The 55,782-nt window shown below is 72.5% G+C and carries 55 protein-coding genes (2 of these 55 cut by a window edge); 32 read left to right on the forward strand and 23 right to left on the reverse strand.

Annotation, left to right across the window (positions count from 1 at the left end; translation table 11 throughout):
• Window positions 1-117, forward strand: partial view of a LysR family transcriptional regulator gene (locus ACFQGU_RS05505; RefSeq protein WP_386764523.1) — the 3' portion only. It extends 828 nt beyond the left edge of the window; only the last 117 of its 945 coding nucleotides appear in the window; the start codon falls outside the window, past its left edge; its stop codon occupies window positions 115-117.
• Window positions 118-169: 52 nt separating this feature from the next.
• Here ACFQGU_RS05505 and ACFQGU_RS05510 read toward each other — a convergent pair whose 3' ends face one another.
• Window positions 170-751: a hypothetical protein gene (locus ACFQGU_RS05510; RefSeq protein WP_386764525.1), complete on the reverse strand. Its 582-nt coding sequence runs from the start codon at window positions 749-751 to the stop codon at window positions 170-172.
• A 698-nt stretch (window positions 752-1,449) separates the two neighbouring features.
• Entirely contained in the window at window positions 1,450-2,109 is a 660-nt protein-coding gene (gene msrA / locus ACFQGU_RS05515; RefSeq protein ID WP_386764527.1) for a peptide-methionine (S)-S-oxide reductase MsrA, read from the reverse strand.
• Window positions 2,110-2,317: 208 nt separating this feature from the next.
• Between msrA and ACFQGU_RS05520 the strand changes: the two genes are divergently transcribed.
• Window positions 2,318-4,426, forward strand: a complete 2,109-nt coding sequence (locus ACFQGU_RS05520) for a methyl-accepting chemotaxis protein (RefSeq protein ID WP_386764529.1) — start codon at window positions 2,318-2,320, stop codon at window positions 4,424-4,426.
• Window positions 4,427-4,481: 55 nt separating this feature from the next.
• Here the strand turns inward: ACFQGU_RS05520 and ACFQGU_RS05525 are convergent, their stop codons facing one another.
• Complete coding sequence (locus ACFQGU_RS05525; RefSeq protein WP_386764531.1) at window positions 4,482-4,769, reverse strand: DUF1905 domain-containing protein; 288 nt, start codon at window positions 4,767-4,769, stop codon at window positions 4,482-4,484.
• A 71-nt stretch (window positions 4,770-4,840) separates the two neighbouring features.
• Here ACFQGU_RS05525 and ACFQGU_RS05530 point away from each other — a divergent pair, with 71 nt between their 5' ends.
• From ACFQGU_RS05530 to ACFQGU_RS05545, 4 genes are all read left to right on the forward strand, one after another.
• A complete protein-coding gene (locus ACFQGU_RS05530; RefSeq protein ID WP_386764533.1) occupies window positions 4,841-6,019 on the forward strand; it encodes a cystathionine gamma-synthase in 1,179 nt (392 codons plus the stop codon).
• 13 nt (window positions 6,020-6,032) lie between these two features.
• Window positions 6,033-7,394, forward strand: coding sequence for a glutamate mutase L (locus ACFQGU_RS05535; protein ID WP_386768164.1), 1,362 nt, complete (start codon window positions 6,033-6,035; stop codon window positions 7,392-7,394).
• A 106-nt stretch (window positions 7,395-7,500) separates the two neighbouring features.
• Window positions 7,501-8,340, forward strand: a complete 840-nt coding sequence (locus ACFQGU_RS05540; RefSeq protein WP_386764535.1) for a DUF2510 domain-containing protein — start codon at window positions 7,501-7,503, stop codon at window positions 8,338-8,340.
• 122 nt (window positions 8,341-8,462) lie between these two features.
• On the forward strand, window positions 8,463-9,836 hold the full coding sequence (locus ACFQGU_RS05545; protein ID WP_386764537.1) for an amidase: 1,374 nt from the start codon (window positions 8,463-8,465) through the stop codon (window positions 9,834-9,836).
• A gap of 72 nt (window positions 9,837-9,908) precedes the next feature.
• On the opposite strand, the gene ACFQGU_RS05550 is transcribed toward ACFQGU_RS05545, so the two are convergent.
• The 7 genes from ACFQGU_RS05550 to ACFQGU_RS05580 form a co-directional block, all read right to left on the reverse strand.
• Window positions 9,909-10,466 carry an ester cyclase gene (locus tag ACFQGU_RS05550; RefSeq protein ID WP_386764539.1) on the reverse strand — a complete coding sequence of 186 codons (558 nt, stop codon included), beginning with the start codon at window positions 10,464-10,466 and terminating at the stop codon, window positions 9,909-9,911.
• A gap of 117 nt (window positions 10,467-10,583) precedes the next feature.
• The gene (locus tag ACFQGU_RS05555) at window positions 10,584-11,261 is read right to left on the reverse strand and encodes a uracil-DNA glycosylase (protein ID WP_386764541.1); all 678 of its coding nucleotides are present in this window, start codon (window positions 11,259-11,261) and stop codon (window positions 10,584-10,586) included.
• Between the two features lie 34 nt (window positions 11,262-11,295).
• The gene (locus tag ACFQGU_RS05560) at window positions 11,296-11,820 is read right to left on the reverse strand and encodes a CYTH domain-containing protein (RefSeq protein ID WP_386764543.1); all 525 of its coding nucleotides are present in this window, start codon (window positions 11,818-11,820) and stop codon (window positions 11,296-11,298) included.
• A 25-nt stretch (window positions 11,821-11,845) separates the two neighbouring features.
• On the reverse strand, window positions 11,846-12,730 hold the full coding sequence (locus ACFQGU_RS05565; protein ID WP_386764545.1) for a class I SAM-dependent methyltransferase: 885 nt from the start codon (window positions 12,728-12,730) through the stop codon (window positions 11,846-11,848).
• 79 nt (window positions 12,731-12,809) lie between these two features.
• Window positions 12,810-14,126, reverse strand: a complete 1,317-nt coding sequence (locus ACFQGU_RS05570) for an MFS transporter (protein ID WP_386764547.1) — start codon at window positions 14,124-14,126, stop codon at window positions 12,810-12,812.
• A 244-nt stretch (window positions 14,127-14,370) separates the two neighbouring features.
• Window positions 14,371-16,332 carry a VWA domain-containing protein gene (locus ACFQGU_RS05575; RefSeq protein ID WP_386764548.1) on the reverse strand — a complete coding sequence of 654 codons (1,962 nt, stop codon included), beginning with the start codon at window positions 16,330-16,332 and terminating at the stop codon, window positions 14,371-14,373.
• Window positions 16,333-16,336: 4 nt separating this feature from the next.
• Window positions 16,337-17,764: a sigma 54-interacting transcriptional regulator gene (locus ACFQGU_RS05580; RefSeq protein ID WP_386764550.1), complete on the reverse strand. Its 1,428-nt coding sequence runs from the start codon at window positions 17,762-17,764 to the stop codon at window positions 16,337-16,339.
• 206 nt (window positions 17,765-17,970) lie between these two features.
• Here ACFQGU_RS05580 and ACFQGU_RS05585 point away from each other — a divergent pair, with 206 nt between their 5' ends.
• Both ACFQGU_RS05585 and ACFQGU_RS05590 read left to right on the forward strand, forming a co-directional pair.
• A complete protein-coding gene (locus ACFQGU_RS05585; RefSeq protein WP_386764552.1) occupies window positions 17,971-19,167 on the forward strand; it encodes an FIST signal transduction protein in 1,197 nt (398 codons plus the stop codon).
• Window positions 19,164-20,084, forward strand: a complete 921-nt coding sequence (locus ACFQGU_RS05590) for an ROK family protein (RefSeq protein WP_386764554.1) — start codon at window positions 19,164-19,166, stop codon at window positions 20,082-20,084. The genes ACFQGU_RS05585 and ACFQGU_RS05590 overlap by 4 nt, the downstream gene beginning before the upstream one ends.
• 10 nt (window positions 20,085-20,094) lie before the next feature.
• Here the strand turns inward: ACFQGU_RS05590 and ACFQGU_RS05595 are convergent, their stop codons facing one another.
• Entirely contained in the window at window positions 20,095-20,733 is a 639-nt protein-coding gene (locus ACFQGU_RS05595) for a hypothetical protein (protein WP_386764555.1), read from the reverse strand.
• A 148-nt stretch (window positions 20,734-20,881) separates the two neighbouring features.
• Between ACFQGU_RS05595 and ACFQGU_RS05600 the strand changes: the two genes are divergently transcribed.
• Complete coding sequence (locus ACFQGU_RS05600; RefSeq protein WP_386764557.1) at window positions 20,882-21,343, forward strand: SRPBCC family protein; 462 nt, start codon at window positions 20,882-20,884, stop codon at window positions 21,341-21,343.
• Between the two features lie 37 nt (window positions 21,344-21,380).
• On the opposite strand, the gene ACFQGU_RS05605 is transcribed toward ACFQGU_RS05600, so the two are convergent.
• A complete protein-coding gene (locus ACFQGU_RS05605) occupies window positions 21,381-22,574 on the reverse strand; it encodes a hypothetical protein (protein ID WP_386764559.1) in 1,194 nt (397 codons plus the stop codon).
• Window positions 22,575-22,728: 154 nt separating this feature from the next.
• A complete protein-coding gene (locus ACFQGU_RS05610) occupies window positions 22,729-24,225 on the reverse strand; it encodes a cytochrome P450 (RefSeq protein ID WP_386768166.1) in 1,497 nt (498 codons plus the stop codon).
• Between the two features lie 279 nt (window positions 24,226-24,504).
• On the opposite strand from ACFQGU_RS05610, the gene ilvA reads away from it, so the two are divergent.
• The 5 genes from ilvA (at window position 24,505) to ACFQGU_RS05635 (ending at window position 29,006) form a co-directional block, all read left to right on the forward strand.
• Window positions 24,505-25,716, forward strand: a complete 1,212-nt coding sequence (ilvA, locus tag ACFQGU_RS05615; RefSeq protein WP_386764561.1) for a threonine ammonia-lyase — start codon at window positions 24,505-24,507, stop codon at window positions 25,714-25,716.
• A 124-nt stretch (window positions 25,717-25,840) separates the two neighbouring features.
• The gene (locus tag ACFQGU_RS05620) at window positions 25,841-26,617 is read left to right on the forward strand and encodes a hypothetical protein (RefSeq protein WP_386764563.1); all 777 of its coding nucleotides are present in this window, start codon (window positions 25,841-25,843) and stop codon (window positions 26,615-26,617) included.
• Window positions 26,614-27,000 carry a DUF2089 domain-containing protein gene (locus tag ACFQGU_RS05625; RefSeq protein ID WP_386764565.1) on the forward strand — a complete coding sequence of 129 codons (387 nt, stop codon included), beginning with the start codon at window positions 26,614-26,616 and terminating at the stop codon, window positions 26,998-27,000. Before ACFQGU_RS05620 ends, ACFQGU_RS05625 begins: the two co-directional genes overlap by 4 nt.
• Window positions 27,001-27,124: 124 nt before the next feature.
• Window positions 27,125-28,144, forward strand: a complete 1,020-nt coding sequence (locus ACFQGU_RS05630; RefSeq protein ID WP_386764567.1) for an ATP-binding cassette domain-containing protein — start codon at window positions 27,125-27,127, stop codon at window positions 28,142-28,144.
• 1 nt (window position 28,145) lies between these two features.
• On the forward strand, window positions 28,146-29,006 hold the full coding sequence (locus ACFQGU_RS05635) for an ABC transporter permease (RefSeq protein WP_386764569.1): 861 nt from the start codon (window positions 28,146-28,148) through the stop codon (window positions 29,004-29,006).
• A gap of 56 nt (window positions 29,007-29,062) precedes the next feature.
• Here the strand turns inward: ACFQGU_RS05635 and greA are convergent, their stop codons facing one another.
• Window positions 29,063-29,554: a transcription elongation factor GreA gene (greA, locus tag ACFQGU_RS05640; protein WP_386764571.1), complete on the reverse strand. Its 492-nt coding sequence runs from the start codon at window positions 29,552-29,554 to the stop codon at window positions 29,063-29,065.
• 73 nt (window positions 29,555-29,627) lie between these two features.
• Entirely contained in the window at window positions 29,628-30,134 is a 507-nt protein-coding gene (locus ACFQGU_RS05645; protein WP_386764573.1) for a DUF4307 domain-containing protein, read from the reverse strand.
• A gap of 174 nt (window positions 30,135-30,308) precedes the next feature.
• On the opposite strand from ACFQGU_RS05645, the gene mca reads away from it, so the two are divergent.
• The 3 genes from mca (at window position 30,309) to ACFQGU_RS05660 (ending at window position 32,336) form a co-directional block, all read left to right on the forward strand.
• Window positions 30,309-31,208, forward strand: a complete 900-nt coding sequence (gene mca, locus ACFQGU_RS05650; protein WP_386768168.1) for a mycothiol conjugate amidase Mca — start codon at window positions 30,309-30,311, stop codon at window positions 31,206-31,208.
• Window positions 31,205-31,510, forward strand: coding sequence for a hypothetical protein (locus tag ACFQGU_RS05655; protein WP_386764575.1), 306 nt, complete (start codon window positions 31,205-31,207; stop codon window positions 31,508-31,510). The genes mca and ACFQGU_RS05655 overlap by 4 nt, the downstream gene beginning before the upstream one ends.
• 160 nt (window positions 31,511-31,670) lie before the next feature.
• Window positions 31,671-32,336: a hypothetical protein gene (locus tag ACFQGU_RS05660; protein ID WP_386764577.1), complete on the forward strand. Its 666-nt coding sequence runs from the start codon at window positions 31,671-31,673 to the stop codon at window positions 32,334-32,336.
• Window positions 32,337-32,348: 12 nt separating this feature from the next.
• Here ACFQGU_RS05660 and arfB read toward each other — a convergent pair whose 3' ends face one another.
• On the reverse strand, window positions 32,349-32,774 hold the full coding sequence (gene arfB, locus ACFQGU_RS05665; RefSeq protein WP_386764579.1) for an alternative ribosome rescue aminoacyl-tRNA hydrolase ArfB: 426 nt from the start codon (window positions 32,772-32,774) through the stop codon (window positions 32,349-32,351).
• 63 nt (window positions 32,775-32,837) lie between these two features.
• Between arfB and ACFQGU_RS05670 the strand changes: the two genes are divergently transcribed.
• The gene (locus ACFQGU_RS05670; protein ID WP_386768170.1) at window positions 32,838-33,569 is read left to right on the forward strand and encodes an SURF1 family protein; all 732 of its coding nucleotides are present in this window, start codon (window positions 32,838-32,840) and stop codon (window positions 33,567-33,569) included.
• Window positions 33,570-33,595: 26 nt separating this feature from the next.
• Window positions 33,596-33,964: a DUF3817 domain-containing protein gene (locus ACFQGU_RS05675; protein WP_386764581.1), complete on the forward strand. Its 369-nt coding sequence runs from the start codon at window positions 33,596-33,598 to the stop codon at window positions 33,962-33,964.
• Between the two features lies 1 nt (window position 33,965).
• Here the strand turns inward: ACFQGU_RS05675 and ACFQGU_RS05680 are convergent, their stop codons facing one another.
• The gene (locus tag ACFQGU_RS05680) at window positions 33,966-34,640 is read right to left on the reverse strand and encodes a hypothetical protein (RefSeq protein WP_386764583.1); all 675 of its coding nucleotides are present in this window, start codon (window positions 34,638-34,640) and stop codon (window positions 33,966-33,968) included.
• A 19-nt stretch (window positions 34,641-34,659) separates the two neighbouring features.
• Complete coding sequence (locus ACFQGU_RS05685) at window positions 34,660-35,130, reverse strand: hypothetical protein (RefSeq protein WP_386764585.1); 471 nt, start codon at window positions 35,128-35,130, stop codon at window positions 34,660-34,662.
• Window positions 35,131-35,190: 60 nt separating this feature from the next.
• Here ACFQGU_RS05685 and ACFQGU_RS05690 point away from each other — a divergent pair, with 60 nt between their 5' ends.
• On the forward strand, window positions 35,191-36,123 hold the full coding sequence (locus ACFQGU_RS05690) for a DMT family transporter (protein WP_386764587.1): 933 nt from the start codon (window positions 35,191-35,193) through the stop codon (window positions 36,121-36,123).
• A 71-nt stretch (window positions 36,124-36,194) separates the two neighbouring features.
• Here the strand turns inward: ACFQGU_RS05690 and ACFQGU_RS05695 are convergent, their stop codons facing one another.
• Window positions 36,195-38,843, reverse strand: coding sequence for a LuxR C-terminal-related transcriptional regulator (locus tag ACFQGU_RS05695; protein ID WP_386768172.1), 2,649 nt, complete (start codon window positions 38,841-38,843; stop codon window positions 36,195-36,197).
• Between the two features lie 144 nt (window positions 38,844-38,987).
• Here ACFQGU_RS05695 and ACFQGU_RS05700 point away from each other — a divergent pair, with 144 nt between their 5' ends.
• From ACFQGU_RS05700 to ACFQGU_RS05725, 6 genes are all read left to right on the forward strand, one after another.
• On the forward strand, window positions 38,988-39,512 hold the full coding sequence (locus tag ACFQGU_RS05700) for a hypothetical protein (protein ID WP_386764589.1): 525 nt from the start codon (window positions 38,988-38,990) through the stop codon (window positions 39,510-39,512).
• 127 nt (window positions 39,513-39,639) lie between these two features.
• A complete protein-coding gene (locus tag ACFQGU_RS05705; RefSeq protein WP_386764591.1) occupies window positions 39,640-40,410 on the forward strand; it encodes a YwiC-like family protein in 771 nt (256 codons plus the stop codon).
• Window positions 40,411-40,468: 58 nt separating this feature from the next.
• Window positions 40,469-41,110, forward strand: a complete 642-nt coding sequence (locus ACFQGU_RS05710; RefSeq protein WP_386764593.1) for a LysE family translocator — start codon at window positions 40,469-40,471, stop codon at window positions 41,108-41,110.
• 22 nt (window positions 41,111-41,132) lie between these two features.
• Entirely contained in the window at window positions 41,133-41,633 is a 501-nt protein-coding gene (locus ACFQGU_RS05715; RefSeq protein WP_386764594.1) for a DinB family protein, read from the forward strand.
• Entirely contained in the window at window positions 41,630-42,352 is a 723-nt protein-coding gene (locus ACFQGU_RS05720) for a B3/B4 domain-containing protein (RefSeq protein WP_386764596.1), read from the forward strand. The genes ACFQGU_RS05715 and ACFQGU_RS05720 overlap by 4 nt, the downstream gene beginning before the upstream one ends.
• A gap of 16 nt (window positions 42,353-42,368) precedes the next feature.
• Entirely contained in the window at window positions 42,369-42,707 is a 339-nt protein-coding gene (locus ACFQGU_RS05725; protein ID WP_386764598.1) for an antibiotic biosynthesis monooxygenase, read from the forward strand.
• Here ACFQGU_RS05725 and ACFQGU_RS05730 read toward each other — a convergent pair.
• Window positions 42,676-44,553, reverse strand: coding sequence for a glycosyltransferase 87 family protein (locus ACFQGU_RS05730; protein WP_386764600.1), 1,878 nt, complete (start codon window positions 44,551-44,553; stop codon window positions 42,676-42,678). The two genes, ACFQGU_RS05725 and ACFQGU_RS05730, sit on opposite strands and share 32 nt — an antisense overlap.
• 224 nt (window positions 44,554-44,777) lie before the next feature.
• Between ACFQGU_RS05730 and ACFQGU_RS05735 the strand changes: the two genes are divergently transcribed.
• Window positions 44,778-46,802, forward strand: a complete 2,025-nt coding sequence (locus ACFQGU_RS05735; RefSeq protein WP_386764602.1) for a thioredoxin domain-containing protein — start codon at window positions 44,778-44,780, stop codon at window positions 46,800-46,802.
• A 45-nt stretch (window positions 46,803-46,847) separates the two neighbouring features.
• Window positions 46,848-47,357, forward strand: a complete 510-nt coding sequence (locus tag ACFQGU_RS05740; protein WP_386764603.1) for a hypothetical protein — start codon at window positions 46,848-46,850, stop codon at window positions 47,355-47,357.
• Between the two features lie 61 nt (window positions 47,358-47,418).
• On the opposite strand, the gene trhA is transcribed toward ACFQGU_RS05740, so the two are convergent.
• Window positions 47,419-48,090, reverse strand: coding sequence for a PAQR family membrane homeostasis protein TrhA (trhA, locus tag ACFQGU_RS05745; RefSeq protein ID WP_386764605.1), 672 nt, complete (start codon window positions 48,088-48,090; stop codon window positions 47,419-47,421).
• A 208-nt stretch (window positions 48,091-48,298) separates the two neighbouring features.
• Here trhA and ACFQGU_RS05750 point away from each other — a divergent pair, with 208 nt between their 5' ends.
• The 3 genes from ACFQGU_RS05750 (at window position 48,299) to ACFQGU_RS05760 (ending at window position 51,814) form a co-directional block, all read left to right on the forward strand.
• Window positions 48,299-49,060, forward strand: a complete 762-nt coding sequence (locus ACFQGU_RS05750) for an isoprenyl transferase (protein ID WP_386764607.1) — start codon at window positions 48,299-48,301, stop codon at window positions 49,058-49,060.
• A gap of 281 nt (window positions 49,061-49,341) precedes the next feature.
• On the forward strand, window positions 49,342-50,673 hold the full coding sequence (locus tag ACFQGU_RS05755; protein ID WP_386764609.1) for a PhoH family protein: 1,332 nt from the start codon (window positions 49,342-49,344) through the stop codon (window positions 50,671-50,673).
• 538 nt (window positions 50,674-51,211) lie between these two features.
• Window positions 51,212-51,814 carry an aggregation-promoting factor C-terminal-like domain-containing protein gene (locus ACFQGU_RS05760; protein WP_386764611.1) on the forward strand — a complete coding sequence of 201 codons (603 nt, stop codon included), beginning with the start codon at window positions 51,212-51,214 and terminating at the stop codon, window positions 51,812-51,814.
• An 80-nt stretch (window positions 51,815-51,894) separates the two neighbouring features.
• Here the strand turns inward: ACFQGU_RS05760 and ACFQGU_RS05765 are convergent, their stop codons facing one another.
• Window positions 51,895-53,562, reverse strand: coding sequence for a fumarate hydratase (locus ACFQGU_RS05765; protein ID WP_386764613.1), 1,668 nt, complete (start codon window positions 53,560-53,562; stop codon window positions 51,895-51,897).
• 133 nt (window positions 53,563-53,695) lie between these two features.
• On the opposite strand from ACFQGU_RS05765, the gene ACFQGU_RS05770 reads away from it, so the two are divergent.
• Complete coding sequence (locus tag ACFQGU_RS05770; RefSeq protein ID WP_386764615.1) at window positions 53,696-54,760, forward strand: NADH:flavin oxidoreductase/NADH oxidase; 1,065 nt, start codon at window positions 53,696-53,698, stop codon at window positions 54,758-54,760.
• Between the two features lie 14 nt (window positions 54,761-54,774).
• Here ACFQGU_RS05770 and ACFQGU_RS05775 read toward each other — a convergent pair whose 3' ends face one another.
• Window positions 54,775-55,782 carry the 3' portion of an insulinase family protein gene (locus tag ACFQGU_RS05775; RefSeq protein WP_386764617.1) on the reverse strand. 669 nt of this gene lie beyond the right edge of the window, so 1,008 of the gene's 1,677 nt are visible here — the last part of the coding sequence; its start codon lies off the right edge, out of view; it ends in the stop codon at window positions 54,775-54,777.

Here is a 55,782-nt window from a genome sequence, read left to right on the forward strand (position 1 = left end):
GACGTGTACGTCGCCCGACGTACCGGTGCGTCGGCGACCGCGGCGGCCGACCGGTTCTACGAGATGGCGGTCGGGCTCGGAGCAGGCCGGCTGCTGCAGCTGTCGGCCGAGGCCTGACGCGCGAGAGCCGGGTCGGCAGGACGCCGACCCGGCTCTCGCGCGGAGTGCGCTACTGCAGCCAGCTCGGGGCCTTGGCCTCCCACATGCGGCCGATCCCGAGGTACCGACCGGCATGCACGATCATCAGCAGCATGAGCACCGCGCTGTAGATGATGTGCTCGTCGAGGATCGGGTTGTTCGAGGCGACGGTGGAGCCGCCCTCGTCGACGTACTTCGCCCACGGGGCGACGGCGAGCCACATGCTGAGCAGCAGGACCGACGCGCCGATGCACGAGATGCGCATGCCGATGCCGAGCACGAGGCCGACGCCGGCGCCCAGCAGCGCGCCCATGAACAGCCAGTTGATGAACGCGCTGGGTGCGGTGGGGGCGAGGCTCGTGAAGAAGTCGTGGAACGGCCCGTTCGGGTTGGCGCCGAACTTCAGGAACCCCGCGGTCGGGTTGCCCTCGCCGGTCCCGAACATCCAGCCCTTGGCGGTGGCGTAGCCGAACCCGAAGCACTTGTCGAGGAAGGCCCACAGGAACGTGAACCCGATGAGGATGCGGATGACTCCTGCCCAGGTCCGTGCCGAGGGCGGCACGAGCAGGTCGTCGGACGTCTGGCCTGTCGATCGATCGATGGTGGTGGACATGGCGACCCCCTGGCCGAATGGCGGCCCGTCCACCGGGGCGAGTCGCCACACCTGTGAGGTGCCCTCTCCCGCGGTCCGACTGGGCGAGGCCACGAGAACCAGGACCAAGGGCTCCTCGCGCCACATGGTGTACCTGTTCGCACCCGTACGGGTGCGAACAGGTGCGATGTGGAGTACGGCGTGTCGCGCAGCAGTACGGCCCCGCGACGAACGATCGCGGGGCCGTCGTCGTGAGAACGGTTACAGCGGCAGGAGGGCGATGCCTGTCTCGGCATGGCAGTCGTAGCCGTGCGGATTCCTGGTCGGCGCGAGATGCTGCTGGTGGCCGACGGCGATCCAGGCGAGGCCCAGACAGCGAGCCGGTGCGGCAGGAGTCGGCTCGGCTCGGCCCCCATGCGTCGACTGGGGTTCGGCGCCTCTCGACGAGACTCCGAGCCACGTCAGTAGAAGGCTGTTGCCCGAATGAGGAGGTGTTCCGCTATGGCGAAGGGCTGGCTCCGAAGGACGCGGGACGACGGTTGTGAAGCCTCGTGCTGCCCCGAGTGCGATGCCGAAGCCGATACGGCACTGACGTACTGCACCGTCTGCGGGTACGACATCGTGCGGGGGGCCAAGATCGACCTGGCTCACCCACCCCAGATGATGTAGAGGCCGCCATGGCCTGCGGTCACAGGGACGACAGGACCTGACCGGGGCTCCTAGAGGGGTGGCAGCGCGAGGCCGGTCTCGGCGTGGCAGTCGTAGCCGTGGGGCACCTTGTAGAGGTACTGCTGGTGGTAGTCCTCGGCGTAGTAGAACGGCAGGCCCTCGGCCGGGCCGAGCTCGGTGGTGATGGGGTCGAAGCCCTTGGCCACCAGCACCTTCTCGTACGCATCCTTGGTGGCCTGCGCGATCTCGGCCTGCTCCGGCGTCGTCCAGTACAGCGCCGAGCGGTACTGCGTGCCGACGTCGTTGCCCTGGCGGTAGCCCTGGGTCGGGTCGTGGTTCTCCCAGAACACCTTGAGCAGGTCGTAGGTCGAGACCTGCTCGGGGTCGTACACGACGAGGACGTTCTCCGCGTGCCCGGTGCGCGCGGTGCAGACCTCCTCGTACGACGGGTTCGGCGTGATGCCGCCCTGGTAGCCGACGGCCGTGGTGTAGACGCCGGGCACGCGCCAGAAGCGCTTCTCGGCGCCCCAGAAGCAGCCGAGGCCGACGTACAGCGACTGCAGGCCGTCGGGGAAGGGGCCTTCGAGCGGCGTGCCGAGCACCGCGTGGGTCGCGGGCACGGCGAACGGCCGGGTGGCCCGGCCGGGGAGCGCGTCCGTGGGCGTGACCATGCGGGTCTTGGCGGAGGAGTCGAACAGCGAGGAGAACATGTGCACCAGCCTCTCGGGGGACCGCGGTCGGGGCAACCGCAGGTCCGCACCCTCTGCAACCGCCGCGGGTCGCGGACCGTTCCCGGCGAGGTGTTACGAGGGTCTGACGTGCTCGCGACGGTGCCGCGCGTGCTCACCGGGTCCCCCGGACGGCTCAACCTGACGCCGAAACTGCCGATCCTCAACGAGGGATATCGGGAGGGGACAGATGACGACGTCGTACGTCGGCGCGAGCGAGCAGACCGCGCCCGTCGTCGACAGTGCTGCCGGAGCGGAAGCCGGCAGCCCTGTCGACGCCGGGCCGGTTCGCCCGAATGCGCCGGCACCGTTCATCGCCATGCTCGACCGGGCGTCCGGTCTGCCGTTCCGCTGGGTGGTGCCGGTCGTCGTCGTGGTCTCGCTGCTGCTGCTGAGCGTGGCGAGCGTGCTGGGCGTCCGCTCGGTGTCCGCTGCCGAGGAGGAGGGCTCGCGCCAGTCGGTGACGCTGTCCTCGTCGGCCCGCGAGGCGGCGGCCCGCATCTCCCGCGAGGTCGACGTGGTGCGCCTGTCCGGCCTGCTCGCCGGCCGCGACCCCGTGCTCGCGGACGTCGCCTCGACCGGTCGGGCGACCGCGGCGCAGGTGGGGGCTGCCCGCCGTCCGCTGCAGACGCTCGCCGAGATCCGCTCGGGCCTCGTGGCCATCGCCCGGCTGCGCGCCGCCGACGGGCGCGAGGTGCTGCGCGTCGCCGACGGCAGCGTGACCACCACGGGCCTGTCGTCCGGTGCCCGCGGTGCCACCTGGGTTCGCGACGCCCTCGCCGCCGGGTCAGGCGTACCGGTGACGTCGGGCACCCATCCGTCGGTCACCCTCGGCGAGGACGCCGTCAGCACCGCTGTCGCCGTCGGTCCTGCGGGTGCTCCCGTAGGCGTGCTCGAGATCGACACCCCCGTGAGCTGGCTGCGTGCGGCCGCGCTCGAGGGCATGCCGTCGTCCGCGACGGTGGAGTTCCTGACGCCCGCCGAGGCCGAGATGCGCCTCGGCCTCGCGACGGCCGCCGGCAGCGGCGTGGTCGGCGACGACGGTCGTACGACTGCGTGGGCGCGCACGGCGTACGACGCGTCCTTCGGCGACTCGATCGGGCTCGACTGGGTGGTCACGGTGACCGAGCCCGTCGTGCCGACCGGCGCTGCTGCGATCGGGCAGCTGCCGCTGCTGCTCGGCGTCCTCGGCCTCGTGCTGCTGGTCGTCGGAGTCCTGCTCGCCCTGCTGTGGTGGTTCGTCGTGCGGCGCCGACGGCTGCTCGCCGAGCACCGGGCGCTGCGGCTGCAGCGCCGTCTCGGGGAGATGTCGGACGCGCTCGCGCTCGTCGCCGAGGGCCATCTCGCGACCGAGCTCCCGCACTTCGAGCAGGACGACCTCCGCGAGATGGCGTCGTCGTTCGAGTCGACCATCGGCACGTTGCGCGCGCTCGTCGGGCAGGCGCAGGAGTACGGCGCTGCCCTCGCGCAGGCCAGCGTCGAGCTCACCGCAGGGGCGGTGCAGCAGGCGACGGCGGCCGCGCAGCAGACCACCGTGGTCGCGGAGACGACCGCGACGATCGAGGAGCTCGCCGCCACCGCCGCCCAGATCGCTCTGACGGCAGAAGGGGTTGCGCGCGCGGCCAACGACACGCTGCGGCTCACCGAGGACGGCAGGGTCGCGGTGATGACCTCGGTCGAGGTGATGCACGGGGTGGCGTCGCGCGTCGACGTGATCGAGCAGCGGGCCCTCGCCCTCGGTGAGACCGGCCGTGAGATCGGGCGCATCGTCGAGGTCATCGACGACCTGTCCGAGCGCACCAACATGCTCGCCCTCAACGCGGCGATCGAGGCAGCGCGGGCCGGGGAGCACGGCGCCGGCTTCGCCGTCGTCGCCAGCGAGGTGCGTCGGCTCGCCGAGCGCGCCCGCACCTCGACCACGCAGATCCAGGGCCTCGTCGAGCGCATCGCCGCCGACGCCGCCGCCACCGTGCTCGCCGCCGGCGAGGGCCAGCGCGAGGTCGCGCATGCCAACGGTGTCGCGCACGACGCCGCGGAGGCGCTCGACCGCATCGCGTCGATGGTCGACGAGACCACCACCGCGAGCCGCGAGATCTCGATCGCCACCCAGCAGCAGCGGTCGGCGTCCGACCAGGTCGTCCTCGCGATGGGTCAGGTAGCCGACGCGTCCCGTCAGTACGCCGTCGGCTCGAAGCAGTCGGCGCACTCGGCCGAGGAGCTCGCGGCGCTGGCCGAGAGCCTGCGCGGCACGATCGCCACCTTCGAGACGACCGCTCCGGAGGAGCCCGCCCTCGTCTGACCCACCGAGGTGACAGAACCGCAGCAGGCCTTGCGGCGCATCGGTAGGTGAGGCGTCAGACGTCGACGTGCAGCGCGATCGTCACGACGTCGTCGACGTCGAGGCCCTCGGCGTCGCGCACCTTGTCCTTCAGAGGGATGAGGTAGCGGCCGTCCTTCGGGAAGAGCGACGTCGTCCACCCGGTGCCGCCGATCGTGGCGGTCACCGGGATCATCCCCCAGCCGTACGTGACCGCGGCCGAGGCCGCCTTGAGCGCCGCGGACTCCTCGTCGGGCACGGTGACGAAGTGGTACGGCGACGGCCCGCGCCAGGAGAAGACCGCCCCCTCCACGACCAGATCCACCGTCGAAGGATAGGGAGCGACGGCGTCGTGCGGGGCGGTCTGGACGCGGTGGACGCCGTAGGCTCCTCGGCATGAACGAGCACCCCGCCTGGACCCACCTCGAGACCGTCGCGCTGCACGCCGGGCAGGAGCCCGACGCGCTCACCGGCGCGGTCGTGCCCCCGATCTACCAGGTGTCGACGTACGCCCAGGACGGCGTCGGCGGCCTGCGCGGGGGCTACGAGTACTCGCGCTCGGGCAACCCGACGCGAGACGCGCTGCAGGCGTGCCTCGCCGCGCTCGAGGACCCGGTCGGCGCGGCCGCCGGCACGACGCTCGGCATGGCCTTCGCGTCCGGCCTCGCCGCCGAGGACACGCTGCTGCGCACGGTGTGCGCCCCCGGCGACCACGTGGTGATCCCGGACGACGCGTACGGCGGCACGTTCCGGCTGTTCGCCAAGGTGCTCGGCCGCTGGGGTCTCGACTACACGCCCGCCCGTCTGACCGACGTCGAGGCCGTGGCCGCCGCGGTCGTCCCCGGCCGCACCAAGGTCGTCTGGGTCGAGACGCCGACCAACCCGCTGCTGCGCGTCGCCGACATCGCGGCGCTCGCCGACGTCGCGCATGCGGCCGGCGCGATCCTCGTCGTCGACAACACCTTCGCCTCGCCGTACCTGCAGCAGCCGCTGCTGCTCGGGGCCGACGTCGTCGTGCACTCGACCACGAAGTACCTCGGCGGCCACAGCGACGTGATCGGCGGCGCGCTCGTGGCGCGCGACCCCGAGCTCGCGGCGCAGCTGGCCTACCACCAGAACGCGATGGGCGCGGTGGCCGGGCCCTTCGACTCGTGGCTGGTGCTGCGCGGCGCCAAGACCCTCGCCGTCCGCATGGACCGCCACTGCGCCAACGCCAGGTCCGTGGTCGACGTGCTGCGCGAGCACCCGAAGGTGGTCGAGGTGCTCTACCCGGGCCTCGAGGGGCACGACGGCCACCACGTGGCGGTCAAGCAGATGCGCGACTTCGGCGGCATGGTGAGCTTCCGCGTCGCCGGCGGCGAGGCCGCCGCCGTCGAGGTCTGCAACCGCGCCCGGCTGTTCACGCTGGGCGAGTCGCTCGGCGGCGTCGAGTCCCTCATCGAGCACCCGGGTCGCATGACGCACGCGTCGGCCGCCGGATCGCCGCTCGAGGTGCCCGCCGACCTCGTGCGCATCTCGGTCGGCCTCGAGCACGTCGACGACCTCGTCGGCGACCTGGTGCAGGCGCTGGGATGATCCGGGCGTGACCCTGGCGTACGTCGCCTGCGTCGACACCGGGTCGACCTTCACCAAGGCCGCGGCTGTGGCGGTCGGCGGTGCCGATGCGGGTCGGCTGCTCGCGACGGCGTCGGTGCCGACGACGGTCGGTGCCGGGCAGGACGTGCTCACCGGGCTCGACGCTGCGGTCGCGTCGCTGGTGCGCGACGTCGGCGCCGAGCCGATCGAGGTGCGCGCCTGCTCGTCCGCCGGCGGCGGCCTGCGCCTCGCCGTCGTCGGGCACGAGCGCGTGGTGACGGCGGAAGCCGGTGCGCGCGTCGGGCTCTCGGCCGGTGCCAAGGTCGTCCACGTGTCGAGCGGGCGGCTCGACCGGGCCGCGCTCGACGCGCTGAAGGCAGACCGGCCCGACGTCGTCCTCCTCGTCGGTGGCACCGACGGCGGCGACGCCGAGGTGCTGCTGCACAACGCCGCGCGCCTGGCGACGTCCGGCCCGCGCGTGCCGTACGTGGTGGCCGGCAACGTCGATGCGCGCGACGAGGTCGTGGCGCTGCTCGTGGCCCGCAGGCGCACGGTGGTGGCGTGCGCGAACGTGCTGCCGCGCATAGGAGTCCTCGACGCACTGCCTGCGCGGGCTGCGATCAGGGAGGTGTTCGTGCACCACGTGATCGGCGGGAAGGGATTCACGAAGGGCCCGCGGTTCGCGCGGCTCGTCCGTGGCGCCACGCCCGACCTCGTGCTCGCCGGTGTCGAGCTGCTCGCCGACTCCGGAGTGGGCGACGTGCTGCTCGTCGACGTCGGCGGCGCCACGACCGACGTCTACTCGGCGCTGACACCCGACGCCGAGGAGGCATCGCTGCACCGTGAGGTGGTCGAGGTGATGTGGCGCGGCCGCACGGTGGAGGGCGACCTCGGGATGCGCTGGAGCGCAACGGGTGTGGTTGATGCCGCCCTCGCGGAGAAGCTCCTGCCGCCGGGCGCGGACGCCGACCGGCTGCGCGCCGCGGCCGCGCTGCGCCACGACGACCCGGCGTGGCTGCCGTCGTCCGCCACGGACCGTGCCGACGAGGCGCTCATCGCGCGGCTCGCGCTCACGGTGGCGCTGCGCCGGCACGCGCGGCCGGCGTCCACCGTCGAGGGCCGCACCCCCGGCCGCGACCTCTCGCACGTCTCGCTCGTCGTCGCCAGCGGCGGCGTCTTCCGCCACGCCGACCAGGCCGCGCTCGCCGACGTCCTCGCCCCGGTGACCACCGACCACGCGGGCGGGTGGCGGGTGCCGTCGTCGCCGCGCGTGACCGTCGATCGGCGCTACGTGGTCGCCGCCGCAGGGCTCCTCGCCGACGATCACCCGGATGCCGCAGCGGTTCTCCTGCGCGAGGCCCTCGTCGTCGTCTGAGCGCAGGGATCTCGGCCCCGCGGAGCCGTACTCCACCGACGCGGCCCGCACGTGGTGGAGGATGGGGGTGGGTCCACAGGCGAGGGCCACCGAGGAGGGGTTCGCGATGTCGCAGGAATGGTCGCTCACGCAGGGCGCGCAGCCGGTCAAGCGCAAGGGCAAGGCCGCGATCATCACGGGCATCGTGCTTATCGTGCTGGCGCTCGTGGCGGGCATCGCGGGCATCGCCGGGATCGCGAGCGGCGTGGGCAGCATCGCCAGCGAGAGCACGGAGCCGTTCGCCGCGCCGAACACCATCACCGTCTCGCTCGAGAGCGGCAAGACGTACGTCGTGTACGAGCTCGAGGCCGCCGCCGGCCAGGGGTCGATGCAGATCTCCGACATCACCGTCACCGATCCGTCGGGAGCGACGGTGCCCGTGACGGGCATGGGGTCGTTCGGTCAGGGGTTCAACGAGGGCGCGGATTCGTTCGTCGCCGTCGGGGAGTTCGTCACCTCGACCACGGGCACCTACACGATCGACGTCACCACCGAGGGCACCACGTTCATGGTCGGCCCGAGCCTCGGCTCGTTCATCGGCCTCGGCCTGTCGGGCCTCGCGATCGTGCTCGCTGCGCTGCTCGGCATCGCCGGCGTGATCGTGCTCATCATCGGGCTCGTGCGCCGCGCATCGTCCAAGCCCGCGGCGGTCGGCACCGGCTACCCGGCCGGTGCGGTCACCGCGCAGCCGTACGTCGCCCCCGCGCAGGCGCCCCAGCCGCAGATCTTCGAGCAGCCTGCCTCCGAGCAGGCGCCGGTGCAGCCGTTCGTGACGCCCGCCCCCGCCGCGCCGGTGGCGCCCGCGCCGGCTGCGGCGCTGCCGCCGGCCGGCTGGTACCCGGACCCGGGTCGCCCCGGCGGCCAGCGCTACTGGGACGGCCAGCAGTGGACCGAGCACCAGGCCTGAGGCTCTCGAGTTACTGCCCGACGTGGGGTGATGGAGGCCGCCAACACCCCGCATCGGGCAGTAACTCGCCTCAGGTAAGGGGCAGGTCGACGCGGACGGCGCGGGCGTAGTTGGATCGTCGGATGACCACCGACGCATCTGCCGCACCGTCCCTGCGCACCTGGACGGCGACCACGGTCGCCGACGACGTGCGCGCCGGTCGACTCACGGCGCTCGACGCCACCCGTGAGGCGTTGCGGCGCATCGAGACGCGCGACGGCTCGCTCGGCGCGTTCCAGGTGGTACGCCGCGACGCCGCGGTCCGCGAGGCCGCGGCGCTCGACACCGCGGGCACGGCCGGTCTGCCGCTGGCCGGCGTACCGGTGGCGATCAAGGACAACATCCCGGTCGAGGGCGAGCCGATGCGCGTGGGCTCGGCCGCGACCGAGGGCTACCCGCAGACGGCGTCGCACGAGGTCGTGCGCCGCATCCGCGAGGCCGGCGGCGTGGTCGTCGGCCTCACGCGCGTTCCCGAGCTGTGCGTCTTCGGCGCGACCGACTCGGTGTACGGCGTCACCCGCAACCCGTGGGACCCCGAGCGCACGCCGGGCGGGTCGTCGGGCGGCTCGGCCGCGGCGGTTGCGTCCGGGCAGGTGCCGGTGGCACACGGGAACGACGGCATGGGCTCGGTGCGGATCCCGGCTGCGTGCACGGGCATCGTCGGCATCAAGCCCGGGGGCGGCGTCGTGCCGTGCGACCTCGGTGAGACCGACTGGTACGGCCTGTCGGAGAACGGCGCGCTCGGCACCACGGTGGCCGACACCGCGCTGCTGCTGTCGGTGCTGGCGGGCGACCCCTCGCTCGCGGTGCTCGGCGACGTGCCGACCCTGCGCATCGCGGTCTCGACCAGGCCGCCGGTGCAGGGCGTGAAGGTCGACCGCGAGCACGTGCGCGCCCTGTTCGCCACCGCCGCGGCGCTCATGCGCGACGGGCACGACGTCGAGCGGCACGACCCGACGTACCCCAACTCCGCGGCGGTCGCCGGGCTCGCACGGTGGTTCGCCGGCACGTGGGCCGACGCCGAGAAGCTCGACCCGGCTCTGCTCGAGCCCCGCGTCCGCTCGCACGCCGCGCTCGGCAAGCAGGTCGTCGAGCGCGGGATGCTCGCCGAGGAGCCGCGCGATGCATGGAAGCAGAAGGCCGGTGAGCTGCTCTCGACGTACGACGTTCTCATGACACCGGTGCTCGCGCAGCCGCCGCTGGAGGCCAAGCGCTGGAGCGAGACGAACTGGGCGACGACGATGGCGGCCAACGTGCGCTACGCGCCGTTCTCCGCGCCGTGGAACGTCGCATCGTTCCCGGCGATGTCGGTGCCCGCGGGCGTCCACCCGACGGCCGGCACGCCGATGTCGGTGCAGCTCGTCGCGGCACCCGGCAAGGAGCACCTGCTGCTCGACCTCGCCGCCCGCATCGAGACCCTGCGCCCCTGGCAGCGCACCGCCCCCGGCTACCTCTAGATCCCTGCCGCTCTTTCCGGAAGGGTGCCCCCACGGACCTCAGAGGCCCGCATGCTTCCCCAACGATCGGACTCAGAGAGCTGTGGCGGCTGTTGCCGCACCCTCCGCTGACGCGACGACGGACGCCACCGACTTCCGGGCCCCGCCCGAGATGTTCCACCGTGCCATGCGGGCGATCGACGCGGGCGACGGCGGGAGGTGACCGAGCTGCGTCATCATCCCGAGGTCGTCGCGCACGGCGCTGTGCTCGGCGTGCAGGCCGTCGCGAAGGCGGAACACGTGAGCCTGGCGTACGGCGAACTCGCGGCCCGTGGCCGGGAACGACACCGGAGCACCGCCCGGGGGGAAGACGACGAAGGGCCCGGTCTGCCGGCCGCGCATCCAGACGTGGGCGAACGTCGCGTGCTCGTCGCTGCTTCCTTCGATGAGATCGAAGGAGAGGTCGCTGAAGGCCGAGCGCAGCCACGCGCTCGTGGCCATGAACCCGGGTACGCCGTGCTGAGCCGCTGCCGGGGGCTCGTCCACTGCCATGTGGTTGAGGTGGTCGGGGTGCAGGCAGGCGCGTGCTGCCTCGACGTCGCCGTCCGCCATCGCACGGAGATGCGTCATCGCCAGGTCGAGGGAATCCACAAGTGCTCCTTGCCCGCCGGGCGCCCCACGAACGAGGAGGCATCCGCGCCCCGAGCTCCGTCGCACCAGGGTGAGGGCTCCCGGCGATCCGCGCAGCCGTATGGCATTGTCCGTCGACTACGCGAGCGACCAGTCGACCGGGTCCGAGCCCTGCTCGGCGAGCAGGGCGTTGGCGCGGCTGAACGGGCGTGATCCGAAGAAACCGCCGCGCGCCGAGAGCGGCGACGGGTGCACGCTGGCAACGATCGGCGTCGACCCGAGCATCGGCGCGAGGTTCTGCGCGTCACGGCCCCAGAGGATCGCGACGAGCGGCTGCGGCCGCTCGACCAGGGCCCGGATCGCCTGAGCCGTCACGGCTTCCCAGCCCTTGCCGCGGTGCGAGCCGGGCTTGCCCGGCGACACCGTGAGCACCCGGTTGAGCAGCAGCACGCCGTGGTCGGCCCAGGGCGAGAGGTCGCCGGACGCCGGCCGCGCGACGCCGAGATCGTCGACGAGCTCGGTGTAGATGTTCTGCAGGCTGCGCGGCACCGGCCGCACCTCCGGGTCGACCGAGAAGGACAGCCCGACGGCGTGGCCCGGCGTCGGGTACGGGTCCTGGCCGACGATCAGCACGCGTACGGCGTCCAGCGGCCGGGTGAAGGCGCGCAGCACGTTCTCGCCGGCCGGGAAGTAGCCGCGCCCGGCGGCGACCTCCGCGCGCAGGAACTCGCCCATCCGCGCGATGTCGTCGGCCACCGGCTCGAGGGCGACGGCCCAGCCCGGGTCGACGAGCTCGGTCAGCGGTCGCGCGGTCACAGCGCAATCCTGCCCGACTCCAGGGAGATCAGTCTCAGCCGATCGGGTCTTCGGGGAGGGCGAGGTTCTTGTTGCTGTACCGGTCGTCGCCCGTCACCTCGGCGGTGATCGTGAGCCATGGCGGGAAGTCGATCGCGGCGCCCATGTCGTCGGTGCCGGGCAGCTCGACCTCCAGCAGCCACAGCGTGCGCGGCGACTCGAGGTGGTCGACCTCGATCGTGCGCCCGGCGTACGGCACGACCCAGCGCGTCTTCACGACCGGGTGCCGTGCGGGATCGCCGCGCCGCAGGAGATCGTCGTACTCCGCCTCGGTGAGCTCGCGCTCGTACTCCTCGACGACGCCGGCGGAGACGCCGACCTTGCGCGTGGTGGTGAGCTGCAGCCGCTCCCCGCCGTCGTCGCGCACGAGGCGCCGGCGTACCCGCTCGGCGCTTCCGTCGTCGGTGGCGAGGTAGGTCTGCACGATGTGCGACACGGACGAGGCAGCGGCGTCGAGGGCAGCGACGTCCGGGTCGGCGAGCAGGAACTTGCGCTCGATCTCGTACGGGACCTCGGCCATGCGGCCATCCTGCCGCAGCCCGGCTTCAGTCGGGCTTTCGGGCGAGGTACGTGAACGCGACCGGGAGAGGCTGCGGCGGCTCACCGGGGTTGGTGCCCCGGCCCAGCAGGAAGCGGTGCAGGCCGTCGTCGCCCTGGGTGAGGACCTCGTCGCCGCGCGGGTTGAACGCGATGGCGTCGTGCTCGTCGAGGTGCTCCAGGGTGAGCCCCGCGCGCAGGCCGCCCATGACGACGTCGGCGATGGAGTGCGCGAACGACGTCGTCGTGCTCTCGTTCGTGTCGGTGGGGTCGGCGTACGAGCCGGCGCCGGTGTAGGTCAAGGCGACGCCGCCGCCGTACGGGAAGTCGCACACGACCTCGGGGGAGAGCGAGTCGAACATCTGGTACGCCGGATGCAGCTCCACCATCACGAGCACGCCTCCGGGCCGGAGCGCGAGGGCCACCTGGCGCATCCAGAGGTCGAGGTCGTCGATCCAGCAGATCGCGCCGATGGTCGCGTAGACGATGTCGAAGCGTCCGTGCAGGGACGGCGGCAGGTCGCGCGCGTCGGTCTCGACCGTCTCGATCGTGACGCCGACGCGCGCCGCGAGGTCGTGCGCACGCCCGAGCGCGGCGGCGGAGTAGTCGGCACAGGTCACGCGCGCGCCGGCCCGCGCCATGACCACGCCGTCCACGCCGATGTGGCTCTGCAGGTGCAGCACGTACCTGCCCGGCAGAGCGGCGAGCGGGGTGCCGGCGTCCGCGCCGGTGGCGTGGGCGAGCGCCTGCTCCTCGAGCGTCGTCAGCAGGGTGCCGCCGGCCACCACGTCGTCGAGCAGGTAGTAGCGGTCTCCGGGCGTGGTGCCATGGGTGGCGGCCGCGCCGTCCCAGTAGTTCTTGGTGCTCGGGTCGACGACGAGGTCAGGGCTCATGCCGCGCAGTCTGCCGCGTGCGCGCGACCGACGTCGCCCTGGTTGTCTCCGTGCGCCCTCGTGCACAGCAGGGTCGCGGTCAGGCGGGTGGGGCCTCGGGCTCGGTCGCGGGGTCGAGGTGCGGAGCCGTCGCAGCCTGGGCCTTCGCGCGGCCCAGGGTCTCTGGCATCGTCGCCGACATCGCGAGGGTGATCAGCATGATCACGGCACCGATGGTGAACCCGAGGCTGTAGGACTTCGTGGAGTCGACGATAGCGCCGACGATGAGCGGTCCGGCGATGGCGCCGACGTCGCTCATCATCTGGAACGTCGCGACCACAGGACCTTCACGGCGGCCGCCGGTGATGTCGCCGACCACCGCGGACGGCCCGGCGCCCAGGTAGGCCGACCCTGCGCCCAGCACGGCCATGGCGCCGAGGAACGCCCAGAGACTGCCGGTCAGGGCGAGCGCCAGGAAGCCGATGGCCGTGATCCCCGTCCCGAGCATGAGCGCGATCCGGCGGCCTTGGGTGTCGGTGGTGCGCCCGGCTCGTGAGAGCAGAGGCGCCTGCACGGCTGCGGAGGCGAGCGCGCCGTACCCGGCCCAGGCCGGGTCGAGGCCGAGGCTGTTGACGACGAACAGCGGGACGATGGCCGAACGCAGCCCGAACGCGGTGAAGCCGCTGCCGAAGTTGACGACGAGGGCGGTGACATAGGCGCGGTCGCGCACCGCCTGCCGCATGATCGCCCAGCCGGAACGGCCCGCGGCCGCGGCTGCGTTCGACGGCTTCTCCGGTGCATCGAGCAGACGTGTACGGGACATCGTCGTGATGACCACGACGACCGCGGCGCCGAGGGTCGCGGCGTACACGAAGAACGGCAGCCGGATGGAGATCCCGAGGACGATGCCGCCGACGGCCGGGCCGGTGACCCCACCGAGCAGGAACCCGCCCTGGAACGCTGCGGCAGCCCGGCCGCGCTGCTCGGGCGCGGCGACGCGGATCAGCAGCGCGAGGGCCGACACGGTGAACATCGCGGAGCCGAGGCCGCCGATCCCTCGCAGCACCAGCAGTTGCGCGAACGAGGTGGACAGGCCGGCGAACGCCGACGAGACCGCGACGATCGTGAGACCCACGATCAGCGTCATGCGCTCACCGACCCGGTCGACGATCCAACCGGCAGGAAGCGCGCCGATCAGGCGCATGAGTGCGAAGACCGACACGACCGAGGCGGCCCAGAACGCCGTGACCTCGAACTGCTGGGCGAAGATCGGGATGGCCGGGGCGACGATGCCGAAGCCGAGCGCGACGCAGAAGGCGACCGCGGCCAGCACCGCGACCTCGCGCGGCAGCCCCTCGAGCCACGGCAGGCTGCGCACGCGCGATCCGAGGGTGCGACGGGTGCCGGGCTCGCTCATCGCGGAGTCACGCAGTCGCCAGGCACGTCGCGCATCCTCTCACCCGCGTCGCCAACGGTTTGCGATGAAGGGGGCCTTCGTTGCTCAGAGCGCAACAAACTGGGCATTCACGCGGACGGCGGCTCCCTGGCGTCCGTCCGCCTCTTGCTTGGCTTCCCTGCATGCCACGGTCCGGCTGTGGGCAGCACATGAACGGACGTGTCCGCCGAAGGCAGTGGAAGCTCATCGATCGGGAAAGAGAGGGTCAGGCGGAGCGGCGGCGTCCTCCGGAGCGGCGCTTGAGGTAGTCGCTGACGACGTAGTCGCCGAGACGGTCGCCCTCGGGGGCCAGCACGCGGCCACCGTTGCGGCGCGCGATGTCGTCGAGGAAGCGGGCGAGGCGCGGCTCGTGGCCGAGGCGGAAGAACGACAGCGGGACGCCGCGGCGCGTCATCTTGTCGACCTCGGCCAGCGTGAGCTCGATCGTCTCCGGCCCCGGCGGCCACTGGAACCACCACTCGCCATCACGGTCGAGGTGAGCCGTCGGCTCGCCGTCGGTCACCACGAGCACGACGGGCTCCGCGTCCGGATGCTTGTCGAGGAAGCGCCCGGCGAGCATCAGCGCGTGCTGCAGGTTGGTGCCCTGCACCTCGTTGGCATCGAGGTCGGGCAGCTCGTGCGGCGCGATGCGCCGGGCGAGGTTGGCGAACGCGATGATCTCGACGGCGTCGAGCGGGAACTGCGTCGTGGCGAGCGCGTGCAGCGCCATCGCCGTGGTCTTCGCCGTACGCCAGGTGTCGTTCATGACCATCGAGAACGACTGGTCGACCAGCAGCACCACCGCCGCGCGGGTGCGGCGCTCGGTCTCGCGGATCTCGAAGTCCTCCGGCCGCAGCAGCGGTCCGTCGCTGTCGACCATGCGACGGCGTACGGCGTTCGACACCGTCTTGACGACGTCGAGCGGCTGCTCGTCGCCGAAGCGCCACTCGCGCGTCGTGCCCGTGAGCTCGCCCGCGGCACCGGCGTCGTGGACGTCGTGGTCGCCGCGGCCGCCGGACTCGAGCGATGCGAACACCCGGCGCAGGGCTGTCTGCCCGATGCGACGGATCGCCTTGGCGGTCAGCTCGATCTCGCCGCCCTTGCGCGTGAGGTAGCCCTGCCGCTCGAGCTCGCGCTCGATCTCCTGCAGCCGCTTGAGGTCGTCGACGGCCTGGCGCCCCAGGGCGCGGGCGACAGCCTCCTCGTCGACGTCATCGAGCGAGGCGCCGGCGTAGTCCTGCCCGAGGGCCTCGGAGAGGGCGTCGAGGTCGGCGAGGTCGGCGAGCGCCTCGGTGGCGTCGCCGAGCCCGAGCGGCTCGTCGCCGCGCAGCCGCTGCCGCCCGCTCCAGGGGAGATCGGGCCGCATCGCGCGCAGGTTGTCGGTGAGGCGCCCCATCTCCGACGCGAGATCCATGTCGCCGAGGGCGTCGGCCATCAGCTCGGCGAGCTCCTGGCGCTGCTCGGGCGTCATCGACTCGAGCATGCGCTGCATCGCGGCGGCCTGGCGCGCGAGCTGGTCGAGCAGCTGCTCGATGTTCTCGGGGTTCTCGGGGAAGAACTCGCCGTGCTCGTCCATGAAATCGGCGAAGTCCTGCTCGGTGTCCTCGCCCCGCGCGTGCTTCTCGAGCATCTGGTTGAGGTCGGCCATCATGTTCTTCAGACGCTCGCGCGACTCCGACCCGGCCGGGTCCTGCAGGGCCTGCTTCATGCCGCGGAACTGCTGGTCGAGCACGTCGCGGCGCAGCATGTCCTTCAGGTCGTCGAACGTCTGCCGCGCCTCGGGCGAGCGCCAGTCGTACTCGGACAGCTCGCGCACCGCCCGCGACGTTGACGACGGCAGGTTGTCGAGCTGCGTCTCGCGGAAACGGGCGTCGTCCGACGGGTCGGGGAACAGCGCCTGCTTCTCCCGCTCCACGGCCCGGTCGAGCATCTCGGCGGCCTTCTCGAGCATGCCGTCCATGCGGCCGGACCGCTCGAGCGAGCGCCGCCGCTGCTGCACCTTGCGCATGAGGTCGTCGAGACCTCGGACGCCGTCGGCGCCGCGCTGCAGCAGGTCGCGGACGGCGTCGCGCACGTCGAGGCCGTCGAGCACGCGGTCGCCGAGCTCGTCGACGGCGCGGCCGGCGTCGTACGGCGCAGCCAGGGGATCGGGCCCGTCGTCATACGCGCCGTAGCGGAAGCGGTTCATCGCCTCAGGCTCCGCCGTAGACCGCGCGGCCACCGCCGGGCACCTCGTCCTTGGAGATGCGCCGCGTCAGGTAGAGGCCCTCGAGCACCGTCTCGAGGCACGCGGCCACGATGCCCGGCGACTCGCCGCCGGAGTCCTCGCCCTCGAGCGCGGCCACGATGCGGCCGAGGCCTTCGACCGGGCCGACCCGACGCAGGATCTCCTCGCTCGTGACGAGGTCGCCGACCTCGATGGACGTGCCCTCGTCGAAGCGCGTGATCAGTGCTGCGAGGTCGACGCCGCCGAGCCGCGCTCGGAACGTCTCGGCCACCGCGCGCTTCAACAGGTGCTGCAGCACCTCCTCCTCGCGGCCCTCCTCGCTCACCTCGAACTCGACCTTGCCGCGCAGCGTCGGCACCACGGCCGGCAGGTCGCCGACGCGCGCGACGCCGAGCGCCTCGCCGGTGATGGCCGCGCGCCGCAGCGCGCTCGCCGCGAGCGACTCGGCTGCCGCCACCGAGAACCGCGCCGAGACGCCGGAGCGCTGATCGACGGCGGTCGACTCGCGGACGAGCCGCGTGAAGCGGGAGACCACCTCGAGCAGGTGGTGCGGCACCTGTGCCTGGAGGTCTGCCTCCTGGCGCACGAGCGAGATCTCGTCGGCGAGGCGCAGCGGGTAGTGGGTGCGGATCTCGGCGCCGAAGCGGTCCTTCAGCGGCGTGATGATCCGGCCACGGTTGGTGTAGTCCTCGGGGTTCGCGCTCGCGACGAGCATGAGGTCGAGGGGGAGGCGCAGCGCGTAGCCGCGCACCTGGATGTCGCGCTCCTCCAGCACGTTGAGCAGCGACACCTGGATGCGCTCGGCGAGGTCGGGCAGCTCGTTGATGGCGAAGATGCCGCGGTTGGTGCGCGGCACGAGGCCGTAGTGGATCGTCTCGGGGTCGCCGAGGGTGCGGCCCTCGGCCACCTTCACCGGATCGACGTCGCCGATGAGGTCGCCCACGCTGGTGTCGGGCGTGGCGAGCTTCTCGCCGTACCTCGCCGAGCGGTGCAGCCATCCGACGGCGGTCGCGTCGCCGTGCGTCGCGACCTGGCGCTTGGCCCAGACCGAGACGGGGTCGTACGGGTGCTCGTTCAGCTCGCTGCCCTCGAGCACCGGGGTCCACTCGTCGAGCAGGCCGACGAGGGTCCGCAGCAGGCGCGTCTTGCCCTGCCCGCGCTCGCCGAGGAGCACGAGGTCGTGGCCCGCGAGGATCGCGCGCTCGAGCTGCGGGCGCACGGTGTCCTCGATGCCGACGACGCCCGGGAAGGGGTCCTCGCCGGCGACGAGGCGCGCCACGAGGTTGGTGCGCAGCTCGGCCTTGACCGTGCGGTGCTCGTGCCCGGATGCCCGCAGGGCGCCGAGCGTGCGGGGGAGATCGGCGGGGGCGTCGGGGACGCGCAGATCGGTCACCTCACGACCGTACGTCGCCGCACCGACGAGCGCACCAGGTCGGCCGTACGCCGAACGCAGAGCGACCACGGGAATACGGGTCGCAGGCTCCGCTGAACCTGCGTGGCGCGACCGCGCCGGCGTTACAGCGGCGTCACCGGAACAGGTGGTGCACGGACGGGTGATGTTTGCTGAACGAGACCCGCGCGCTGGGCCAGGATGTGCGCGTGACCTCCCTGGCCGTGACCACGCGCACCGGCGACGGCCTCGCCCTCGGTCCCGACCTGGTCGACGCCGCCCGCCGAGCCGTCGCCTCCGCGCTCGCCCAGCTGGGCCCCGGCCCTGCCCCGGACCTCGCCCTCGTCTGGGTCTCGGGAGGGACTCCGGAGCAGACCGACGCCGCGCTGAAGGTCGCCTCCTACGGCATCGGCGCGTCCACCACCCTCGGGTGCACGGCGTACGGCGTGATCGGCGCCGGCCGCGCCGTCGAGTCCGATCGCGCCGTCAGCGTCTGGGCTGCACGCCTGCCCGGCGTCAGCCTGCGGTCGTTCCACCTCGAGGTGCTGCGCACCTCGGAGGCGATCGCGGTCGTGGGCATGCCCGAGCGCAGGGTCGACGACGCCGTCGGCGTGCTTCTCGTCGACCCGTGGTCGTTCCCGGTCGACGGCTTCGTCGGCCAGTCGTACGACGTCCTGCGCGGGCTCCCGCTCGTCGGTGGCCTCGCGTCGGGATCGGTCGAGCCGGGCGAAACCCGGCTGCTCGTCGACGGCCGCGTGGTCGACCGGGGCGCCGTCGGCGTCGTGATCGGTGGCGACGTCGCCGTGCGCACCCTGGTGTCGCAGGGCTGCAGGCCGATCGGCAGGCCGATGACGGTCACCGCGGCCGAGGGTCACCGCATCACCGGGCTCGCCGGCCAGTCGCCGCTGGTGCAGGCGGAGGTCGCGATCTCCGAGCTGCCCGAGGACGCCCGCGACATGGCGGTGCACGGCCTGCACCTGGGCGTCGCTATGGACGAGTACGCGCTCGAGCACGGGCGCGGCGACTTCGTCGCCCGCGGCCTCGTCGCGGCCGACGACCTCGACGGCTCGATCTCGGTCGGCGACGTCGTGCCCGTCGGCTCCACGGTGCAGTTCCTGCTCCGCGACGCATCGACCGCGCACGAGGACCTCGCCGACGAGCTCGACGGGCTGCGGCGCGAGATCGGCTTCGAGCGCGTCGCCGGGGCGCTGCTGTTCACCGGCGACGGCCGCGGTCGCGAGCTCTTCGCCTCTGCCGAGCACGACGTCGCGGCCGTGCGCGGCAGCCTCGGCGTCGAGCACGTCGGCGGGTTCTTCGCCTCGGGCGAGATCGGCCCGGTCGGCGGGCGCAACCACGTGCACGGCGTCACGGCGACGGTGCTCGCGTTCGAGGACTCGGCGAGGTGACGCTCGCGCTCGCGCTCGACGTCGGCGGCACGAAGATCGCCGCCGGTCAGGTGCGGCGCGACGGCGAGGTCGTGGGCTACGTCCGCGAGGCCACGCCGCAGACCGACGACCCCGAGGCGGTCTGGCGGGCCGTCGTCGAGGTCCTGGACCGCGTGGTCGACGAGGAGGGCGACGGGTACGACGCGGTCGGCATCGGCTGCGGCGGGCCGATGGAGTGGCCCGCCGGCGTGGTGTCGCCCGGCAACATGGCCGCGTGGCGCGGCTTCCCGCTCCTCGAGAGGGTCCGCGAGCGCTACGCCGGGGACCGCAGGATCGCGATCCACAACGACGCCGTGGCGCTGGCGGTGGCCGAGCACCGCTGGGGTGCGGGTCGCGGCAAGGCGCACGTGCTCGGCATGGTCGTATCGACGGGGGTCGGCGCGGGGCTCGTCCTCGGGGGTCGTCGCGTCGATGGCAAGACCGGGAACGCCGGCCACCTCGGCCACACGATCGTCGCGCCCGACGGCGAGGTCTGCCGGTGCGGTGCGCGCGGCTGTCTCGAGCCGATCGCCCGCGGTCCCGCGATCGCGGCGTACGCCGTCGCCCTCGGATGGCAGGGCGAGCAGACCGGTGTGGCCGTGGCCAGGGGCGCACGCGAGGGCGACCCCGCCTGCCTCGCGGCGTTCGACCGGGCCGGGCGTGCGGTCGGCCAGGCGCTCGCGTCCGCCGCGGCACTGCTCGACCTCGACGTCGCCGTGGTCGGCGGCGGGGTCTCGCAGGCGGGGCACGTGTTCTGGGACCCGCTGCGCGCGTCGTTCCACGAGCACGCCGGCTACGACTTCGTCGAGGGCTGCAGGATCACGCTGCCGATGCTCGGTCCGACGGCTGGAGTCGCCGGCGCCGCCGCCCTGGTGCTGGACGACGGTGCCGGCGGGTAGCTCGGCCGGGTCACCGGGCGGAGCGGGCACGGAATGCGAACACGGCCGACGCGATCCCGAGCGTGAGGGCCACGAGAGCGATGTTCACCGCGAGCGAGTACTGGGGTGCCGGGTCGATGGCGAGGCGCTGCAGCACGTTCACGACGTCGTACAGGTTGGCGACGAGCGACGCCGCGGCCACCAGGGCCGCCGTGACGCCCAGCCCGATCGAGCGCTCGGTCACCGCCCACGCCGCGATCGCGACGGCGATCGACAGCAGCGGGGTGAGGCTGCGGCCGGTGAGATCGCCGTGCAGCAGCGACGGTGCCAGCACCTGGACGCTGATGACCGCGACGAGAGCGATCAGTCCGGTCACGACGAGCGGCTTGACCCGCGCGGGCTCCCCCTGCTGCCCCCGCCGCGCAGCCCAGACGGCGACCGCGGCGTACGCCATCGGCAGGGCGAGCAGCCAGTAGACGTTCACCGGAAGCCCGATCGCGGTGTCGACGAGCCCGCCGAGGTTGGTGGAGTAGATGGCCCCCGGCGCCGAGCCCGTGTCCATGATGTAGAACGGCATGGCGCCGGCCACGGCGAGTGCGAGCGCGAGGAGTGGCACGGAGTACTGCGAACGCATGCTGACCGCTGCGCGGGTGGTGACGGCCTGGCTCATGATGACGATCCCTCCGGTCGTGGAGCCCTGGTGAGCTCCTGTCGGGACGGATCCTTCGGCCGTCGTGCCTCTCCCGTCTGTCTGCCCGCCGACACTTCGACGAGGTCGACCTCGCCCCACCGCAGACGTTGTCTGATGCACTGGTCCTATGACCGTCGAGGTGTCCGTCCGCATCGCCGCGCCGCCGGGGCTCGTCTACTCGCTCGTCGCCGACCTGTCGCGCATGCACGAGTGGAGCCCCGAGACGACTGAAGTGCGGTGGCTCGACGGGGCCACCGGTCCCGTCGTCGGTGCGAGGTTCCGCGGCTCGAACCGCAACGGTCGTCGGGCGTGGTCGACCACGTGCACGATCCTCGCGCTCGACCCGCCGCGCGAGATCGCCTGGCGCGTCTCCGCGTACGGCCTCAGGGTGTCGCGCTGGTCGTACCGCGTCGAGCCCGGCGACGACGGCGGCACGGTCCTCACCGAGTCGACCGACGACGAGCGCACGTCGCTCCTGCGTCTCGCGGCCCCTGCCGCCACCGGGGTGAGCGACCGTGGCGAGCACAACCGGCGCACGATGACCGAGACCCTCGAGCGCATCAGGGCCGCAGCCGAGGCCGGCCGCTGACCGGGACGGCCACCCGTCGCCGGCTGTGGCCCCCGCGCTAGAGCCCGCTGTCGAGCATCGGGTCGACGCCGAATCCGGTGTCGCCGCTGCTGTCGAGGCCGCCGGTACCGCTGCCGAGCAGCCCGCCGCCGAGCAGCCCGCCGCCCAGGTCGTCGAACAGCGAGTCGGGGAGGTCGACGATCGTGCCGGACGGCATCGTGACGCCCTGCTCGCTCATCTCGACGACGAGGGTCATGTCAGGCGCCGAGCCGTCGCCGGTCTGACGCGCGAGCTCGCCCAGCGGGATCTCCATCCTGGTGACCACGCCGTCCTTGACCCACACGTCGACCACGAGCTGCGGGTCGCCGGGGATCTCCGACAGCGCGTCGTCGGGTGCCGACTCGCCGACCAGGTCCTCGACGGCGGGGATGACATCGGCCACGACGGCCTTGATCGGAACAGTGGCGCGGAGGTGGTCGCCGTTGTCGTCCGAGCCCTGCTCGGTCACGGTGACGTGGTCGCGCACGCTCTGCTGGATCTTGTCGGCCAGCGCCTGCACCTTGGCGTCGTCCGGCTTCGGCTGGCTGCCACCGAGGCTCTCGGTCTCCTTCATGAGCTTGCCGAAGGCGGAGTCGGGGCCGGTCGCGATGCGAAGCGGCGATCCTTCGGCGAACTTCACGAAGGCCTCGCCGTCGGGGCCCATCGTCGTTCCGAGCTCGGTCATGCTGTCGAGGAGGCTCTCGACCTCCGGCATCCCGAGCGCCGTGAGGTTCTGCGCGACGACCAACGACTCGGGCGCGACGACGAGATCGACCGCGGCCTCGCCGTTCATGAGCAGCACGTACTGCTGCGTGTCGCTGCCCTTGTCCCAGGCCACGCGCACGGCGCCGTTGTCGAGCATCTCCTGGGCCGCTGCGTCGCCGATGTCGGCGACCCGCACCGACACCGTCATGCTGCCGCTCGGGCGGTCGGTGGTGGCCGACAGCGCACGCTGGAGCTTCACGTCAGGACGGTTGAGCAGCACCGCCGCGGCGACGCCGCCCACGATGAGCAGCAGGACGACGCCCAGCGCCGTGCCCACGAGCCACGGACGCCTGCTGCGCGGGGCGCGAGGCTCGGCCGCGGGCAGGACGTCCGGCGAGCCACCGCCGTGGAGGGTCTCGAGCGGCGACATCGAGGTGGGGGACTCCCAGCTGATCGGCGGCGCGCCGTCGATGCTCTCGCTGCCCGTGCTGCCGTCGCTGTCGGCCATCGCCGTCCCCTGATCGTCGGAGGCGAGGCCGCCTCGAAATCGCACTCCGTCCAGGGTATCGGCGCCTTCCGGACCCACCGGCTCACCCGGACGGGGGATGCCCGGTGACGGACGGGTGTCGGCGAGGCGTCGCGTCACCGCCGCACAGGGGGCGTCAGGGGGTGGGGCGGCGGTGCAGGGTCATCGGGAGGCCGTGCATGGGGCGCAGCGTGACGGCGGCCTGCGTGTCGACCGGCGACCCGGGGACGAGCCTCGCCTCCCAGCGCGCGGCGAGCGTCGCCAGCAGCAGGATCGCCTCGGTCCAGGCGAACTGCTCGCCGATGCAGCGCCGGTTGCCGAACCCGAACGGGATGTAGGCGCCGCGCCGCTGACCGGGCGCGCTCTCGTCGTACGCACCTGCGGCGTCGAGCCAGCGGTCGGGGTTGAACGACGTGGCTCGCGGCCAGAGGTCGGGGTCGCGGTGCATGATCCACGGCGAACCGAGCACGATCGACCCCGACGGCACGTCCCAGTCGCCGAGGCGCATGTCGGTGAGCGTGCGCCGGCCCATGATCCAGGCGGGCGGATAGAGCCGGATCGTCTCGGCGACGACCGCGTGCGTGAACGGCAGGGCCGCGATGTCGCCGATCGTCGCGGGGCGCAGCCCGTCGTCGTACGACGGGTCGCGCAGGACCGCAGTCGCCTCAGCGGCCACACGTCCGGCGACCGTCGGGTGCGCCGACAGCAGCCACCACGCCCACGAGAGGGCCATCGCTGTCGTCTCGTGCCCGGCGAGCACCATCGTCATGACCTCGTCGCGCAGCTGGTCGTCGGTCATCGACTCGCCGAAGCGGTCCGCGCCCTCGGCGTCGCGGGCCTGGATCATCCAGGTGAGCAGGTCGTCGCCCGCCTCGCCCGCGTCGATCTTCGCGCGGTGCTCGTCGATGATCCGCTGGACGACGGCGTCGAGATCCTCCACGCGCGACAGGAGATGGCGGCCCTTGGGCAGCGCCCGCACGAGGCGCTCGTTGCCGATCGCCGTCAGCTGGCCGAAGCCGCTCATCAGCTCTTCGAGGGTGTCGCCGAACGCCTGGGCGTCACCTGTGAGATCGGTGCCGAACAGCGTGCGGCCGACGATCGCGAAGGTCAGCGACGTCATCTCGTCGACCATCTCGACCTGCGCCCCGTCGCGCCACGACGCCTGGTGCCGCAGCGCCTCGCGCACCATGTCGTCGGCGTACGCCGCGATGCGCTGCTTGTGGAACGCCGGCTGCGCGAGCCGGCGCTGGCGCAGGTGGAACTCGCCCTCGCTCGTGAGCAGGCCGTTGCCGAGCAGAGGTCGTGCTGCCTGCAGGCCGCGGCCCTTCATGACCTCGCGCGCGCGGGTCAGGAACACCTCGATGATGAGGTCCGGGTCGCTGAGCAGGTACACGTGCTCGCCGGCCATCTTGTAGTGCGCCACCGGCCCGTGGCCGCGGGCGATGGTCTCGAACAGGCGGTTCGGCGGCTCGCGCCGGCTCAGCAGGGTGAGGACGACGCCGGCGCCCCAGGGGCCGTCGGGGCGCTCGACCTTGTCGAGCCGGCTCTCCGCCGGGGTGGGCGCGTCCTCGCGCGGGCGGCGTCGGGCGGCGGCGCGGGCGGCGGCCTCGCGGGTGCGGCGTCGGTCGGACATCGTGGTCACGGGATCAGGTCTACCCCTCCGCGGCGTACGGCGACACCCGGAGGAGCCGGTCCTGACACGACTCTGACCTCCCCCGGACGCGGCTCCGCCTGGAGCCGGCTGCGTCGGGATGATGGAACCTTTTGTACGGCTCTAGTGGATGAAGTCCCCTACCGGGCGAGGCCTTCGGCCATCGTCGCCCGGCGGGGGCCCAGCCTTCATCGGGAACGGGTCGGGGCGGACGCGGCGGATCTGCCCCGGCGAGCGGCGCAGACAGGCAGACTGCAGGCCGTGATCGAGACGGTGACGGTGCAGGACGTCGAAGCAGCGCGGATCGCCCTCAAGGGGGTCGCGCGGGAGACACCGCTGCGCCCGGCGCGGTGGCTGGCCGACAAGGTCGGCGGCCCGGTGGACCTCAAGTGCGAGAACCTCCAGCGGGCGGGCAGCTTCAAGATCCGCGGTGCGTACACGCGCATGGTGCGGCTCTCGGAGGAGGAGCGTGCGCGCGGCGTCGTGGCCGCGAGCGCCGGCAACCATGCGCAGGGGGTGGCGCTCGCGGCGTCGATGCTCGGCATCTCCGCGACGGTGTTCATGCCGGTGGGCGCGCCGCTGCCGAAGGTGGCTGCGACCCGCGGGTACGGCGCGGAGATCCGCTTCATCGGTACGGCGATCGACGAGTGCCTCGTCGCCGCGCAGGAGTTCGCCGACGAGACGGGCGCGATCCTCATCCACCCGTTCGACCACAAGGACATCGTCGCGGGGCAGGGCACGGTCGGTCTCGAGATCCTCGAGCAGCGCCCGGACGTGAAGACCATCGTCGTGTGCACCGGCGGCGGAGGCCTGCTCGCCGGGATCGCCGTGGCGGTCAAGGCAGTTCGGCCCGACGTCCGCATCGTCGGCGTCCAGGCGGCGGGCGCCGCGGCGTACCCCGGCTCGCTCGCCGTGCACCACCCGGTGTCGCTCGCGTCGATGTCGACGATGGCCGACGGAATCGCCGTGGGGCGGCCGGGCGACGTGCCGTTCGCGCTCATCGACGACCTCGTCGACCAGGTGGTGGTCGTCGACGACGAGACGATCGCCCGTGCCCTGGTCCTCACCCTCGAGCGAGGCAAGCTGGTGGTCGAGCCGGCCGGTGCCGCAGGGCTGGCCGCCGTGCTCGACGACCCGGCGGCGTTCGAGCCGCCCGTGGTCGTCGTGGTGTCGGGCGGCAACGTCGACCCGCTGCTGCTGCTGCGGGTGATCCGGCACGGCCTCGCTGCGGCCGGGCGGTACAGCACCCTCACGGTGCGCATGCCCGACCGGCCGGGCTCGCTCGCCTCGCTCCTCGCAGCCCTCGCGGCGGCGGACGCCAACGTGGTCGAGGTCGAGCACGCGCGGGCCGACCCCAAGCTGCATCTCGACGAGGTGCAGATCGAGGTGCAGGTGGAGACGCGGGGGCCCGAGCACCGGGACGAGGTCCTGGCCCGGCTCGCCCGGGAGGGGTTCCACGTCACCACCGGATAGGGCGCACCGGCCGGCTGCGCTGCCGGGCGCCCGCACCCCGTCGGAAGAATGCCCGGTGGAGAGATGCGATGTACTTTGGCAAGCAGGATTGCCAAAGTAGAAAGAATGGCTTTACAGTCGTCTCATGAACGAGGACCTGAACTCCCTGCGCGACCTGCTCACCCGCGTGGCCTCCGGCGAGGTAGACCCCGCCGAGGCCGCCCGCCTCCTCGACGAGGACCCCTCGGTCCCCACCGTCGACCGCCGCGACGACGTGCGCTCCGAGGCGCCCGTGTCCGCCCTGGCCATCCATGCCGGCGGCGTCAAGCTCACCGTCGTCGCCGACCCGACCGTCGCGACGGCAGTCGCCGACGGACCGCACGCCATCCGGCGCGAGGGCTCGGTCCTCGTGCTCGACGCCCCGAGCGAGGACGGCTACCGCACCACTCCGCCGCCGCGCTTCCTCGGCTGGGTGCCGGCCGCCTGGACCGGCGGACGCGGCCAGAAGGTGATGGTGCGGGTCAACCCCGCGCTCCCGCTCACCGTCGAGGCGACGGCGTGCTCGGTCGACATCACCGGGCTGCGGGCACCGCTCACCCTGGGCGGCAGCGCGTCGGCCGTGAAGGTGCACGACCATGTCGGCGGCCTGCACGGCAGCCTCGCGATGGGCTCGGCCGAGATCGCCGCGACGGTGACCGAGCCGAGCGACCTCGCCTGCGAGCTCGGGAGCCTCGAGCTGCTGCTCGCTCCGGGCTCGGACGTCACCCTGACCGCCACGTGCGACCTCGGCGAGGTGAAGCTGCCGCACGCCGCGTCGCGGGAGGCTGCGTCCGCGCGGCAGACGAGCGTGATCGGGGCCGGCACCCATCCGTTCACGGTGGCGGTGCGCCTCGGCTCGGCCACGGTGGCGGTGGCGTCGTGACCCCCGTCCCGGACGTCACCCGTCGGCCGCCCCGGGCGTGCCCGGTCTGCTCGTCCGAGCTGATCATCACCGGCTGCGGCTGCCCCGAGTGCGGCACCGGCATCTCCGGCGAGTTCCGGATGAGCGCGTACGACGCCCTGACCGACGACGAGCTCGAGATGCTGCGGGTGTTCCTGGTCAGCCGCGGCAACATGCGCGAGCTGGAGAAGCACCTGGGCGTCTCGTACCCGACCACCCGGCAGCGGTTCGCCGACCTGCTGGCCAAGCTCGACCTCGAGGACCCTGCCGAGACCAAGAAGTCGGTCGACCGCGACGCCGTGCTCGCCGACGTCGCCGCCGGTCGCCTGTCGGTCGACGAGGCCGAGAAGCTGCTCACCGACTGAGCGTCCGGGGTGCCCGGCACCCTGGACCTTCACGCGACGTCAACCGTCACGCTCGTTCCGGCACGGGTTCCGCGAGGGGCGAAACCCGTGTGCGCGCACCACCATCGAGGGGAAGGCTCTGCCCATGCCGCATCCACCCGGCGAGGCGGCGATCCACGCCGAGGGCCTCGTGAAGCACTTCGGCGACGTCAAGGCCGTCGACGGGCTCGACCTCACCGTGCCGTACGGCACGGTCTATGGACTGCTCGGCCCCAACGGCGCCGGCAAGACCACCACGGTCCGCATTCTCGCGACGCTGCTCAAGGCCGACGCCGGGAGCACCACGGTCGCGGGCATCGACGTCGCGGCCAAGCCCGACGCCGTACGGCACGAGATCGGCCTCACCGGCCAGTACGCCGCCGTCGACGAGTACCTCACCGGCCGCGAGAACCTCGACATGATCGGGCGGCTCTACCACCTGCCCAAGGCGTACGTGAAGAACCGGGCGGACGAGCTGCTCGAGCGCTTCTCCCTCACCGACGCCGCGGACCGCCCGGCGAAGACCTACAGCGGCGGCATGCGCCGCCGGCTCGACCTGTCGGCGAGCCTCATGGGCAACCCCAAGATCCTGTTCCTCGACGAGCCGACCACCGGTCTCGACCCGCGGTCGCGCCTGCAGATGTGGGAGGTCATCACCGACCTCGTCGCCGACGGCACCACCGTGCTGCTCACGACGCAGTACCTCGAGGAGGCCGACCAGCTCGCCGAGCAGATCGTCGTCATCGACAAGGGCCGGGTCATCGCCAAGGGCACCAGCGACGAGCTCAAGACCCAGGTCGGCGGCGACCGCCTCGAGATCGTCGTCTCGCCGGGCACCGATCTCGAGGCGGCTTCTGGTGCCGTGCGCGCGGTGAGCGACGGCGAGGTGCTCGTCGACGCCGACACCCGCACGCTGCGCTCGCCCGTCTCCGGCGGCTCGACCGTGCTGGTCGAGGCCGTGCGCGCGCTCGACGCGGCCGGCGTGAAGGTCGACGACCTCGCGCTGCGCCGTCCGACCCTGGACGACGTGTTCCTCACCCTCACCGGCCACGCGGCCGAGGAGGAGCCCGCCCCCAGTGCCACAGCCACCGGCCGTCGACGCGGCCGCGCGAAGAAGGAGGCCTGAGATGGCTGCCACCACCGCCCCGACCCCGGTCCCCACCGAGCTCACGCGGCCCGGCATCGGCTGGTTCCTGCACGACGGGATCGTGGTCGCCAAGCGCAACCTCATCCAGGCGCTGCGGGTGCCCGAGAGCATCTTCTTCTCGCTCGTGCAGCCGGTGATCTTCGTCTTCATGTTCGCCTACGTGTTCGGCGGCGCGATCCCCATCCCTGGCGATGCCGCCGCCGACGCCTACCGGCAGTACCTGATCCCGGGCATCTTCGGGCAGACCGTCGCGTTCGCGGCCGCGGCGTCCACCGTCGGGCTCGCCGACGACCTCCACAAGGGCATCGTCGACCGCTTCCGCTCGCTGCCGATGGCGGCGTCCGCCGTGCTCTTCGGACGGACGGCGGCCGACGCGCTCCAGCAGATCGCGGTGCTCGTGGTGCTCTCGATCACCGGCTTCATCGTCGGATGGCGCATCGAGAACGGCCTCTGGAACGCGGCGCTGGCCTACCTGCTGCTCCTGCTCTTCGCCTACACCGTGGCGTGGGTCGGCGCCTGGGTCGGCCTGCACATGCCCAACCCGCAGACCGCGAGCACCGCAGGGCTGATCTGGCTGTTCCCGCTCACCTTCCTGTCGAACGCCTTCGTGCCTCTGGCCGGCATGCCGCCCGTCGTGCAGACGATCGCGGAGTGGAACCCGGTGTCGTCGCTCGTGCTCGCCTGCCGCGAGCTGTTCGGCAACCCGACCGGCCTCGTGCCCCAGCTCGAGTCGGCGGCGTGGCCGATGCAGAACCCCGTCGCCTACACGCTGATCTCGTGCACGGTCGTGATCGCGGTCTTCAGCGTCCTCGCCGTCCGCAAGTACCGCGCGACCAGCTGACGACGCACGAAGGCCCGGCACCTCGAGGTGCCGGGCCTTCGTCGTACGCGGGGCGCCTATCCGGTGTAGGGCTCGGCCTTCAGGATCTCGACGTTGAGCGTCTTGCCCGCCGGAGTCGTGTAGCTGACGGACGTGCCGACCTTCCGTCCGAGCACCGCAGCACCGAGCGGCGAGGTGGGGGAGTAGACCGAGATGGAGGCGGTGGCGGCCTCCTCGCGCGAGCCGAGCAGGAAGGTCTCCTCCTCGTTGAACTCCACGAGGCGCACCGTGACGACCTGGCCCTGCGCGACCTCGCCCTCGGTGGCCGGAGGGGCGCCGATCTTCGCGTTCTCGAGCAGGTGGGTCAGCACCTTCACGCGGGCCTCGTTCTTGCCCTGCTCCTCCTTGGCCGCGTGGTAGCCGCCGTTCTCCTTGAGGTCGCCCTCCTCGCGCGCGGCCTCGATGCGCTTCACGATCTGCGCACGACGCGGTCCCGACCGGTCGGCGAGCTCCTCCTGGAGGCGCTCGAAGGCCTCCTGGGTCAGCCAGGTCTCGGTCGTCTGGGTCACGGGAGGTCTGCCTTCGTTCGGAGGTGGCTCGTGGTCAGGGGGATCAGCGTACGGCGCGACGCCGGGGGACGGCCTACGAGCCGTCGACGACCGGGATCTGCGGGGGGTTCGTGGTGCCGGGCAGGAAGCCGGGCGGGTCGACCCTCGGCGGCTGCCCCGCGGTGCAGTCGAGCACCTCGGCGCTCGTGGCCTCGGCGTACGTCGCGAGCGGGTAGGTCACCTGGACGTAGTCCCGGCCGGGCGTGATGCGGATCGACGCGTAGCCGACATCGGTGTGGTCCTCGGCGCGGGCCCGGAGCACGCAGAAGGTCTCGTCGAGGGAGTTGCGGCGCACCTCGAACGTGACGTCGACCTGCTGCGGGGAGACGACCGTGAAGGCGAGCAGCTTGGACTGGGTGTCCGGCGTCGCAAGCCGGTAGCCGAGGCCGAGGACGCCGGCGACGAAGCCGATCACGAGCACTGCGAGGACGCCGATCACCACGGGGTTCGTGCGGCGGACGCCGTACCGGGCGGCCATGGCCGGGGTGAGCAGCAGGCCGGTGCGCGCCTCACGGCGCGGCTCGGTCGCGGGCTCGGTCACCGGGCTGCTCCTCACGGTCGTACGGGTCTGGGAGACTGTGGCGGTACCGGGGCGCCGAACGTCCTGGTCCAGTACCAGTGACCAGTGTCCCTCACCCGGACCGAACCGCCACGACCAGGAGCGACCGTGACCGCTGCACCCCACCTGCCGGGGCCGGGCGAGCCCCTGCGCCTCATGGCGGTGCACGCCCACCCCGACGACGAGTCGAGCAAGGGGGCCGCGTCCGCCGCGCGGTACGTCGCCGAGGGCGTCGAGGTCCTGGTGGTCACGTGCACCGGCGGCGAGCGCGGCGACGTGCTCAACCCGAGCCTGGCGCACGACCCTGCTGTGCTCGCCGACCTCGCGGCCTACCGCCGCACCGAGATGGCGCGCGCCGCGGAGATCCTGGGCGTGCAGCAGACCTGGCTGGGCTTCCACGATTCCGGCCTCCCCGAGGCCGACGAGGACGGCGTCGTCCCCCCGCTGCCCGAGGGCTGCTTCGCGCTCGTCCCGCTCGACGAGGCGACCGAGCCGCTGGTGCGCCTCGTGCGCGAGTTCCGCCCGCACGTGCTGACGACGTACGACGAGAACGGCGGCTACCCGCACCCCGACCACATCAAGACGCACGAGATCTCGATGCGCGCGTTCGAGGCGGCCGGCGACCCCGAGCAGTTCCCCGGCACGGGCGAGCCGTGGCAGCCGGCCAAGCTCTACTACCACCTGACCTTCCACAAGGCCCGGCTCGTCGCGCTGCACGAGATGTGCCTCGCCGAGGGCATCGACTCGCCGTTCGCCGACTGGCTCGCGGGCTGGGAGGACAAGCCGGAGGACGCCGCCCGGCTCACGACGCAGGTGGAGTGCGCAGCCTGGTTCGAGGCGCGCGACGAGGCGCTCAAGGCGCACGCCACGCAGATCGACCCCGACGGCCGCTGGTTCGCTGTCCCCATGGACGCGCAGCGCGCCGCCTGGCCCACCGAGGACTACCAGCTCGCGCGGTCGCTCGTCCCTGTCGGCGAGGGGATCGAGGACGACCTGTTCGCGGGCGTCCGGCCCGAGGCCCAGTCCGACTCCTCCGAGATCACGAGGTCCGCGTGAACCACCTCTGGCTGCTGGCAGCCGCTGTGTCGCCGTCGCCGTCGCCGTCGTCCACCGAGCCGGCGATCGACCCCGACCGCGTCTCGCCCGGCATCCTCGGCTTCCTCGCGGTGGTGTTCCTCGCCCTCGCGATGGTCGTGATCTGGAAGAGCATGAACAAGCAGCTCACGGGCATCGACTTCGACGAGAACGACACCGAGAACCCGCGCTACACCCGCAAGAAGGCCGAGCGCGCCGCGCAGCGTGCGGCCGCCGAGGGCGCGCTCCCGACCGGCGACGCCCCCGGCGCCCCCGACGCCTGACCTGCCTCACGCACTGAACGGCCAGAAACCGCAGGGATTCTCGGTCACTTCCGTGCGTGAGCCGGGTGCCATCACGCGCCGACGAGCGGCGAACCGAGCGACATCGCCGGAGGACCGTGCGATCCTCGAACCATCTGCCGAGCGACGAGGGGATGCCGTCATGGTCGAGGTCGTGGAGTCCGAGGTCCTGGACAGGGAGCCCGAGTCGCTGCTGCTCCGTCTCGAGCAGAAGCTGCAGCAGGTGGTGCTCGACGTCGTCGACCACGGCGCCGGGCCGCTCGTGGGCTCCGCGGCGTACGGCGACGCCCGCCTCGCCGACACCGGAGACCGGGATGCCGCGATCGCGCTCATGATCCGCGAGTCGGGGATGGCCACCGGCGGCACGGGGTTCCTCACCGGTTTCGGCGGCTTCCTCGCCCTCCCGCTCACCTTCCCGGCGAACGTCGCGGGCAACCTCGTCTTCAACTCGCGCATGGTGGGTGCCATCGCCCACCTGCATGGGCACGACCTCGACGACCCGCACACGCAGGCCTCGATCCTGCTCACCGTCGCAGGTGCCGACGCCGAGAAGGTGCTGACCGAGCTCGGCGTCGACATCGGCGACTCCGGCACCCACGAGGCCATCAGGAAGCTGCCCGTCCCGGTCGTGCACGAGATCAACAGGCGCGCGGGGATCTTCCTCGTGGCGAAGTACGGCGGCAAGCGCCTGGCCTTCACCGCCGTACGGTCGATCCCTCTCGTCGGCGGCCTGGTCGGCGGCGGCATCGACGCGGCTCTCACGCAGTACGTCGGCGGCCTCGCCACCCGCACGTTCGCCGCGTCCTGACCGGGCGCCGTCCTAGTCGGAGTCGCTGCGCCGCAGCCGCTTGGTCTCTCCCCGGCGCTTCTTCTCGGCGATCCTCCGGTCGACCGAGCCCCGGGTGGGCTTGGTGGCGCGCCGCGGCCGTGGCGGCGGCGCGATCGCGGCCGTGACGAGCTCGACCAGCCGCCGCTCGGCCGCGAGGCGGTTCTGGTACTGGCTGCGCTGCTCGGACGCGGTCACCGACACGACACCGTCGACGAGTCGGTCGGCCAGCCGCTCGAGCGCGCGCTCCTTCAGGGCCGGCCCGAGCGCGGAGGTCGCGGCGACGTCCCACAGCAGCTCGACCCGGGAGTCGGTCGTGTTCACGCCCTGGCCGCCCGGCCCGGACGACCGCGAGAATCGCCAGGAGAGCTCGGCCTCGGGGATGACGACCGAGCCACGGATCTGCAGATCACCGGGCATGCGCCCATCCTGGCCCGTGGCGATGGCTCCGGCCGCGCGGGTTACCGTGGGCGGGTGCTGCGGATGCTCGCGACCCCGAGGTGGATCGGGCTGTCGGTGACGGCCCTTCTCCTCATCGTCGCGTTCGGCGGCATGTCGTACTGGCAGTGGCAGCGGGCCCAGCGCGACGAGATCCCGGTGCGCGAGACGGTCGCCGCCGCGGAGCTGCTCACCGCCGACGCCCCGCTCGCCGGTTCCGACTACGGAGCCCCGGTCGAGCTCACGGGGACGTACGACCTCGCGGCGCAGGTGCTCGTCGACCACGGGCAGGGCGAGTTCTGGGTCGTCACCCCGCTCCGCCCGTCGACCGGCCCCGCCGTCCCGATCGCGCGCGGCACCGTCACCAGCCCGACCGACCCCTCCGCGGCGTCGGTCGCGACCGGCGTCGTCACCGTCCGCGGGCTCGCGCAGCCGTTCGAGGGCGACCCGGGCACCGCGGTCCCGGGCGAGGAAGGCATCGTCGAGCGCCTCACGGCGTCCGGGCTCGCCCTGCCGTACCCCGCGGTGCAGGGCTGGGTCGCGCTCACCGGGCAGGAGCCGCAGGCGCAGCCGGCGCTCGTGCCGGTGATCCCGCCGTTCGGCGTGGCCAGCGGCTCGGGCATCCGGCTGCAGAACGCCGGGTACGCCGTGCAGTGGGTGCTCTTCGCCGCGTTCGTGGTGTTCGTGTGGTGGCGCTTCCTGCGCGAGGACGCCCGGCTCGCCGCGGAGCAGGCGCCGCCTCCGGTGGCAGAGCCCTCCCGGCCCGAGATCTACTAGACGCAGCACCCCGAGAGAGGACCCTCGTGATCACCGCCCCTGTGCCCATCGTCCGCAAGGCCCTCACGCGCTACCGCGTGATGGCCTGGATCGTCGGCGTCATGCTGCTGCTGCTCGTGACGGCCATGGTGCTGAAGTACGGGTTCGGCGTCATCGAGACGACAGCCCCCGTCGCGATCGCGCACGGCTGGCTCTACATGATCTACGTGATCGTGGCGCTCGACCTCTGCCTGCGCATGCGCTGGCCCTTCCTGCGCATGGTGTTCGTCGTGCTGGCGGGGACGATCCCGTTCGTCTCGTTCGTGGCCGAGCACAAGGTGCGGCTCTGGGTCGAGGCCGAGATCGCCGGCGTCGAGGCCGCGCAGACCGCTCCGCAGGAGCCTGCGGCGTCCTGACTCAGCGGCTCGCGGCGTCGAGGAACGCGAGCACCAGCGGGTGCACGGACCCGCCGTCGAGCGAGGTCATCTGGGGCTGGAACAGCGTGCCCAGGTAGAACGGGTGGCCCTCGAGCTCGACCGCTTCGACCCCGGCGTCCGGGGCGAAGGCCGAGAACGTGAGCCCTGCCTCCACGAGCATGTCGCGGTAGCGGAGGTTCACGCCGTAGCTGCAGAAGTGGAAGCCGTCGAACGGCTCGAGCCCGCAGATCCCCGCCATCCGTGTGCCGGGCACCGCGGTCACCGGCCGGACCTCGCCCACGAGGCTGCAGGCGAGCGCCGCGACCACCACCTGCTCGGCGTCGGGCTCGGTCTCCTGGTGCCCGGCCTCGTGCACGCCGATGTGGTTGCGGGCGAACTCGAGCACGAGGTGCTGGAACCCGCCGCACGTGCCCAGGGTCGCGAGCCCGTTCTCGCGCCGGTGGCGAAGGACGGCGTGGACGGCGTCCTCGTCGGCGTACGGCGTGCCCGGCACGGCCCACACGCCGTCGGCGTCGGCCAGCGCGGGGTCGTCGGTCCGCGTGGTCGGCACCCAGGCGAGGGTCGCGTCGGGCGCGAGCCTGTCGACGAGGACGTCGAGGGCACGGTGGGTCACGAAGGCCGGGTCGCGGTCGCCGAGCAGCGCGATCGAGGTCACGAGTCCGCCGTCGGTCGCGTCACGTGCCCGGGTTGACGAGCTGGCAGGCGTCGCCGAAGGCCCGCGCGCTGGAGACGACCTTGGCCTGGTCGGCGAACTCGACGGCCTCGAGCACGGCGTCGGCCTTCTGGGCGAGGCCGGAGCCGTCGTCGACGTACTCGGCCCGCGCCTGCTCGGCGATGGTCCTCCCTTCGGCCAGCTGCTCCGGAGCGACCTGCCCGATGAAGCCCGCGGCGAGCCCGAGCACCGTTCCGCACAGCTGGAACGCCGCGATCGCGGGCGGCACCGACGTGGTCGGACCGAGCGTGGGCTCCTCGCTGGCCGTCTCGGAGGGGGTGTCCGACGCGCTCGGCGATGCCGGTGCGCTCGACGTGGCCGCAGCGGACGACGACCCGGGTGCGGACGACGTGGCGACGGGGTCGGTGCCGCCGGTGCACGCGGTCACGGTGAGAAGCAGCAGGGCTGCTGCCGCGATGGCTCTCGTGCGCACGTCGTCCTCCCGGGGTCTCGCACCGAGGCTAGGCGACGGCCGGCCGGTACGGTGCACCGCATGGCCGCCTCGCCCTCCGTCGCGCCGGCGACGGGAGCGGTGCTCCGCTCGGGGCTGGTCTGGGCGTTCGTCGGCGTGCTGCTGTTCTCGATGTCGGTGCCGATGACGAAGGTGGCGGTCGGCGGCTTCGACCCATTCTTCACGGCCGCGGGTCGTGCCGTGATCGCCGGCGCTCTTGCCCTGGTGCTGCTGGGGATCCGGCGGGTGCCCTTCCCCGAACGACGTCACCTCAAGCCGCTGCTGTTCACCATGCTCGGAGCTGTGTTCGGCTGGCCGATCCTCATCGCCCTGGCGCTGCAGCGCACCACGTCCGCGCACGTGGCCGTCATCGCCGCCTTCATGCCGTTGACCACGGCGCTGTTCGCGGTGCTGCGGCACCGCGAGCGGGTGTCGGGCCAGTTCTGGCTCGCGGCCTGCGCCGGCACCGCGGCCCTCGTGGTCTTCGCGCTCAGTCGCGGAGGCGCGGACGGGGCCGACCTCACCGCAGACCTGCTCGTGGTCGGAGCGGTCCTCGCGTCGTCGTGGTGCTACGTCGAGGGCGCCGCCGTCAGCCGCGAGGTGCCGGGGTGGCAGGTGATCTCGTGGGTCGTCGTGCTGGCCCTGCCCGTCACGGTGCCGTGGATGCTCGCGCTCTGGTTCACCGCGCAGACGGCGTACGACCCGACAGGCGTCGAGTGGCTCGCCCTCCTCGGGCTCGGCGTCTCGTCGATGTACCTCGGCTTCTTCGCGTGGTACCGGGGTCTCGCGCTCGCCGGCACTGCTCGCGGCGGTCAGGTGCAGCAGCTGCAGGCGCCGCTGACCCTGGTGTGGTCGGCATGGTGGCTCGGCGAGGCCGTCACGCTCGGCACCGTCCTCACGGCGCTCGTGGTGATCGCGTGCGTGGTCTGGGCCCAGCGCGCGCGACCCGCGACGGTGGTGGCACCGGAGGAGTGAGCGCGGCGCGGGTCTGCAGGTCGCGCCGCATCCCGAGAGCCGTCGACGGCCGCGGCCGTGCCTCGGGATCGTCAGGTGGCCACGCCGGCGTCGGCGAGGGCCTTGGCGACGCCGCCGCGTGAGCGCACGCCGAGCTTGCGGTAGATACGGGTCAGGTGGGTCTCCACGGTCTTCACCGAGAGGAAGACCGTCGAGGCGATCTCGTTGTTGCTCAGGCCCTCCGCCACAGCAAGGGCGATGCGCAGCTCCTGAGGCGTCAGGCCGACCGTTGCGATCCTGGCGGGCGACGAGAGGCTCCCGCCTGCGGCTGCGAGCTCGCGCTCGGCGCGCTCAGCCCAGGGCGCAGCGTCGCTCCGGCGGAAGAGCTGCGTCGCCTCGGTCAGGGGTGCACGGGCGTCGGCGGGCCTTCGCGATCGTCGCAGCCACTCGCCCTGGAGGAGGAGTATCCGTGCGAGCTCCCAGGCGTTCGTGCCGAGGCGCCCGAGCCGCACAGCCTCGTCGAACCGCCGCTCGGTGTCGTCGGTCTGGGCGAGGGCGTGCCCGAGCTCGACCAGTGCCGCCGCCCGTCGCGACCCCAGGCCGCGGGACCGATGCTCGAGCTCGACGGCGATGCGTTGGGCTTCCCCGGTGCGTCCGAGCCCGCTGAGCACCTCCACCTTGAGCGCGAGCGACGCGAAGGCCACCCCCCGTGGCCGGGTCGACTGCAGGGCCTCGACGTCCGCCAGCTCGGCCAAGGCCTCCGCGTTGCGCCCCGATCGCAGGTGCAGGAGCGCGCGGCAGTAGCGGGCCTGGCGGGCCGTGTATCGGAAGTCGTCGATGTCGCATGCAGCCGCGAGCGCCTCGATCGCGATCTCCGCCTCGATGTCGTCACCTCGGCGCGACTCCACGATCGCGAGCAGCTCGTACACATCCGTGACGAGCCAACCCAGCGAAGGTGCGAGCGACAGCAGGTTGCGGAGGATGCCGGCCGCCTTGGCGTGCTGGGCGCGGTCCAGGGCTTCCTCTGCGTCGAAGCGATCGGCCAGAGCAGCCCAGCGAGGCTCTCGGGACCGACGGAAGAGCGAGCATGCGGTGCGTTTGCGGCTTGCCAGCGTTTCGCCGTCCCACGAGGCCTCGTCGAGCCACGCGGGCGCCATCAACCAGAGGGACAGGTACGGCAACGGCAGCTGCTCGGGGTCGACCTGCTCGCTGGCGACCAGCCCCTGACGCAGCAACGGGAGAGCGCGCTCATTCTGTCCGAGGAACTGCCACATCCCTCCCGGCATCAGCGAGTCGAGGCCGAGCGACCCTTCAGGGCCCCAGCTCTCGAGCATCTCGGCGGCACGCTGCACGCCGTCGTAGTCGAGCCGCTGCATGAGGATGTCCCCGTAGACCTCGACGAGCTCTCGTCCCGCCGGTCCGTTGCTGATCCACGTCAGCGACTCCCGGAACAGCCCGGTCTGCTCCTGGCCCGTCAGGTGCTCCTCGCCCAGCACGATCGCGGCACGTGCTCGTAGCTCCGGGTCGGAGCAGCGCTCGACGACCTCGCGGGCCGCTCGGGCGGACGAGGCCCGGAACCGGTCGAGCTCGAGGGACAGCACCAGCCGTCGCCAGCGCGCGTCAGGGAGGGGGGACAGGGCTGCCGCCTGCGCGGCGAGGGCCCCTGCCGCCGCTGTGCCGCGCCTCGCCGCGACGTCGGGGACCATGGCCTCCAGCCCCGCGGCCAGGTCCTCGTCCGGGCCGACTGCTGCGAGGGCGGAATGCCGCAGCATCAGCTCGGCGTCGTCCAGCTCGCGATGGACCTCGGCCAGCAGCCTGTGCGCGGCACGGCGCTCGGCCTCCGTCGCGGACCAGTGCACCGCAGCGCGGACAAGAGGGTGGCGGAAGCGGAGCTCGGCGCCCGGGAGCAGCAGCCCAGCATCGACGGCGGGCTCGAGGTCGCGCGGCGAGAGCTCGGCGCGCAGGAGCGCCCGCGCCAGCACCGTGGTGTCGCCGGAGTCCTCGGAGGAGGCGATCACGAGGGCTCGTCGTGCGGGTGCCGGGAGCGCGTCGACCCCTCGTGCGTAGTGCGCCGATACCGACCGTCCGACCGGCAGCGTGGGGGGCAGCGGCGCCGCTCCGCTCATCACCTCGGGTGCGAGGAGCGCGGGGGCCTCGACGAGGGCGAGGGGCACGTCCCCGAGCGAGGCGGCCAGCTCGTACGCGACCTCGGGCGGGGTCGAGGGCGAGACCGTGAGCAAGAGCGCCGCAGCCTCCGCCCGCGGCAGCGCCTCGACTGCGAGGTGCTCGATCTCGGGCAGGCGCGGCGGGTCATCGATCTCGGGCCGGGCCGCGAGCAGCAGCGCGACCGCGTCGTCGAGGAGCCGCCGCGCCGCGAAGCGCAGAGCTGCGAGGGATGCCTCGTCGAGCCACTGCACGTCGTCGACGACGAGCGCCAGCGGCTGCAGGGCCGCTGCCTCGCTCACCGAGCTGAGCAGCGTCCATGGATCTGCGAGGTTGCCTTCCCCGAGCAGCGGGCGCAGCAGCGACAGGCCAGACCCGGAGATTCCTGACTCGGACTCGACCGCGGTGATCCTGAACGTCGTCATGCCGGCTGCGCGGGCCGTCGCCTCGCCGTGGTCGAGCAGGGTCGTCTTGCCGATCCCGGGGAGCCCGACCAGGAGCAGCGCACCCGCGCGTCCGGAGCGCGCGGTCGCCAGCAGGTCGTCCACGGCCTGCTTCTCGTGCTCCCGTCCCATCATCACCAGCACACCGTCGCACCGCCGGGGCGTGAGCGGGAGACGTCTGGCGAAGGTAGGGGGATTTCCCTGATACCCCCTCCTCGCCGCCGTCCCTAGCGTTCGAGATGTCGGGAAACGGCCCGGCACCCGAACCTGGAGGACCCGATGACCACGCAGACGATCTCCGCGATCAGCACCCCGTCCCGTCGCGCCCTCGCGCTCGGCGCCGCCGTATCCCTCACCGTCGCGGCCCTCCTCATCGGGGCGATCGCCGGCGCAGGTGCCGCGGCCTGGTGGCAGTCCCGCACCGCCGCCGCCGCCACGACGACCACCGCCCTCGTGGTGCCCCGCACCGCGCTGGACCCCGCGACCCACCACTACGGCGCCCGCGCCGCGCAGTTCGAGGCAGCCCCCGCTCTCGCCACCGCCGCCGCCGCCCCGGTCGCCGTCGCCCGCCCGGCGCTGGACCCCGCGACCCACCACTACGGCGCCCGGGCGACGCAGCTCGAGGCCGTGCCGGCACTCGCCGCGACGGGCACCGTGCTGCGCACCCCGGTCGACCCCGAGAGCCGCTTCTACGGCCGCACCCGCCTCGCCCGCACGTCGTCTCCCGACGTGGTGGCGCCGGTCGCTGCCGCTCAGGTGAGCACCCCCGAGACGCACCTCTACGGGGCGCGCTCGGGGTCCTGAGCGACTCGACCATCTGCGGGAGCCGGCGCCGACGGGGCGCCGGCTCCCGCTCGTGCGTGCGCGGGCGGCCCGCTGGTGCGGATACGTTGTCTGTCGAAGAGGGGACCCCGTCACGGTCGGAGGACGCGTGGGCTCGTCATACGTCCCGCCGCAGCATGGCGCGTGGGCATTCCTGGCGCTGCCCGTCATGCTGGGGGTGCTCGTCACGCCGTGGACGCCGCTCATCCTGCTGCTCGCCCTCGCCTGGGTCGCGGTCTACCCGCTGTCGTACGCCGCTTTCGGGCTGGCCCGTGCGCGACGCGCGACCCGCTTCCGCCGGCCGCTCGCGGTCTGGGCGGTCGTCACGCTCGTGCCGGCGATCGCGCTGGTCGTCGCTCTCCCGTGGCTCGCGTGGGTCGGCGCGGCGTACGCCGTGTTCTTCCTCGTCAACCTCCAGTACGCACGACGGAACGACGAGCGCGCGCTGACCAACGACCTGGTGTTCGTGTTCGAGTGCGCCGCGATGGTGCTGGTGACCTGGGCGGTCGGCGTCGGAGAGCAATCGCTCGTGCCGCCGCCCGTGGTCGACGTTCCGATCGAGGTGTGGGTTCTCGTCGCGGTGACGGCGCTCTCGCTCACGGGGTCGACGCTGCACGTGAAGTCGCTCATCCGGGAGCGGCGCGACCCGCGGTTCAGTCGCGCCTCGCAGACGTTCGCCGTGCTCTCCGTCGTCGCGGCGGGCGCACTGGCCGTGGCGTGGGGCCTCCCGTCCGGCTGGTGGCTCGTGGTGCCCTTCGTGCTGCTCGCGATCCGTGCGTTCCTCGTCGGCCGTCGGCCCCGCAAGCCGATGGTCATCGGCCTCGTGGAGCTCGCGGGCCTCGTCGCCGTCTGGATCGGCGCGCTGCTCGCGAGCATCTGACGCGCCAGCGGTCCGAACCCGCACGACCGGCAGCAGGTCGCGCTGCCAGACTGCCGCCGTGGACATCCTCTCCGTGCTGCCGGCGTTCCTCGTGGTGGTGCTCGTGATGGCGGCCAGCCCCGGCCCCGCGATGGCGCTGATCCTGCAGCGCGCGGGCCTCCACGGCTTCCGCGCCGCGGTGCCCACAGTGCTCGGGGTCGAGCTCGGGCTGTTCCTGTGGGCTCTCGCGGCCGGGCTCGGGCTCGCCGCCCTGATCGCCGCCAGCGAGACGGCGTTCCTGGTGCTCAAGGTGGTCGGCGCGGTGTTCCTCGTGTACCTCGGCGTGAAGGCGATCCGGTCGGGCTGGGCCCTCCGCGACCGCAGCGGCGTCGAGCCGATGCCCGCACCTCCGAAGCCGCACTCCGACCGTGGCGCGTTCGCCGAGGGCCTGATCGTGCAGCTGGCCAACCCCAAGGCGGCGGCGTTCACCTTCGCGTTCTACCCGCAGTTCATCCCGCACGAAGGCCCGGTGCTGGCGACGACGCTCGTCCTCGCCACGATCCAGGTGGTGATCGAGACGGCTCTCTACCTCGGTCTCGCCGCCGCCGTCGGGAGCGCGTCGGTGTGGTTCAGCCGCACGAGGATCCGACGCCGCATCGACTACATCAGCGGATCGGTGCTGATCCTGCTCGGCCTGCGCGTCGCCACCGCGTCGCGCTGACCCCATCCGAAGGGCGCTGGCAATGGCCACAACCGAGGACGTGCTGCTCGCGGACGAGCGAGCGACGCTCCAGGCGTTCGTCGACGACCAGCGGCGCGAGATCGCGTCGCTGCTCGACGGTGTCTCCGAGGAGGAGGCGCGTCGCAGCCTCGTGCCGTCGCTCACCACCCTCGCGTCGATCGTGAAGCACTGCGCCTTCGTCGAGAGGGTGTGGTTCCAGGTGGGGCTCGCCGGTCGCACCCGCGCCGGGCTCGGGCTCCCCGACGACGTCGACGACAGCTTCGTGCTCGACGACGCCGACACCGTCGAGTCGCTGCTGGCGGACTACGCCGAGGCATGTGCGGAGTCGGACCGCATCGCCTCGGGCCACAGCCTCGACGACCTCGTGCTGCACAACCGCCGCAGCCCGCTCACGCTCCGCTGGGTCTACGCGCACATGATCCGCGAGCTCGCCCGGCATGCCGGTCACGGCGACATCCTGCGCGAGCAGATCGAGGCTGCCCGCGGTCGGCAGGACCCGTGACCGAGCAGAGCGCCGGACCGCTGCCTGCAGTTCTCGCCGGGGCAGCCATCGACGACGAGGTGCACGCGCTGGTGCCCGGCTACCGCGCCCTGCTGATCGCGGCCACCGGCGTGCGGGGCGGTCCCAGCGACGAGCGCAGCGACGCCGCGCTGCGCAGCGCCGAGGGCTCGGCGCGGGCCCGTCTCGACGGGGGAGCGCCCGAGTCGCTTCCCGAGATCGCGGCGTGGCGCGACGCATTCCTCGCGTTCGGCGTGAAGCCCCGGCAGGCGCGCAGCAGCGTCGAGGCCCTCGTACGCCGGGTCGACGCCGGGCTCCCGCGCATCGACCGGCTCACCGATCTCTACAACGCCGTCTCGGTGGAGCACCTCATCCCGATCGGTGGCGAGAACCTCGCCCGCTACGCCGGGCCGCCGCGACTCGTGCGCGCGGTCGGTGACGAGCCGTTCGACACCGTCGCCGACGGCGAGCTCGTCACGGTGAGCGCGGACCCGGGCGAGGTCCTGTGGCGCGACGACCTCGGCGCCACGTGCCGGCGCTGGAACTGGCGGCAGTGCGTCCGCACCCGCCTGGACCCGACGACGACCGACGTCCTGTTCATCCTCGACGGGCTCGACCCGCTCGACGCCGGCCGGCTGCACGCGGCGGGCGAGGCGCTCGTCGAGCACCTGCGCGCCGACGCCCCCGCCGTGGAGGTGTCATGGCGCCTCCTCGACTCGTGAGCACCGAGCAGACCGAGTGCCGGAGGCCCTCATGATCTGCTGCCAGTTCATCTTCATGCCCGGCCAGTACGACGACGAGTTCCATCGGCTCGACGGCGAGATCGAGGCCTTCGCGCGCAGCCTGCCGGGGTTCGATCGGGTGGAGACCTGGCAGTCGGCCGACGGCCGCACCGTGAATGCGACGTACTACTTCGCGAACCGCGCGGCGCTCGCCGAGCTCTCCTCGTTCCCGCTGCACCTCGAGGCGAAGGGCAAGGTCGCCCGCTGGTCCGACGGCTACCGCATCGTCGCGAGCGAGGTCGACGGCCTGGCCGCGATGGGGCTCAGCCCGGGCGGTCGGTGGCGCTGCGAGTGACGTGCACGATGTCGAACAGCGCGAAGTTCCAGCCCAGCCACGGGATCGGGAATCGGGCGCGGCGGATGTGGTCGCCGGCGAACTCCGTCTCGATCCATGCCCGCATCGCGGGGTAGTGGTTGCGATGGTCGATGGCGACGGTGCGCTCGTGGTCCTGGCCGAGCTTGCGCGCCTTGGGCACCATGACGATCCGACGTAGCAGCCGGAGCAGCATGCCGGGTTCCATGGGCAGGTAGATCGTGATCGTGCCGCCCGGTCGTGTCACCCGCCTCCACTCGGAGAGCGCCCGGTGCGGATGGTGCAGGTGGGCCAGGAGGCAGGTCGCGATGACGCGGTCGAACGAGGCGTTGTCGAGCCCGCCGAGGTCCTCGGCGTCGAGCCGGGCGCGCACGACCGAACCGCCTGGCTCGACGCGGCGTACGGCGTCTCCGGCAGGCACCAGCAGGTCGGTCTCCAGGTAGGAGTCGAAGTCCCGCACGTACGCGGCGTGCTGCCCGGCGCCGGCGCCGAGCTCCAGCACCCGTCCCGAGGAGCTCGCCCTGAACGGGCGCTCCATGAGCCGGTGCACCCAGTCGGAGACGAAGCCGACGGCGCCGGTGTACATCACGGACTCGTACGCCTCGCCGTAGTAGCGGTCGAGTGAGCGCGACAGGCGCCGGTCGGTGGCGGCCGAGGCCTGCCAGACAAGGACAAGGAGCCAGCCGAGCAGCACCACGTAGAGCATCGTGTAGCGGTCGGGCAACGGTGCGGGCACCCGCGCCGGCAGCATGAGCAGCACCGTGATCAGAGTGGCGCCGGCCAGCCGCACCCGATGCCGGCCGTCGCCCACAAGGGCCAGAAGCGCGGTGACCACCCACACTGCGTGGTGGTGCCAGGAGATAGGGGTGACCAGCACGCTCGCGAGCCCGAGGATGCCCACGGCCGCCACAGGCTGCTGCACCCGCACTGCGCGCGAGGCGCCGGTCAGCCCGAGTGCGAGTGTCAGCGCGATCAGGACGAGCCACAGCGTGCTGGCGGCTGGCGACGGCAGGCCGTCGACCAGCCCTCGCCACGACTGGTTCATGACGGAGTCGCCGAACCCGTCGATCTGCTCGTTCGTGCGGAACAGCACGAGTCGCTCGACGTATGTCGCGGTGTCGCCCCGCAGGACAACAGCAGCCAGCAGCCAGCAGCCGGCCGTCGTCGCGAGAGCTGTGACCGCCGCGCGGTACTGGCGCGTGGCGAGCCAGTGCAGCACGAAGATGCCAGGGGTCAGCTTCACTGCCGTCGCGATGCCGACCAGGACTCCTTGCGCGCGGGGGAGGCGGCGCCCGACCACGAGGTAGTCGATGCAGCAGCCGAGCATCAGGAGCAGTCCGAGCTGTCCCAGAGCCAGGACCTCGGCGACGGGGGTGACGGTCAGCGCGACGAGGGTGAGCCCGACCACGAGGAGTGCACGCCCGAAGGCGTCCGGGGCTCGGCGCAGCAGCGGCTGTCCCGTGAGCAGGATGACGAGGGCGAGGGCGCCGGCGTTCACCACGTACGAGAGCGGGAAGAGGATCTCGAGCGGTGCCATCGTGAGCGGCGTCATGACCAGACCGCCGAAGGGCGGGTAGGTCCAGTAGCCCGGCGCGAACTTGACGTCGTACAACGGCTGCCCGGAGGAGATGACCTCGCCCGCTTGGCGGTAGACGGAGAGGTCGGACGCATCCCAGGTGATGAAGGCCCAAGCGGTGTACCACTGCATCAGGGCCGCGATGCTGGCGGCCGCGGTCAGGACGAGGATCACGCTGACGACGAGGAGCTTCGAGTCGCGGGCATCCTCGGCGCGGACGGCAGGCGTCTGCTGTACCCCGCTGAGAGTCATGCCGTCCTTCGTCCGCCGCCCGATGGTCACAGGATGTAGTGGGGCGGGTGGTCGCTTCGTCGGCCGAACGGCTGATTCGTCGCCGCATGAAGGCGATCCCCGCACACCCCGGGCACATCGCGGCGCGTGACGAGCACCGGATGGCCCAGCGAACGGCAGAGGCTTGCCCTCGACCGTTCAGTGGACCGGGGGCGCCCGAGCGTGCGCTGGGTGAGGATGGGGAGGTGCCCAACCGTCTCGCCGCCGCGACCTCGCCGTACCTCCTGCAGCACCAGGACAACCCCGTCGACTGGTGGGAGTGGTCGGACGACGCCTTCGAGGAGGCGCGTCGTCTCGACCTCCCGATCCTGCTGAGCGTCGGCTATGCCGCCTGCCACTGGTGCCACGTGATGGCGCACGAGTCGTTCGAGGACGAGCGGGTGGCGGAGTTCCTGCGCGGTCGCTTCGTGGCGATCAAGGTCGACCGCGAGGAGCGGCCCGACGTCGATGCGGTCTACATGAGCGCGACGCAGGCACTGACGGGGCACGGCGGCTGGCCGATGACCGTCTTCATGACGCCGCAGGGACAGCCGTTCTACGCGGGCACCTACTTCCCGCCGCAGCCGCGGCACGGGCTGCCGTCGTTCGGGCAGCTGGTCGCCTCGATCCACCGCTCGTGGACCGAGCAGCGCGGCGAGGTCGACGGCGCTGCCGGTCGCATCACCGAGGCGCTGCGCGAGACGCGGCTCGACCTCGGCACGCCGGACCCGCTCGACCCGGCTGTGGTGCGCGCCGCGCTGGACCGCGCGGTCGACACCCTCGCCTCGCAGTACGACAGCACGCGCGGCGGCTTCGGGGCCGCGCCGAAGTTCCCGCCGTCGATGCTGCTCGAGGGTCTGCTGCGGTCGTACGCGCGCACCGGCGACCCGCGCGCGCTCTCGATGGTCGAGGGCACCTGCGAGGCGATGGCACGCGGCGGCCTGTTCGACCAGCTGGCGGGCGGGTTCGCGCGCTACTCCGTCGATGCCGAGTGGGTCGTGCCGCACTTCGAGAAGATGCTCTACGACAACGCGCTGCTGCTGCGCGTCTACGCCCACTGGTGGCGCGCGACCGGCGACCCGCTGGCCGAGCGCGTCACGCGGATGACGGCGACGTTCCTCCTTGAGCGGCTGCGCACGCCGGAGGGCGCCTTCGCCTCGGCGCTCGACGCCGACTCCGAGGGCGAGGAGGGCAAGGCGTACGTCTGGACGCCCGATCAGCTGAACGACGTGCTCGGTGAGGCTGATTCTGCCTGGGCTGCACGGCTTCTCGAGGTCACGCCGCACGGCACCTTCGAGCACGGAGCGTCGGTGGCGCAGCTCCTCGATGACCCGGACGACGCTGAGCGGTGGCAGTCCGTGCGGTTGCGGCTCCTCGCCGTACGGGACGAGCGGGTGCAGCCCGGCCGCGACGACAAGGTGGTGACCGCGTGGAACGGCCTGGCGGTGGCCGCGCTCGCCGAGGCGGGCGCGCTGCTCGAGGAGCCCTCCTGGGTCGAGGCTGCCGTGACCGCGGCCGATCACGTGCTGACCGCGCACGTCGACGCGGCTGGAGCGCTGCTCCGGGTGTCACGTGACGGTCGCGCCGGCACGCACCTCGGAGTGCTCGAGGACCACGGAGATCTCGCCGAGGGTCTGCTCGCGCTCCACCAGGTGACGGGGGAGCGGCGGTGGCTCGATGCCGCGGGCTCGGTGCTCGACCAGGCGCTCGACCGGTTCCGCGATTCCGCGGGCGGCTTCTACGACACGGCCGACGACGCGGAGCCGCTCGTGGTCCGGCCGCAGGACCCGACCGACAACGCGACGCCGAGCGGATGGACGGCGACCACGCAGGCGCTGCTGACGTACGCGGCGCTGACGGGCAGCGACCGCCACCGCACCGCGGCCGAGGAGTCGCTGGGGCTGCTCGTGAGACTCGTCGGGAGCCACCCGCGGTTCGCGGGCTGGGCGCTCGCGGCGGCCGAGGCCTGGCTCGACGGCCCGCGCGAGGTGGCGGTGGTCGGAGACCAGGCCGACCCGGCCGCGACCCTGCTCCGGCGTACGGCGCTCCTCTCGACCGCTCCCGGCTCGGTGCTGGCCGCCGGGCCGGCGGGGTCCGAGCACCCGCTGCTGGCGGGCCGCCCGCTCGTGGCGGGGGCACCGGCGGCGTACGTCTGCCGGCACTTCACGTGCGACGCCCCGGTGACCGACCCGGCGGCGCTGGCCGTCGCCCTCGGGGCGCGTACGCCGTGAGCGATCAGGCTGGACGCAAGCCTGTAATGAAGTAATCATGCTTGCATGACAACAGAGGAGATCCGGGGCTGGCTCGTGGGCCGGCTCCCGCAGGACTGGTTCGACGGCACCCCCGAGGTGACGATCGACCGCGAGGAGATCACCGTCGTCGGCACCCTCACGGTGCCCGACCTCCCCGACACCGCGTCCGACGCCGAGCGCGCAGCCGCTCGTCGCGGCCGGGTGAAGGGCTTCCGCGAGGACACCCGCGATAAGCGCATCGAGATCGCGCGCGAGATCGAGCACCGCACGGACCGCAAGGTGGCGTGGGGCGTGAAGGTCGGCGACGAGCAGGTGCTGTTCACGCACCTCGCCGTGCCGGTGATGACGCGGCTGCGTCAGCCGGAGCGCGCGGTGCTCGACACCCTGGTCGACGCCGGCGTGGCACGCTCGCGCGCCGAGGCGCTGGCCTGGTGCGTGAAGCTCGTGGGCAAGAACGCCGACGACTGGCTCGGCCAGCTGCGGTCGGCGATGGAGGAGGTCGAGCGCGTGCGCGCGACCGGCCCGACCAGCTAGACCCGTTCGACACGACGGCGCCCGCACCGAGAGGTGCGGGCGCCGTCGTCGTACGTGCGCGTCAGCGGGTGGAGTACAGGACCAGCGAGACGGCGATGTACTGGGTGATGAAGCCCGCGAGCGTCAGCGCGTGGAAGATCTCGTGGAAGCCGAACCAGGTCGGCGACGGGTTGGGCCGCTTGAGCGCGTAGACGATGCCGCCTGCGGAGTAGCAGAGGCCGCCGACCGCCAGCAGGATCACGACGGCCGGTCCGCCCGCGGCCCAGAACGCCGGCAGGTAGAAGACCGCGACCCAGCCGAGCGCGATGTAGATCGGCGTGTAGAGCCAGCGCGGGGCGCCGACCCAGAACACGCGGAACAGCACGCCGAGGATCGCGCCCGTCCAGACGAGGATCAGCAGCGTGCGCTCCTGCTCCCACGGCAGCAGCACCACCGCGAACGGCGTATAGCTGCCCGCGATGATGAGGAAGATGTTCGAGTGGTCGAGGCGCTTGAGCAGCACCGTGACCCGCGGGCTCCAGGTGAAGCGGTGGTAGACCGCGCTCGTGCCGAAGAGCATCACGGCGGTGATCGAGTAGAGCGCGGCGGCCCAGCGGTACTCCGCGGGCGTCAGCGCCACCAGCACGATGCCCAGCACGAGCGCGACCGGGGCCATGCCGGCGTGCAGCCAGCCGCGCAGGTGCGGCTTCTCCGGGGCGGCGGCAGGGGCGACGGAGGTGTCAGCGGCGTTCACTACTAGAGCGTAACCTACGCAACCGTAGGTTGGCACGTGGCGGGGGCCGCGCTGATCGCCACGCACGGGGTGCCGCCCTGCGGCCGGCAGGGGAGACCCGACCGTGTCCCGGCAGTCCCCCGTACGCGACTCGGACGCGGGTACCCTCGCGCATGGACGTCCGACCGCAGGGTCGGGCGTCGACCTCACAGGAAGGGCGCGAGCTGCGGTGGCGCTGAGCGATGTCCTGTACGGCGTGTACGAGCGCCGGCTCGTCGCCTCGCTGGACCGCACCAGGATCCCGCGGCACGTCGGCGTCATCCTCGACGGAAACCGGCGCTGGGCGGCCGACCAGGGCTCGAGCACGGCGCACGGGCATCGCGCCGGTGCCGCCAAGATCGAGGACCTCCTCGGCTGGTGCGAGGAGGTCGACGTCGAGGTCGTCACGCTGTGGCTGCTCTCGACCGACAACCTCGAGCGCCCGGCCGGCGAGCTCGACCCGCTCCTCGCGATCATCGAGGAGACCGTGACGGGCCTGGCCTCGCACGGCACCTGGCGGATCCACCCCGTCGGCGCGCTCGACCTCCTGCCCGCGCACACCGCCGAGGTCCTCAAGAAGGCCGAGTCGGACACCTCCACGCGCAGCGGCATCATCGTGAACGTCGCGGTCGGGTACGGCGGGCGGCGCGAGGTCGTCGACGCCGTCCGCGCCCTGCTCGCCGAGCACGCGGCACGCGGCACCACCCTCGACGACCTGGCCGCCGCGGTCGACGTCGAGCACATCGCCGAGCACCTCTACACCGCCGGCCAGCCCGACCCCGACCTCGTCATCCGCACCTCGGGGGAGCAGCGGCTGTCGGGGTTCCTGCTCTGGCAGAGCGCGCACACCGAGCTGTACTTCTGCGAGGCCTACTGGCCCGACTTCCGCAAGGTCGACTTCCTGCGCGCGCTGCGCGCCTACGCCGCACGCGGCCGCCGCTTCGGCTCCTGAGCCGCCTCCGGCGTGGTGAAGGCCGGGAATGGTGCGCTCATAGCAGCGAAGTCCCCTACCGGGCGAGGGCTTCGCCCATCGTCGCCCGGCGGGGGCCCACCCTTCATCGCATACAGAGGGGCGGGGTGGAGGGCGCGTAACCCGGTGTTCGCACGGGTTCGGCCGGTGGGCGGACATCGACCCCCGCGCACGGCGTGTCGGGACGGGAACGGCTCGGAGCAGGCATAGCGTCGCAGTCATTCGGGCTGCCGCCCGGGCGGCCCGCCTTCGGGGAGGCCCTTGTGCCCAACGCGAGCCAGAGCCCGTCGTCCACCCCCGCCACCGGTGTCCGCACCCACGTCCTCGACACCTCGGTGCTGCTCTCGGATCCGCACGCGATCCTGCGCTTCGCCGAGCACGAGGTCGTCATCCCGGTCGTCGTGGTGGTGGAGCTCGAGGCCAAACGCTCGCACCCCGAGCTCGGGTACTTCGCCCGGCAGGCGCTGCGCCTGCTCGACGACCTGCGCGTGAAGCACGGCCGGCTCGACGACCCGATGCCCGTCGGGGATCGCGGCGGCACGCTCCGCGTCGAGCTCAACCACTCCGACGTCTCGGTGCTGCCCAAGGGGATGCAGCTCGCCGACAACGACACGCGCATCCTGGCCGTCGCCAAGAACCTCGCCGCCGACGGCCGCGACGTCGTGCTCGTCAGCAAGGACCTGCCGATGCGCGTCAAGGCCTCGGCGGTCGGACTGGCCGCCGAGGAGTACCGCGCGGAGACGGTGGTCGAGACCGGCTGGACCGGCATGACCGAGCTCGACGTGCCGGGCACCGTGGTCGACGCCCTGTACGAGGAGGACCGGATCGACCTCGAGGAGGCGCGCGAGCTCCCGTGCCACACGGGTCTCGTGCTGGTCTCCGAGCGAGGCAGCGCCCTCGGCCGAGTCACGGCCGACAAGCAGGTGCGCCTCGTGCGCGGCGACCGCGAGGCCTTCGGGCTGCACGGTCGCAGCGCCGAGCAGCGCGTGGCCCTCGACATCCTCCTCGACCCCGAGGTCGGGATCATCTCCCTCGGCGGACGGGCCGGCACCGGCAAGTCCGCGCTCGCCCTGTGCGCGGGCCTCGAGGCGGTGCTCGAGCGGCGCCAGCACCGCAAGGTCATCGTCTTCCGGCCGCTCTACGCAGTCGGCGGCCAGGAGCTCGGCTACCTGCCCGGCAGCGAGAGCGAGAAGATGTCGCCCTGGGGCCAGGCGGTGTTCGACACCCTCGGCGCCGTGACGACCCAGGAGGTCGTCGAGGAGGTCGTCGAGCGCGGCATGCTCGAGGTGCTCCCGCTGACCCACATCCGCGGCCGCTCGCTGCACGACGCGTTCGTCATCGTCGACGAGGCGCAGTCGCTCGAGCGCAACGTGCTGCTCACCGTGCTGTCGCGCATCGGCCGCGACTCGCGCGTCGTCCTCACCCACGACGTCGCGCAGCGCGACAACCTGCACGTCGGCCGGCACGACGGCGTCGTGGCCGTCGTCGAGAAGCTCAAGGGGCACCCGCTGTTCGCCCACATCACGCTGACCCGCAGCGAGCGGAGCCCGATCGCCGCGCTCGTCACCGAGATGCTCGAGGACCTGCCGGTCTAGGCCCCCACCCGGCTGCCCGACGCGGACCGTCACCCGTTCGGCGGGTGGCGGTCCGTGGTCGTCCCGAGACCCTCCGTGCGCCGGTATCCCTCGATCTGGTGTTGAGACTCCGCTCACCCGCCGCCCGTGGCTTTGTGGCGCCCGTCACAGGTTGTGTCCGATTCGCCCTAGAACTGCCCGAACATGCCCTGTGGACAAACCCTCGAGGTGACCCTGAGCACGTCCGAACGGGTTGGCGCTGTCGGAGATACCGGGCAAGGTTGATAACGAAATGATCCCGCGCCCGGGATCGAGAGGGGCCCGGAGGCCCGCGACACCACGCTCCACCGGCGTCGCAGCACCGGGCAGGTCGCACGCTGGAGCGCGACCGCTCGTCCTCCTCGCACCAGGCGCCGCCCCGGCCGTCAGGCCGCACCACCCAGGGGCCAGCTCGTCCGGCTCGCACCGAGTGTTCTCCGGTTCGCGTGCGCGTCGGACCCGTGCCAGGGATCTCACCGCGGGGACGTCCGGAGCGTCGCCGCCTGATGAAGGACTGCATGTGAGCACGACCAACCTGTACGGGGATCTGCGTCGCCGCGCCAGCGTCGTCGTCGGAGCCGCCGTCACGGTGGGCCTGCTGGCGTCCGTCGCCCCCGCTCCCGTGGTGTCACCGGCCAACGCCGAGATCGGCACCACGACCACCTCCACCTCGGGCCTCGCGGCCGGCGCGGTGACGGCCACGAGCCTCACCCCCGTGATCGCGACGTCCACCACCTCCACCACGAGCCGCCTCGCGACCACGTCGCGGTCGATCACGCGCGTCGCGGTCGTCGCGCCGTACGCGTTCGGCACCACCTCGTACAACAAGTGGTGGGCCCGCTACTACATGGTCACCAAGTACGGCTGGAAGACCACCAGCCAGTACACGTGCCTGGTCAACCTGTGGCAGCGCGAGAGCAACTGGCGGCACACGTCGCACAACGCCTACTCCGGCGCGCACGGCATCCCGCAGGCCCTCCCGGGGTCGAAGATGGCCGTCGCCGGAGCCGACTGGCGCACCAACCCCAAGACCCAGATCCGTTGGGGCCTGTCGTACATCAAGGGCCGCTACGGCACCCCGTGCGGCGCCTGGAACGCGTTCCAGTACAAGGGCTGGTACTGACGCCCCGCGTCACCTGACCTGAACGAAGGGCCGGTATCCGTTGCACTGCAACGGATACCGGCCCTTCGTCGTTCGTCGGGTCAGCCCTGCGGAGGCCCGACGGGGATGCGGGTGATGACCGGTGCCGACGTCTCGGCGAAGAAGTCGTTGCCCTTGTCGTCGACCACGACGAACGCCGGGAAGTCCTTCACCTCGATGCGCCACACGGCCTCCATGCCGTAGTCGGCGAGGTCGAGCACCTCGACCTTGGTGATGCAGTCCTGGGCCAGTCGAGCGGCGGGACCGCCGATCGAGCCGAGGTAGAAGCCGCCGTTGGCGGCGCACGCGTCGGTGACCGCCTTGCTGCGGTTTCCCTTGGCCAGCATGACCATCGAGCCGCCGGCCTTCTGGAACTGGTCGACGTACGCGTCCATGCGGCCGGCCGTGGTCGGCCCGAACGACCCCGAGGCCATCCCCTCCGGCGTCTTGGCGGGGCCCGCGTAGTAGACCGCGTGGTCCTTGAGGTACTGCGGCATCGGCTCGCCGGCGTCGAGCATCTCCTTGATGCGCGCGTGCGCCAGGTCGCGCGCCACCACGAGCGGGCCGTTGAGCGAGAGCCGGGTCTTCACCGGGTACTTCGTCAGCTCGGCGCGGATCTCGTCCATGGGGCGCGAGAGGTCGATCGTGACGACGTCGTCGTCGAGGTGGTCGTCGGTGATGTCGGGGAGGAAGTGGGCCGGCTCGGTCTCGAGCTGCTCGAGGAACACGCCGTCGGGCGTGATCTTCGCGAGCGCCTGGCGGTCGGCGGAGCACGACACCGCGATGGCGACGGGGCACGAGGCGCCGTGGCGGGGGAGGCGGATCACGCGGACGTCGTGGCAGAAGTACTTGCCGCCGAACTGCGCGCCGATCCCGAACTCCTGCGTGAGCTTCAAGACCTCCTGCTCCAGCTCGAGGTCGCGGAAGCCGTGCGCCGACATCGATCCCGAGGTCGGCAACGAGTCGAGGTAGCGGGCGCTCGCGTACTTCGCGGTCTTCAGCGCGTACTCCGCCGATGTTCCGCCGATGACGATCGCGAGGTGGTACGGCGGGCACGCGGACGTGCCGAGCGTCCGCAGCTTCTCGTCCAGGAACTTCCGCATGCCGACGGGGTTGAGGACGGCCTTGGTCTCCTGGAACAGGTAGCTCTTGTTGGCCGAGCCGCCGCCCTTGGCCATGAACAGGAACTTGTACGAGAGCTCGTGGCCGGGGGCCGTGTCGGAGTAGAGCTCGATCTGCGCGGGCAGGTTGGAGCCGGTGTTCTTCTCCTCCCACATCGTGAGCGGCGCCATCTGCGAGTAGCGCAGGTTGAGCTTGGTGTAGGCGTCGTACACGCCCTGCGAGATCGCGCGCTCGTCGTCACCGGGCGTGAGCACGTGCTGACCGCGGTTGCCCATGACGATCGCGGTGCCGGTGTCCTGGCACATCGGGAGCACGCCGCCGGCCGCGATGTTGGCGTTCTTGAGCAGGTCGAGCGCCACGAAGCGGTCGTTGGGCGAGGCCTCGGGGTCGTCGAGGATGTTGGCGAGCTGCTGCAGGTGCCCGGGTCGCAGCAGGTGCTGGATGTCGCGGATCGCCGTCTCGGTGAGCAGGCGCAGGGCCTCGGGCTCCACCTGCAGGAAGGTGCGGCCGGCCGCCTCGACGACCGACACTCCCTCGGTGGTGAGCAGGCGGTACGGCGTCTCGTCCGGGCCGAGGGGGAGGAGTTCCGAGTAGTCCATCGAAGCCATGGGGCGAGCCTACGTCCGGGGCGTCCTGGGCGTCCGTGTCAGACCCGTCACTCCAGGGGAATGGCAGCAGTCGGGCGGTGGTTGCGGTCGTGGCGGAGTTACGCCACGCGTATCCCCCATGAGAGGCCCGTCCATGAGCCAGCTCTTCGCGCCGATCACGCTGCGCGGCACGACGTTCGCCAACCGCGTGTGGGTGAGCCCCATGTGCCAGTACAGCTCGGTGGAGGGCTTCCCGACCACGTGGCACCTGCCGCACCTCGGCGCGCTCGCGACAGGCCGCCCGGGGCTCCTGCTCACCGAGGCGACGGCCGTGACCCCGGAGGGCCGGATCAGCCCTGAGGACCTCGGGCTCTGGAGCGACGGCCACGCCCAGGCGATCGCACCCCTCGTCGACTTCGCCCACGGCCAGGGGGTGCCGTTCGGAATCCAGCTCGCGCACGCCGGACGCAAGGCCTCGACGTGGTCGCCGTGGAAGGGTCACGGCTCGGTGCCGGAGGCCGACGGCGGATGGCAGACGATCGCGCCGTCCGCCGTCGCGTTCGGCGACTTCGCCGTCCCGCGCGCGATGGCCGAGCACCACCTCGACGCGATCCGCGAGGGCTTCGTCGCGGCCGCGCGGCGCGCCCACCGCATCGGCGTCGACACCGTCGAGATCCACGCGGCGCACGGCTACCTGCTGCACGAGTTCCTGTCGCCGCTGTCGAACCTGCGCGAGGACGAGTACGGCGGCAGCCTCGAGAACCGCATGCGCTTCCCGCTCGAGATCGTCGAGGCCGTCCGTGCCGCCTGGCCGGACGACAAGCCGCTGCTCTTCCGGGTGTCGGCGACCGACTGGGTCGACGGCGGGTGGGACGTGGAGTCGACCGTCGTGCTCGCGGGCGAGCTGAGGGCCCGTGGCGTCGACCTCGTCGACGTGTCGAGCGCAGGCCTGCACCACGACCAGAAGATCGAGGTGGGTCCGGGCTACCAGGTGCCCTTCGCCGCGCAGGTGCGGGCGGAGGCGGGCATCCCCACGGGCGCCGTGGGGCTCATCACCGAGCCGCACCAGGCCGAGTCGATCGTCGCCGAGGGCTCGGCCGACGTCGTCCTCCTCGCCCGTGCGCTGCTGCGCGAGCCCCGCTGGCCGCTGCTCGCCGCGCACACGCTCGGGGCCGACATCGCCTGGCCCGAGCAGTACCAGCGCGCGCAGCCCCGCTGATCGGGGCGGCGCCGCTACTTCCTGCTGAGGCCGAACACGCCGGCCAGCACGCCGATCGTGATCAGGATCGTGCGCGCGATCCCAGCTCCGCTCGAGCTGGAGGTCTGCCCGCTGCTGCCGAAGGTCGTGGCTGCCACGAGCAGGATCACGGCCGCGCTGCCGATCATGAGCCACGAGCCTGTGCTGCGGCGCCCGTTCTGGCGCTCCCAGAGGCGGCCCAGCCCGGTGGACGGCGGCGTCGGCGGCAGGGGGATGTCCTCGGGGTTGCGGGCGGTGCGCGGCACGCGCACGCCCGCCGTGGCGGCGTCGACGACGGTGACGATCTGCTCGCCCGACTCCCAGAGCGTGGGCTCCACCGTGACGGTGACGCCGTCGGGCGCGATGAGCACGCGGCGGCCGTCCGGCCAGGCGAGCACCGCGCGGGCGGTGGCGAAGCGGACCGTGGCGTGGACGCCGTCCGCGCGGACCCCGGAGATCCCCTCGGGCGCCACGACCATGCGGTCGGACCGGCTGTTGCCGCCGATGAGGGCGTGGGACGTGCCCTCGACCGGCTCCTCGGTGGAGAGCTCGGGGGCCGGTTCGGCCTGCCCGGCCGTCAACTCCGCCCCCTCGGGCAACCCGTAGAGGAGCGAGTCGCGCACCGTGCGGGCGAAGGCGTGCACGTCGTCGAGGGTGACCGCCTCAACCTCGGCGATGCGCTGCTGGAGGGGCGTGACTGCGCCGGTCATGAGCAGCTCCATCGCGGCGGTGTAGGCAAGGGCGACGGAGGCGTCCGGGGAGTCCCACAGCTTGCGAGCGTTCGTGCGGTACTCCTCGAGCCGCTCGGACGAGGTGCCGTCGTCGGCGAGCGAGGCGATCGTGCCGGCGAGCACCTGCGCGACCTGGTCGAGGTGCTCGGGGTGCGAGTCGCCCGTGATCCACATGAGCGCCGTGCTGCCGTCGTACGGGTCGTAGTCGACCGTCGGGCTGTAGGCGACGCCGAGCTCGAAGCGGAGCTTGTCGACCAGCGCGTTCTGGAGCGC

Source organism: Longivirga aurantiaca (assembly GCF_042660085.1).
Classification (GTDB): domain Bacteria; phylum Actinomycetota; class Actinomycetes; order S36-B12; family CAIYMF01; genus Longivirga; species Longivirga aurantiaca.

Coding starts and splice junctions, on each gene's coding strand:
- ACFQGU_RS05660 (WP_386764577.1), top strand. CDS start 31,671: ATGGTCGAGGTCGTGGAGTCCGAGGTCCTGGACAGGGAGCCCGAGTCG.
- ACFQGU_RS05765 (WP_386764613.1), bottom strand. CDS start 53,562: ATGGCTTCGATGGACTACTCGGAACTCCTCCCCCTCGGCCCGGACGAG.
- ACFQGU_RS05670 (WP_386768170.1), top strand. CDS start 32,838: ATGCTCGCGACCCCGAGGTGGATCGGGCTGTCGGTGACGGCCCTTCTC.
- ACFQGU_RS05715 (WP_386764594.1), top strand. CDS start 41,133: ATGGCCACAACCGAGGACGTGCTGCTCGCGGACGAGCGAGCGACGCTC.
- ACFQGU_RS05730 (WP_386764600.1), bottom strand. CDS start 44,553: ATGACTCTCAGCGGGGTACAGCAGACGCCTGCCGTCCGCGCCGAGGAT.
- ACFQGU_RS05770 (WP_386764615.1), top strand. CDS start 53,696: ATGAGCCAGCTCTTCGCGCCGATCACGCTGCGCGGCACGACGTTCGCC.
- ACFQGU_RS05565 (WP_386764545.1), bottom strand. CDS start 12,730: ATGAGCCCTGACCTCGTCGTCGACCCGAGCACCAAGAACTACTGGGAC.
- ACFQGU_RS05605 (WP_386764559.1), bottom strand. CDS start 22,574: ATGGCCGACAGCGACGGCAGCACGGGCAGCGAGAGCATCGACGGCGCG.
- ACFQGU_RS05570 (WP_386764547.1), bottom strand. CDS start 14,126: ATGAGCGAGCCCGGCACCCGTCGCACCCTCGGATCGCGCGTGCGCAGC.
- arfB (WP_386764579.1), bottom strand. CDS start 32,774: ATGCCCGGTGATCTGCAGATCCGTGGCTCGGTCGTCATCCCCGAGGCC.
- ACFQGU_RS05620 (WP_386764563.1), top strand. CDS start 25,841: ATGAACGAGGACCTGAACTCCCTGCGCGACCTGCTCACCCGCGTGGCC.
- ACFQGU_RS05575 (WP_386764548.1), bottom strand. CDS start 16,332: ATGAACCGCTTCCGCTACGGCGCGTATGACGACGGGCCCGATCCCCTG.
- ACFQGU_RS05740 (WP_386764603.1), top strand. CDS start 46,848: ATGACAACAGAGGAGATCCGGGGCTGGCTCGTGGGCCGGCTCCCGCAG.
- ACFQGU_RS05600 (WP_386764557.1), top strand. CDS start 20,882: ATGACCGTCGAGGTGTCCGTCCGCATCGCCGCGCCGCCGGGGCTCGTC.
- ACFQGU_RS05690 (WP_386764587.1), top strand. CDS start 35,191: ATGGCCGCCTCGCCCTCCGTCGCGCCGGCGACGGGAGCGGTGCTCCGC.
- ACFQGU_RS05630 (WP_386764567.1), top strand. CDS start 27,125: ATGCCGCATCCACCCGGCGAGGCGGCGATCCACGCCGAGGGCCTCGTG.
- ACFQGU_RS05560 (WP_386764543.1), bottom strand. CDS start 11,820: ATGGCCGAGGTCCCGTACGAGATCGAGCGCAAGTTCCTGCTCGCCGAC.
- ACFQGU_RS05635 (WP_386764569.1), top strand. CDS start 28,146: ATGGCTGCCACCACCGCCCCGACCCCGGTCCCCACCGAGCTCACGCGG.
- ACFQGU_RS05700 (WP_386764589.1), top strand. CDS start 38,988: ATGACCACGCAGACGATCTCCGCGATCAGCACCCCGTCCCGTCGCGCC.
- ACFQGU_RS05540 (WP_386764535.1), top strand. CDS start 7,501: ATGTCGCAGGAATGGTCGCTCACGCAGGGCGCGCAGCCGGTCAAGCGC.
- msrA (WP_386764527.1), bottom strand. CDS start 2,109: ATGTTCTCCTCGCTGTTCGACTCCTCCGCCAAGACCCGCATGGTCACG.
- ACFQGU_RS05610 (WP_386768166.1), bottom strand. CDS start 24,225: ATGTCCGACCGACGCCGCACCCGCGAGGCCGCCGCCCGCGCCGCCGCC.
- mca (WP_386768168.1), top strand. CDS start 30,309: ATGGCGGTGCACGCCCACCCCGACGACGAGTCGAGCAAGGGGGCCGCG.
- ACFQGU_RS05510 (WP_386764525.1), bottom strand. CDS start 751: ATGTCCACCACCATCGATCGATCGACAGGCCAGACGTCCGACGACCTG.
- ACFQGU_RS05695 (WP_386768172.1), bottom strand. CDS start 38,843: ATGATGGGACGGGAGCACGAGAAGCAGGCCGTGGACGACCTGCTGGCG.
- ACFQGU_RS05520 (WP_386764529.1), top strand. CDS start 2,318: ATGACGACGTCGTACGTCGGCGCGAGCGAGCAGACCGCGCCCGTCGTC.
- ACFQGU_RS05595 (WP_386764555.1), bottom strand. CDS start 20,733: ATGAGCCAGGCCGTCACCACCCGCGCAGCGGTCAGCATGCGTTCGCAG.
- ACFQGU_RS05545 (WP_386764537.1), top strand. CDS start 8,463: ATGACCACCGACGCATCTGCCGCACCGTCCCTGCGCACCTGGACGGCG.
- ACFQGU_RS05530 (WP_386764533.1), top strand. CDS start 4,841: ATGAACGAGCACCCCGCCTGGACCCACCTCGAGACCGTCGCGCTGCAC.